Below are 57,671 nucleotides of genomic sequence, written 5' to 3'. Positions count from 1 at the left end.
AGTTCCAGCTGGTAGTGTTTATGTACTTGCAGAACCTTTAAATAAACCTTGGTGCGAATGGGATGAAGCATGGTTTCCCAAAGAAGGTTATAGCCTGAAACATGTAGGATGCGGTCTATGTTTACCAACAGAAATTAAAGGAGTCGCCTAAAATGTACAAAAAAGCTTATGGAATAATTGAAACCTTAGCACCTCTGCACGTCGGTGCTACAGCCGGAGAAGAAAGTGGTAATTTAAACCTCATCTTTCGTGACCAATTTACTCAAACTGGAATACTTCCCGGTAGTTCAATTCGCGGTCGCCTGCGTTCCGAAATGCGCTTGATAGATGGAGAACAAGCAGCAAATTATTGGTATGGTAACGAAGCAGGTTCAGAACAATCAGAAATTAATAACGAGTCTCTCATCAAATTTGAATACGCTTCAATTCTTTGGCTACCAGTTTTTTGTCCGGGTCAACCAATAGTCTGGGTAACTAGTCCGCGCTTACTCCGACGCTACCAAAGAATAGCCGGCGACACTATCAAAATTAACGGTAAATCTCTCAAAGAAATAGAAATACCAGACCCTTACACAGGTTCAAAAAACTTAAAAGCGCGAGAATCGCAAGGTAAAAAAACCTTATTTTTCAACTTAGGTTTTTTAAGCATCACCAAAACCATAGACTTATCCCCTTGGTTCCCAACTGGAAAAGAAAAACCAGCAGTAATAGTAGACGATAGTGATATTTCCATGATTCATGACATGGCATTATATCGCCAAAGTCGAGTCCGTTTAAAACCCGACCAAAAAGTAGTCGATGGTGGCGGCTTCTTTAACACCGAAGCCTTACCCGAAGGAACAATTTTAGTCTTTCCCATCGCCATCAAAGATGATAAATCAGGTAAACAATGGCAACCCTTAAGTGATACACAAAACACAGATATTTACCTTGGTGGCTTAGAATCAATCGGCTTTGGTCACTGTAGTTTAACTCTAAATGGAATCTTAGAGGTTGTTTGAAAAGTTTTTCGCTGTGACTTTGGGCACTTTTAGATCCCCCCTAACCCCCCTTAAAAAGGGGGGAACCGGAATCAAAGTCTCCCTTTTTAAGGGAAGCCATTGCGGTCTTGGGGTCTCCACAAGTGAAGCAAGTGGCGTGGATTTAGGGGAATCTAGAACGTTTTTCTACCAACAAGAGGATTTTTCAAACATCCTCTAAACCTAACACGAGAACCATAAGTTAGGTTTCATCCCAAACCCACTCTACAAATCTTTTCTTCAATTACGAATTACGAATTACGAATTACGAATTAGTAAACTTATGACTTGGAAATCATACGACTTAGACCAAGAAGCACAACGTTTAATCCTCAAACACCGCGACCAAAAAGGTGTCATTGGTCAATCTCACAAAATGCGGATAACCGTAGCTTATGGCTTAGAGAGATTTTGGGGAGAACAACTAAGACTTTTAGACAAAGAACCACCCAAAGGCCAATATTGGCGCGATACCTGGAAAAGCTTTACCAAAATCATGCAACAAGCGGGAATTAACCTTCCCCAAGAAGACGTTAGCAGTAAAGACACTCCAAAAATTCAAGAAATCGCTGCCAAATTATGGCAACTTCCCATCGAAGACCAAAGAATTTGTTTAGCTGTTCTCACTCAATTCTGTGACAGCTTAGTTTGGTGGACTCAGCGCTATAAAAAATCAGGAGCTGGTGATGACGAATAGTAATGAAGTCCCATTAATGTTTCAAGCCCAAGTTTCAGGACGCGGCCAAATTCAATATATCGGAAATCCCAAACAGTCTGAAAGATGGGTTGATGAATGGGTAGACGGTGCTGCAATAGACCCTCCCACATTTAACGCCAATGTTAAAACAAAGGAATATAAAATAACTTGGCGCTTTGTTTCTAATAGCGGACAAGATGAAGATATAACTCGCCCAGTCATTGCCGCAAAAGGATTTCCATTTTACCCAGGCGCAAGTATGAAAGGCGCTTTTCTCCGTGCTTGCACCTCAGAACAGGGTACAAGATATTGCGGCGGAAAACTAAATAGTAACGATACCATACCGGGAATTCTTCGCTTTCATGGTGGTTATCCCAAAGATGAAACTTGGGTTGAACAACCATTAATTGATGTAGTTCATCCTCAACAAGATTGGCAAATTAAAAATCAAGGTAGCCACTCAGCATTTATTCAGATATCCCTCTACAAACCTACCTTAATATTCGGCATTTCCAGCACTAAAAAAATAGAACTTAGTGAATGGGAGACTATCTGGAGTATTTGGGATAAAGCCATAGAACGAGGTATTGGTTCTAGAGTTAGTGCTGGTTACGGCCAACCGATAAATCACCCAGAAACCAAATTAGTCAGCGTTAATCTGCGTGGAAAAGGATTAGCCTCGCAATTAATCGATAAAACCGGCGAATTTCGTCCGAATATATTTAAAGCTGCTTTACGCGGTCACACTTTGCGGTTATTTAGTGGCGTTACCGATGAAATTACAGCCGAAGAATTAACTAGAGAACTTTGGGGAGGATTTGCAGGGAAAAATGGTGCTGTCGTCGGCCAGTTAGGAATTGCTTTTAATGCTGTTGATTTAGAGATGGATGTATATCGATATGGAAATGTAACCATGCCTATTTATGAATTAAATACAGGAACTTTAAATATTCTCAGCATGGGTGATATTTCAAAAGAATACAAAAAAGAATTAAAAACCTTAGCAACCCAAATTTTAAGATTTGCGATGCTGCTTGGTGGCTTTGGTAAATCGTGGCGACGCATTGACCATCGTCTATTCTTTCCAGACTATTTAAATGGTAAACCCATGATAGGCTGTCATTGGGAATTTCCCAAGCAATCAAATCAATACTATTTCCCTGTAAATAGCCTTAGTCATATCACTAATATCCTGAATGATATTCATAAAACTGTAAATAACTGGCTGAAATTAAAAGAAAAAACCCCAACTAATAAATTAACTTCTTGGCGTGAATCATTCCATCCGCAAAAAGTTCAAGTCTGGGGACGCATTGCCCAAGATGAAGATGATAGTTTAGCTGTGAGATGGTTTCACGGCAATTACCAAGGAAGCAACTCAATTAAAGGCTCAAGTCTCACAGGGAAAATGAGTCAAATTGGGAGAATTTGGCATCGAATGTACCCGCGCTATATCAAAAATAAAGAAGGAGAGATGAAGCGGAAGGGAAGAGAATTTGTAGAGTTACTTACAATTTTTCCTGATAAAAAAGATGAGAGAACACAAGAATTTTTAACTTTCTTAGCAACCAGCAACTTTACCAAACTTTGGGGATAGTAAATTATGACTATTTGGATTGTCACAACAGGTAATAGTGATGTTATTCTCAAACATGATAAAAACTGGGGAAGTTTATATAGTGAAGTTAGATACGATTTGGAATGTACAGAGTTTGCTTCGCTTACTCAGAAAGATCCTTATAATAAAGAGGCAGGGTATACAGTACCTGCTAGAGTTTTAGGTCTAGTCTATGGCAATAAACTAGATAAATATGGTTCAGATTTAGAATTTCCGCTACTTGATACTTATTGTAAATCTTTCTTACATAACAACATCAAGCCGGAAAGAATTATAATTTTGCTGACAGACCAAAGTGAAATATTTCATCAAGACCAACTTCTTTACGAAAAATGTCCTTATTGGCAAGATACTTGTACACTTAGACCTCTATTAGAGTGGTATCTTAAAGAAAAGTTTGACTGTAAATTAGAATTTTTACATCTTAAACCAAAAAACGCCGATAAAGATATAGAAAACGCCAATAAAGGTATAGATAATTGGAATGAAACCCTTTCTTTGGTAGAAGAAGCATTCTGCAAGTTAGACTCTAATCCACTAAAACCTGTTTATGTTAGTCATCAAGCAGGAACTCCTGCTATATCTTCGGCTGTACAATTTGTTAGCTTAGGTAGATTTCAGAAAGTTAAGTTTTTAGTTAGTAATGAATATTTTGATGAAAATTATCAGCAGAAATCTAAATCAGAAGCTATTGAAAGCTCTAATTATCGGCGGGGAATGCAGATTCAAAAAGCAAAGCAGCTAATTATCGGCGGCTTGCCTGGTGCTGCACTCAAAATATTAGAAGATATAGAGAGAATAGACAAAACTGCTATAGCTAACTTAGAGAAGATTGTTGATTTTTTTAATCTTCATAGTCCTTTAACAGATAGCAGCGAAGATTTTGCCATTCCCCAAGCTACGCAGCGCATTGTTGATGCTCTTGACCTCATAGGCTTTTTCTTCAATCAAAGAAATTATCTCCAAGGGATTACTCTTCTGGCGGCTGCTCAAGAAACTTTTTTGAAGGTGGCTATCTTATCACAAGTAGCACTGATTAATGAAACTGTGATTGTAAACGGTAGCTCTCAAAAAGTTTCTGATTTACTAGAATGGATTCCCCGTGGTTTATTTTTAAAGCAATCGCTTAGTTATCAAAGTATTGATGATAAAAAAGTGATTTTACAAAAATCAAAGTTTCCTGTTGAGAGGTTTAGATTTAATACAGATAAAGATTTTGATATTACTAACAAAAACTTTGCTCTGATTGCCTGGTTAAACAATATAGATAAGGCTTTTGTCAAGTGGCCGTTATTGTTACGGTATTTTGACTCTTATAGAAATACAGAAGATGACCTTCGTAATCAATTAATGCATAATTTGCGTGGTGTTGAAGATAGGGAAGTTGTTGATTATTTATTAGGAGATAAAAATCATCAAGCTAGTGATGTTATGTCAGCTTATGTTAATCATGTTAAGCAACCCTTTTTGAATGCTATTAATTATTTTAAGCTTGGTTATAAAAGGGAGAAGTTGAATAAAACACTTCAAGAAATAGCTGAGTCTCTTATTTAAGAGGTAAAGATATATATTACTATTATTTTCAGAGTTCGTAACGCACTATTATCATGGGTTTGATGCGTTACGCTGTCGCTAACACATCCTACGTATATTTTCAGAAATCAAACTTAAGTTGGGTAAGGGTTCTCAGTTGAGTAGGTACTGAACCCCACCCCTAACCCCCTCCCCGCAAGCGAGGAGGGGGCTATGATGTAACTCGTATGATTAAGAAACGCTAAGTAGAGCGGTGTAAACAATTAAATGTTTGTAGTAAGGACTTTAGTCCTAAGAAAAGGGCTAAAGCCCTTACTACGAGCTAAATTTATCTAGCTTTATATTTAGTTAACATAGTTTGATTTATTCTCACCGACTTAGTTGTAGCGATCGCAGCAGTGTTCAGGTGGTAAAGAGGATCTGTCATTGCAGCGATATAAAAATGTCTGTTTACTTTCTCAAAATATTGAAATGCTTTCTCAAAATTACCTTTGACTTACTCAAAAGGTCATTTGACTTATTCATTTTGGTGTTTTCCGCAAGCAAAATGACCTTTGACTTACTCAAACCCCAGTTTGCTTTCTCATTTTGGTGTTTTCCGCAAGTAAAATGACCTTTGACTTATTCAAACCCCAGTTTGCTTTCTCATTTCGGTATTTTTCGCAAGCAAAAGCCAGGACGAATGATTTCTATCATGCAATACTTTGAGCAAATTAACCTTCTCCCTATTTCCCCCTAAAAGGGGCTACTGTGTACGCACAAGTCTAAAAATCAATACAGTTAGTTCAGTTAAGCATTTTTTTCTTCTCTCTGTGTTCTCTGCGCCTCTGTGGTGATGCCTCCGGCACGCTCCGCGAACGTTAAAAAAACTGACTTTGATAAAAAGTTTTAATCTTTACTGAACCGTATTGGTCTAAAAATAGCTGAAGAACATAGGTTTTACCCCACCCTAACCCTCCCCTTATAAAGACTACGGTGTACACACAAGTCTTTGAGAGTGGCCTCATAGGCTTTTGATCCCCCCAACCCCCCTTAAAAAGGGGGGCAAAAGTCTCTTAAAGTTCCCCAATTTTATCGGGAGATTAAGGGGGGTAATAGGAACCGTAGGCTAAAAAGGGAGAATAGGGTCAAAAGGGATATTTTAGCGTAATTACTAGTTCTCTGAAGTTTCCTGAGAGAACTTTTTATGGATGGTTTTAGTGGATTCTCCATCAGCCGCGACTGTGATGAGATAGTCCATTAAACCATCTGAAAAGGGGAGACGTAGGTGGAAAGTACCATCGGGTTTGACTTTGACGGGATGTCCACTAATGTTGACGTTTGTATTTGGTTGGGTTGCTCCGTGAATAATCAACTCTGCATCCGCCACAAACCAAAAATCTTCGTGGGAACGACTGAAGACGCGAAGGTTAGGTGAACGGGCGATGAGTAACCAAGGTAGTTTACCGCCGTAGGCATCGCTATCAGCTAGATAACCAATTTCAACCATATAGTCCCGATCGCTTACGGGAATCGCCACAAAGCGATCGCGGGCTACCTCTTCACATTCATACTGCTGGATAAGTTGAGGACTTTGATAACTCAAGTCAATGCCAGTTACATCATAGAGCCGCACTACCAATTGTGAGCCGCCCTGTTGATGCAGTGCTTCGTTCTGAGTCGGGGAAATGTGCCAAGAGACATAAGCCCATTTGGGAGTACGGGCTGTGAGCAGTATTTTGCTTTCTTCACTACTCTCTTCTTCTACATTTACCAAGTCAACAGCTGTTTCGCCCGCTAATGCTACATCTTCAAAGTTAATCGCTGTTTCGCTGGCTAATGCTACATCTTCAACGGGGGAATCTGTATCAGCCGGACTGAAGACATGAACGATCGCAGAATGGGCAATGAACAACCAACGGCCGCCATCAGCGACATAGCCGATTTCAGCTATGTAGTCGCGATCGCTGATGGGAATTTCTACAAAGCGATCGTTTGCTGTCTCGTCACATTCATACTGCTGGACAAACTGAGGACTTTGATAACTCAAGTCAATGCCAGTTGCATCATACAGCTGCACTACTAATTTAGAGCCGCCCTGTTGTTGCAATTCTGCTTTTTTGGTTTCAGATATCTGCCAAGAAACATCAGCCCATTGGGAAGTACGAGGTGTGAGGACAATGCTGTTTTCTTCTTCCCTAATCTCTTCTTCTACATCCCAGTCAATATCCGTTTCACCCGCGATTGCTATATCATCAACGATTGGATCTGGAAGTACCGGGCTGAAGAAACGAACAACTACTGAACGGGCGATCAATAACCAGCAATCGCCATCAGCAAGATAACCAATTTCTGCTATATAATCGCGATCGTTGACGGGAATATCCACTAGTCCGTCGTGTGCTGTCTCCTCAGATTCATATTGCTTGACAAGGTGCGGACTTTGATAACTCAAGTCAACGCCTGTGACATCATACAGCCGCACAACTAATTGAGAGCCGCCCTGTTGATGTAGCGCAGCTTTCTTGGTTTCGGATATCTCCCAAGTGACATGAGCCGATGTATAAGTATAGGGTGTGAGCAATATTTTGCTCTCTTCTTCTACGTCTACGAAGTGAATATCTGTTGCATCCGCGTTGGCGCAGCCCGCCGCAGGCATCGCTACATTATCAACTATCGGATCTGGATGCACAGGGCTGAAGAAACGAATAACTGCTGAACGGGCAATGAATAACCAGCGCTCGCCATCAGCAAGATAACCAATTTCTGCTATATAGTCGCGATCGTTGACGGGAATCTCTAACAAGCGATCGTGTGCTGTCTCTTCAGATTCATACTGCTGGATAAGTTGAGGACTTTGATAACTCAAGTCAATGCCAGTCACATCATACAGCCGAACTACCAATTGAAAGCCACCCTGTTGACGCAATGCAGCTTTCTTGGTTTCAGAAATTTCCCAAGAGACATGAGCCAATGTAGAAGTATGCGGTGTGAGCAAAATACTGCTCTCATCTTCTGCATTTACTGTAGTATCAGTTTCTCCTTGGGTATTTGATGGAAGATTAATCGCCCAGGCTCCAATCCCTGCACCTGCGGCTAAAGCCGCAATGTCTGCAAAATCTATGGAGTCATTTTCAGCAGCACCTTCCCCAATTGGCTCTGTTTGAGATTCTTCTACCACATTGGTAGGAGGTTCGGCTGCATCTGCTACCACATTGAATAAATCTTCTTCTGACAATTCTGGTAAATCGATTAGTGAAGATGTTGGTAACGGTGACGGTTCCACTTTGCCATATTCTGGGAAAGGTAATTCATCTACTGAAGCTGTATTTTCAGTTGAGGTGATTGATAACGGTGACAGTTCCACTTTGCCATATTCTGGGAAAGGCAATTCATCTACTGAAGCTGTATCTTCAGTTGAGGTGATACTTTCTAACCAGTTCAATTCTGCCTGAAGTTCCTCATCTATCTCATCTTCACTAATTTCTGTGTCCCAATATCCCAAATTAGATGTTACTTCTGGCACATCTGGTAATTCTGGCAGTGGGGCTGTCACTTCAGATGAAGGCAGTTGCACATCAGATATTTCTTCTGGAATATTACCCAGATGAGGATAGGGAGTATTTACTACAGCTGCTGGGGCTTCTATATCCCATGCAATATCATCAGAATTAGGAGTGTTTGTCCCCGTATAATTATTTAGCTCAACCGTTTCATCAGTTGGATTTGTTTCTGTTTCTTTGTTAGTAAAGGCAGACCATGTAGTTGCCCCTATGCCCGTTGCTAAAGCTGCGCCACCAGTTAAAGCTGCGGCTCCCGAACCATTAGTTACAGCAGAAGTTGTACCTTCATAGAGGTTAGAAGTACCATTAGTTGGCTCTTGTACTAAATTGGCTGTCCCTTGAGTACCATTTTCACTCAGGTCAGATTCTGTTTGAGCATAGATATTGAAAGGAGTGCGATCGGGGGTTTCTTGATCTTGGAAGTGTGGCAATGGCTGTTCTACAAGCATCGTTCCGTTAATGGAGGGAGCGGTGCCGGCATTGAGTAACGCCATTTCTCCATCTTCTGTACTAGGTGGATGAGGATTTGATTCTGGTAAGTTATCTGTTTGATCGCTAGGCGATGGGCGTTTTCCCAGAATCCACCATAATAAAGCCCCAGCTACAGTAGTAAAAAACAAAGGTAGGAGTAACCAAAATGGTGTTTCCTTATTTCCAATTGGACTGCTTTGTGGTGTAGCAGGAGCGACAAAAGGCTGTTCGCCAAATGCAGAAGCACTGGCACTAGGGGAAGGTGTAACAGCAGGTGTTGTCTGGGCGCTGGGAGTAGAGGTGACAAAAGGTTGTGTGATGTTGGCTGCGACAGCAGTTGCTTCTGCCGTTCTAGCTTGTTCTATAGCTTTCTGTCCTGGCGGTGCAAGGGTAAAGCCAAGAAAATCTACTATGCTGACGCTGGGATTTTTTTTGAAAACGTAAACTAAAGGTTGCGAGAAAGGATATTTTGCATCTTCTGGCAAGGCTTGATTTAACTGCAAAACTCGCACATTTTGCAGCTTTGACACCTGATTAGCTAACACATAGCTGATGCCGTCTTTGCCCAGTTGTTTGATAATTTCTGCGGTATTCTCATCAGTTAGTTTGGTAGCATCTGGCCCTGTAGCAAATTCAGCAGTCTTGAAGGCTGGATAAGTGCGAAAAGTATTGCGAGTCTCACTCGTACTAGGGTGATCGATTAACCGAATCTTTGCTGATGGGCCTCCCACTTGTGACCAATTTGTAATTTGCCCCCGGAAAATCCGGGCAAATTGCTTACTAGTCAAACTACCTTTGAAAGGATTATCTGTGCTAACCACGATCGCAATCTTCTCACGGTGCAAGCGAACTTGCTCTAATCCTTGGGCTTTTTCTGCTGGTGTCAATCCCCGCCCCATTGCTACGATGTCGATTTTGCCATCTAGCAACTCTTTCAGTGCCGTATCAGTGCCATTAGCGGCAACATTAACTTTTGTACCCGAAAACTGTTTTTCAAAATTGTCTTTCAGGCTTTGGTTGATTGGACTCAAGCTACTTGAACCATTAATCCGAACTGTTGTCCCATTCTGCACTTTTTGCGGCAGTGCAAACGAAGGAGACTCAGATTTAGATTGCGCCAGTATGGGTTCTGACACCAGGAGACTTGCTGCCATAGGAGTTGTAGCTAAGGCAACCCATAGTATCAGCCTGATTATCGAAGTATCTTTTTTTTCTTGTTGCCACATAAGCCCTTAATTAAAGTAAAAAATAGAAAGCCTACCAGTCTTAAATCACAATCTTGTTAGGGATTATGGAGGAGACGCGCTAATTATACATCTGAGTTATCTTTACTTCTAACTTCCTTCAGCGTACTTGTATTTATCTATACTCTGATTGAGATTGGATAGCATGATAATTTATACTCTAACTACCAGAGTCTGTTTACTATAAAATGTTCTAATTTATATTGCAACTTATACCAAATTGGTAACTTATGGCCACAATTATGAATTATTGAATTACTAAAACTGGTAAAGTTTAGCAAATTCAATATTATTTAACAATATTATTTTCAGTAGTGCTAATTACTGAGTATCCTTATGTTTTAACCGAGTACTTGTTTTTCAGCACTCAGAAGAATCTACTATATTTTTGAGATAACAATGACAATCTGGCTTATCAATGAGTGACTCCACTAAAGCATTTAAAGCTGTAGCAGCTAAAGCGCCACCTCCCAAAGTTCCTGCAACTGTAATAAAAGGTATCCCTTGTTGCATAAGTTGTCGCTTGGCTGCGGGAGCATGACTAAAGCCAATGGGCATTCCAATTACTAATGCAGGCTGAATTTTCTGGTTGGCAATGGCTTCACAAACTTCTACAAGGACTGAGGGAGCATAACCAACTACCAGGACACAACCCTTACTTACTTGCTGCAATTTTGATCGCCATTCTCGATGCTGCCAAAAGGCAACTTCTGCCTCTGTGGGGGTGGTAATATGAGGATTATCAATCAAGGTTTCAATGTGGCATCCCAAGTGAAGTAATCGGGTTTGATCCAAAGCAGCAGCAACCGTTTGGGTATCGACAACAATTTGACACCTTGAAGATAAAGCTTCTCGACTAGCTGCGATCGCATCTCGGCTCAATTTCACAAAGGATACTAAACTAACATCGCCACAAGCCAAAACCAACTGAGAAATTAAGTGTTGTTCAATTTCCGAACGATTAGATAAATCGGGTAGTAAACGTTGTAACGATTCTGAAAAAGCTTCCGAATGGGTATGAATTTCGGCATCTAAGCCACTCCAGAGATTTTCCAATCCTCCCAATCCGGCTTGAGTTTCGACATCAAGTAACTTGAGTTGTGCCAAAACTTCCGCCTGGATAACTTGACAATGGCGATCGCGCCCCAATAATCCTTCTAGTGCTGATGCAGTTTGGCGTAGTTGCGAAATTTGTTGCATCACCGCCCGATATTGCTGCTGGAGTTGTCCCATCAGGTTAACAGTTGTGTCAGTTTCTGGTTCCACCTCCAAAATATTGCGGATATGGTTTAGCTGAAACCCTTGCTGCTTCAGTGCGACAATCCTTTGCAACCGCAGGACATCTTTTTTAGTGTAGAGACGATAATTGCTCTGCGATCGCACTGGTTGCGGTAACAGTCCTAATTGATGGTAATGTCGCACCATCCGCGGAGTTAAACCGCCACCGACTGCATCAGTGAGTTCTTTAATAGTTAAGCTACTAGCATTCATAATTTATCTAATAACGGTAAAAGTCTTTGTAATTCTTCACAAGCAGCCTGAAGAGATGGCGGTGCATTTTCATCTAAACTCCCTTGAGAACACTGATTTGCTAATTGTTCAACACCAGGTTTACAAATTGCCTCATTTTTAGGAAATTTTGGATATTTGGATTTTTCTCCTTCTTCTTCAACAACTTCTCCTGTTTGTAAATAATGTATCCAAGTTTCGATATTTCTTTTGGGCACAAAGATTGCTATTTTCTCATCAGGCTTACGAAGTTCCTGTGAATTTTCTATCAGTGCATTATCTAATTCTTTCAGTGTTGCCTTTACTGTCGCAGTATCTGCATCAATCAACACTACTAGCATTCCTGAACGATAGTTTTTTCTCCGGTATTCTTTAACCTCTGCTGCATAATGCTTTCTAACAAACTCCTCTCCTGCACCTTTCCCTTTTGGAGAAGTCCTAATTGTGATGTTTCTTGGATTTATATTAAATCCTCGTTTTTTCAAAAAATGATAGGCAAAAACTTGCTGTTGTAGATCCTCACACAAAATTACTATCTGTACTCTATTCTGGGTCATAGAGCCAGCCCCGCGCAATCAGTTCTGAAATTGGTAATCCCGAATTTTCAGTTTCTTTATTACTAATTGGTTTTACTCGTACAGGTGCATTACTTTGACGCTCAAACCAATAACCTATAGGTGAAGCTAAAAGATAATTAATTAATACAGGATGATGGGAGATTAGTAAAGCTTGTATTTTACCGTCAATACAGAAATCATAAAGTTGAATTAGCCAAGGTTGAATTTCCGGCAGAGCTAAAAAATTCTCGGGCTCATCAATGCAAAGAGTATAATCTTCAGATTCAGTGCAATAGAGAATAGTATATAAAGCGATTACCACTTTTTGACCATCAGATAATTCCCCAAATCGATAATCAATAATATTTCTCCTATCTTCGTTTTTCGAGAAACGTAATTTTAAAGTTCGATATTCTTCACTAAATTGTTCAAATTTAAAACTTAGAAAACCATCTAGCACATCTTTCAAAACATTCATCAAATCAGCTATTTTACCCTGATCTTGTGAGATATAACGATACCAAGAAACGAAATTTTCCATTCTATAAGACAATTTAATTTCTTCCATTTCACTGCCATCAAGCATCAGACTAGGAATGATTTTTACAATAATAAATCGATCCATTCTATTTTTAAACCAAGTCAGCTTTGTATTGTAAGATATTGGCATTAATGAAGATAGCAGGGACTGTGACCAATCAAATGAATATTTTGAATCTTGAGAATAATCGTCTCGAAATAATTGAACTTCAGCTGTTTGACGTTTCAATAAAGGTTGGTTATCAAACCAAAGATATTCATATTCAACATGGCTTTTTTCTTGATTGTGTTTAATAGCGAGTTCATATTTATAATTACCACCATTTCCAGCAATTTCTAGCTCAAAACGCTGAACTTGCAAAGTTTGCCAGCGAGTACAGTCAGCAGATTTAAAAATTCCTTCTACTTTTTCGTCACCACTGATAAAAATTTGAATTTTTCGTAAAACTTCAAAAACTGTTGATTTACATGAACCATTACCACCAAGAAATAGGTTAATTGAGTCAAAGTTAATCTCAAAACTTACTAAGCCGCGAAAGTTATCAATATATATTCGCTTTAGCATATATTTTTCCTCTTTGTTCAATTTTAAAGCTAACAGTTAAATCGTCATATTTACCCACTCCCCCTTTTGAAAAACGCTCCAAAAACACAGATAAAGCTTTAACTCTGTCTACCTCTGCGCTTCCCTGACAATTCAGGTTCTGTGGAAAAGCCTACGAAAAACCTAACCCCCTAACTCCCTTCCCGACGCGGGAAGGGGAAAAATTCAAAGTCTCTCTCCTTTTAGGAGAGAGATTTAGAGAGAGGTTTTCCAGATACCGTGAAAAGTCAGCTGCGCTTCCCTCAATGTCACTCTGCGTTTCAAAATTATTATAAACCTTGACATTAACATTAATGTCAAGGTTTAGCCTAAAAGAGTCCTTGTTAATTCATCTCTCATGCTCTACCCCCAACGTTTCAACCAATTCACCAGAGAACACGCAGATACTGTAGCAGCCATTTCGTGTGGCTTACTGCTATTTCTCGGATGGTTCGCCTTGCATCTCGGCTGGTTGGGATTAGCATTCCTACTTCTACCTGCTGCTTACGTTATTGGTGGTTACGAAAGTGCGCGGGAAGGATTGACTACTCTTTTCAAAGAAAAAGAACTCGATGTAGATTTGCTGATGATTGTCGCCGCCATTGGTGCTGCTAGCCTCGGCTTATGGCGACGAGAATATCATCTAATTATTGATGGGGCAATTTTAATTCTCATCTTTGCCATCAGTGGCGCATTAGAAGGCTATGCCATGCAGCGAACTGAGCGCAGTATCCGCAGTTTGATGAGCCTGACACCAGATACAGCCAGAGTTTTGCTTCAGGGAAGGGAAGAAGAAATTCCTATCAGTCAGTTAAAAGTAGGTGATGAGATTGTCGTCAAACCCGGAGAGCTAATTCCTACCGATGGGATAATTTCATCTGGTTACAGCACTCTCAATCAAGCTGCAATCACAGGCGAGTCTTTACCTGTAGAAAAAACAGTGGGTGCAGAAGTATTTGCCGGCACACTTAACGGCTATGGTGCATTGCAAATTAAGGTACACAAACCAGCCCAAAGTAGTTTGATTCAGCGTGTGATTCGCTTGGTAGAACAAGCGCAGACAGAAGCACCACCTTCGCAAGAGTTTATCGATCGCTTTGAAAAAGGATATGCCAAAGTAATTGTAGTAGCCGGGATATTGCTGGCAACTTTACCGCCATTTCTTTGGGGTTGGGATTGGGAAACTACCATTTATCGGGCGCTGACTTTTTTGGTGGTTGCTTCTCCTTGTGCGCTGATGGCTGCAATTATGCCCACCCTGCTTTCAGGAATCGCCAATGGTGCAAGACAGGGGATTTTGTTTAAAAATGGGGCGCAATTGGAGAAGATTGGCAAAGTGAGAGCGATCGCATTTGATAAAACTGGTACTCTAACAACAGGACAGTTGCAGGTATCCCAAGTAATTCCCCTTAGTAAATACACCCAAGCAGATGTACTAAAAGCCGCAGCTAGTGTGGAATCCTATTCAGAACATCCCATCGGTAAGGCAATTGTGCAGGCGGCTGGTGATTTAGATTTGGTTGGTGCGATCCAAGTACAAGCCATACCTGGAAAGGGAATTGTCGGAATTGCTCAAGAACAACAAATAATTGTAGGGAATACCGTTTTTGTGCAGCAGTATGTCACAAATTTACCTGAAGAATTGCAGGAAATGGCTCAATCTTTGGAGCAAGAAGGTAAAACTGTGGTTTGGGTAGCACAGGAAGGCAGGGGAGCAGGGGAGCAGGGGAGCAGGGGGACAGAGGTGATGGGTGTAATAGCGATCGCAGATGAAGTCAGATCGCAAGCATCTGCAACCATTACCCGGTTAAAGAAACTGGGAATTGAGCAAATTGTCATGCTAACCGGGGATAATGAAGAAACTGCTCAAACTGTGGCCAAAGCAGTCGGAATCGATCAAGTATATGCTCAACTTCTACCAGAAGATAAGCTAGATGTAATTCGCCGTCTCCAGCAAAAGTATCAAACTGTGGCAATGGTAGGCGATGGAATTAATGATGCACCAGCCTTAGCCCAAGCATCTATAGGTATAGCAATGGGGATATCTGGTAGTGATGTGGCATTGGAAACCGCAGATATAGTACTGATGGCAGACAAGCTAGAAAAAATTGCGGTGGCGATACATTTAGGGAGGCGATCGCAATCCATAGTCAAACAGAATATAGTCGTAGCGTTGGGTTTCATTATGTTGCTTTTGGTGGGCAACTTTCTCGGAAGTATTAACTTACCTATTGGTGTGATTGGGCATGAAGGTTCTACAGTATTAGTTACCCTCAGTGGTCTAAGATTGCTGAAATAAAGCATTCTTCTCTAACTGTCTAATCCGTTCCATTTGCAGGATGTTCCACTCATCTTCAGAATAGGGTGTGGTGAACCAGGCATCTAATATTTCTTTAGCGATCGCTTCTGTAGTCGCACGTAAACTTAATACTAGGACATTCGCATGATTCCAAATCCTCGCCCCGCGTGCAGTTTCAGCATCATGGCACAAAGCTGCACGTATCCCTGAAACTTTATTGGCGGCAATAGATGCGCCAGTACCAGTCCAACAAAAGACAATTCCCTCATCTGCTTTCTGGGTTGCTACTGCCAAAGCAACTTTACTACAACTGAGAGGCCAATCAACTTCTAAATCATTCTCAGCTAAGGAACCAAAGGCTATAACTTCATGCCCACGCTGCTTAAGTTCTTCTAGTATGCGATCGGTAAGGTTGGTGCGTTCATCACTGCCAATAGCGATTTTCATCCATTCCCCCTTAAAATTAGTCTTCCCCATCTCCTCATCCGACGATCTTTTTAGGAGACAGGGAAGAGGAACATAGATAACAGCAAAAATTAATTACGAATTAGGTTCGCAGAGCGTGCCGGAGGCTCTATTACGAATTAATTCTCCCCTTCCCTTTTCAGCTAAGGCTTCTGACTACCCGCTTGTTCCTGTGCTGGAGTGATAGAAGCGCCATTAGTTAGGCTGAGAATACCGGAAACAACAATTTTGTCTCCAGCCTTTAGTCCTTCGATAACTTGATAATTATTCCCCTCAATAACTCCCAATTTCACACGTTTTTGTTGAGCCACTAAAGATGGCGCTCCAGCTTTATTTTCTGCTGGCGCTTCAGCTTTATTTTCTGTTGGTGCTTCAGCTTTATTTGCTGATGGCGCTTCAGCCACAAATACAAAAGTCTCTCCACCCAAGCGAGATACTGCTGTAACTGGAATTAAGATTCCCGGACGTTCCTTCCAGATTACTCTGGTTTGCACTGACTGAAGATTAAGCAATCGATTTCTCAAATTGCCAAAGTTGGCTTTTACCAAAACTGTCTGCGAATCGGAACTGGCATTTGGAGATATAAAACTGATTTTACCCCTTCCTGTGGGTTTGCCTTGGGCATCGAGCATTTGCATAGGTAATCCCAAGCGCAACTTGCTGGCTTGATTTAGCGGAACGGATATATTCAGTTCTAAAGAGTCATTTTTGGTCAATGTTGTGAGTTGATCCCCTTGTGCCACATACTGTCCTACCTTGACTGGGATATCACCAACAATACCTGTGAAAGGAGCTAGGACTTTTGTGTATTGCACTTGGACTTGAGCCGACTGGACTTGAGCGGCTGCTTGGTTTACTTGCGATCGCCCCTGGGCAATATCTTCTGGGCGGTTGCCGTTCACCTGCTGTCTATAGAATTGTTTCTGTTGTTCTAAGGCAGCACCTAGCTGCTGGATATTAGCAGTTCTGCTTTTGCGGAGTTGCTCTAAGTTTTTCTGGGCTGCAACTAGCGCTGCTTGCGCACTATCTTTGTTTTTGATGTATTCATCTAGGCTATCTTGAGAAGTCGCCCCTTCTTTTGTTAATTGTGCGTATCGCGTTGCTCGTGCTTGTGCTAATACTAGATCGGATTTGGCAGAATTAACTTGAGCTTCAGCCTGCTGAATTTGCTGTGGTAGCGATCCAGATACGGCATCTTGATATTTTGCTTGGGCCTGATCTAGCTGGGCTTTGGCTTGGGAAACTACTTCTGTTCGAGTCCCTGCGTTGAGTTCGGCAAGATTTGCCTGTGCTTGTTGAAGTGCTGCTTGTTTTTCTCGTAGCACGGCTTGGGCATCATCAGTTTCTAGGCTAATAATTACTTGCCCTTGTTGAACGCGATTGCCCTCTTTGATAAAAACCTGGCTAATTCGCCCTGCAATCTGTGGTTTGATTGGTATAGACTGTGGAGCCTCTAAGGAGCCAATAAAATCTGAACTTTCTTGTACAGTTTCAGTTTTTACAGTTACGAGCTTGACGGGAATTGCCATCGGTTTACCAGCAGATGGCCCGCCTGCTGCTGGATTGTTAGCATTACTAGTTTGCCACCAGCGCCAACCAAAACCAATACCTGCAATTAACAGGATAATTCCCAAAATTAGAGGCCAACGGCGCTTTTGAGGTCGTTTAGGCGATCGCTCTGGCAATGGTTGCGATTCTTGACTAGAATCATTAACAGTAGGCTGTTCTATTTCAACAGGAAGGGAAGAATCAGGGAACTCAGAATGGGACATCTTTGGTTACTCGTCTTGTGGATTTAGACTTGGGCAATCAATCTACTCTTTTCTAAAAGCATTATTTGGAATAGTTTTTAGCCGTTTTTTCTTGACGTTGGTGACAAATATATTTTTGGGTATTTGTGCGATCGCTCCCGATGTCTAGCACCTAAAACGAACAAGTATTTTTCAGCCCGTTGTGGTTAATTTGTACATTACTTAGCTCCTAGCAATTTTTTAAAGTGTAATTTATAAAACTTTTTTCGTCAGTATCAAAGTAGCGCCTTAACTAGGAGAGAAAACACGGTTCATCTGATTGCAGTGAATCAACTTGTCTGCTGATACCGTTCACAAATAGATTGACACAAGTTCTCATATAGCATTCATGACTGGAGTCTAGTATGGTAGGGATATCACTAAAACGCAGGATACCGTCAATTTACATACTTGCGGAACTATCTCCAGATGCTTTTAAATCCCTATCTGAAGATACTGCGTCCTGAGCTTGACTCTTGTGGAAAATCGGCAAATTCAATGCGATCGCTCATGAGATTAGCATGAGACTGAATTTGTATAAGTTATAGATGAGTTTATCGCTCTTAAGTCGTAGTGAATACTGACCTTAAGGAAGAAAAGGTATGGAGCGATGCCTTCGGCTGGCTACGCCTACGCTGATTAATTCAGCTTTATTAATCAAGGTTGCGAATTTCATTCAGTTGTCCTCACGGAGAAAACCATCCAATCAATCACTATTTTCTAGATTCTTATTTTTGAGCAGTTTTAACTTCCTACACTTAGGTCATCCGATCGGTTGATTCTTAACTCACCCATTTGGGTGATTTAATTTGTCAAATTATGGTTTTTAGGACTTAAGCATTGACAGAAAACAATAAGTATACATCGCGGAAAAACCATATTTCTCGTAGGGGTTTAGCATTGCTAAACCCCTACCCCACGGTTAATTTATCGGTAATAAATATAATTAGTCAAAGTCTGAAACAAGCTATTTCGGTGAAAGCATACCATGACTAATTTGTACAGTGCGTAAGTCTTAGTTTTATATTTGTCGCCCATTATAAATTCTGAGCAGGGAATCTCACTTTTTTACTCAGAAAGGGTTAAACTTCCCACTACCGCTAACAGAACTGTTGTACCCCATATCTTTCAACCATCCACAACTGATTTTTTAGACTCCAATTTTGGCAAGATACTCACAGTGGATTTTTGGTTCGCAACAATATTAGAAAGCAGCCCTTCATAGCGATCGAGTGCTTGCTCCAAGGAATAGTTTTCTTCAGCAAACTGTCTTCCTGCCTTCCCTAGCTTCGTCCCTAGAGTCGGATTAGCATACAAGTTATACACCGCAGCAGCCATTGCATCGGGCGATTCTGGCTCAACAATTATCCCACCACCACTGAGTTCGATTGCTTTAGCAGCAGTACCAGTGGCAGGAACTGAACCCACAATCGGGCGACCACTTGCCAATAATAGTGGTATTTTTGAAGGCATATTGAACGAAATCACATTACGCTTTTGCACAATCAGCCCAATATCAGATGCTGCTAGCATTTCGGGTAATTTTTCTCGTGGCTGCAACGGCAGCAACAAAACATTATCTGCTCCATTTAATAAACAATATTCCTGCAATCTTTGCAATGCTATTGATTCGCCGACGATAACAAAGACAATATGTCTGATATGACGTAAGCAAACTGCGGCTTCTATTACTGTTTCTAAACCTTGAGTTAGAGCAATGTTGCCCGAATAAAGTACTACAAACTTCCCGTCGAGCTGATGACTAGATATCCAGGAGTTGTTCTGTTTCGGTAAAGGGTGAATGAAATTTATATTCACCCAATTGGGAATACAAACGATTTTATTAACAGGTACTCCCTTATTAACTAAATTGTCACGAAACCCATCGGCGATGACGCTAATAGTGTGTGCAGTCCGATACGCAAATTTTTCTAAAGCTGCAAGAGTTCGGATCATCCACTTGTTTTTTAGTAGCCCAACCCGCACGGCAGCTTCTGGTAAAATGTCTTGCACATTTAGAACTAATGGGCAGTTGTATAACCAACTAAATATTGTTGCTGGCAAGATACCTAGTAGAGGTGGAACTGTTAAAATAATCACATCAGGACGCTTACCTTTAAAAGCCTGGGGTAAGCTTGTGAAAATAAAGCTTAACTCCAGTAAAAGCCGATCTACGAGGTTAGGTTTAGACTTAATTCTGAGGTAACTTCGTTGAATGCTGACACCATTTTTGTGTTCAGTAATATACCATTTACCCCGATAACCATCGTAAATTTCACGCTGAGGATAGTTAGGCATTCCGGTAATTACCCGCACTTTATGACCTCGCTTTACTAATCCTTCTGCCAATTCAGTCATTAAGGGCGCAATTCCAATCGGCTCTGGATGATAGTTGTAGGAATAAATTAGAATATGCATTAGCTATTTATAAATTTGGTGAAGACAATATGAGATCAGCGAATTTATTGCTAATCTCAGTAGGATATGCTAATTTCTATTATTTAAATTTAGGTTTTCAGCAGATAATGATTTTTTTAATCACAATTGCGACAAACACTGGTTAGGAATTTTCTAGCTGGATTCTAACAGTTATTGGTTATCAATATATAGGACTACTATTTGATTTTTGAAAAATACGTAGGGGAGCCAGTCATGTGGGCGGGTTTCCAGACTTGAGCGTCACTGGTGTTGTGTTAGCGACAGCGTAACGCACCAAACCATTGATAACCGTGCGTTACGAACTTCGTTCTAACACAACGCCAGTTGCTACAACGGAGGGAACCTCCGCAACGCACTGGCTCCCCTACAATACCTAATTTTGTTCAAAAATCAAATATGATTCCTATATCAGTTTTTCGCTTAGATAAAGTCTCCTCACGTCTGGTAACTAATTACCAGTGTTAACTGATAACTAATAACTTTCACTGATTTAAGTTTCTCACCATATATATGATAATTGCTCACTTATTTAATAGTAAATTTAATCGTCAAATTTACACTTGAAAAATTGTAACATCATATTTAAGCTCGTGTATATAAGCCACATTCCGCCTTTTAAACTGGCACATGAAGTATTTTTAACCAAGTCATCAGTATTTCATTCACGATATTTCTTACAGAAGTCGCTGAAAAGGTAAAGGGGTAAGAAAAAACCATTTCTCCTCTCTTACAAAAGATACTTTTGCAAGAGGTCTATTGGTAAGTATTCGATTTTTTCAGTAGTTCAAAGGCAGTAATTTTTAAACACTAGTGGGGAGAATTTCAATGAGTGTAAAAATACCCCCTAGTCTTGGCGAAGGTTATTCACGGCTATCTGATAAAACTCACCTCTGTGGGTTTCAAATTCCGGCGTTGCTGATTGCGGTATGAAAACGATTGTGCATTGCGGTGGAAAATCCTTGTAGAGACGTAAAATTTTACGTCTCTACATTCAACAACGCCCAAATTCCTTAAGTCTGCATGGTGTGGGAAGCGCGATAGGTGGACTTAGTTTGTGTAAGTAGGCGAGAATAAGTCAAACTAGATTAAGTAATGTAAAAAATATTGAGATTATTTTGTAGTGAAGTAGATTGCCGTTAAAAATCAATAAGCTTGATGTAGTACAGCACGGCGTAAATAAACCACCCATTCCAAATCAATAGAACACCCACCCTGTATTCATTTTGAATTTTGAATTCCGCCTTGCGGTACTAGGTTGTTAGCGCCTACCCAGTAGTAAAAGTAGCGCTGATTGTTGTAGTAATGCCGATTTTAGCGAAATTTTTTGATTATAATCGCTCGAATACTTTTGTTGATAAGTATTCGAGCGATCGCTAACCGATAAGGTTGGATGATAGACTCAATAGTTCGCTGAACTATTAGAGCTAGAATGGAAATTCATTAAACTAAATTGGCAACCTCTAACTAGGAAGCGCTACTTTCTAACAAGAGGCTTGCTTTTTCTTCAGGGTTGACCCTACACCCAACATCCCTAACGCCACTAAACCCAACAGAGAAGTAGGCTCAGGAACTTTGGATACCTGAATAGAACCAAGATTTTGATCTACTAATGTTGAAGTTCCCTTTTGATCTACATCCTGACGTAATGCCAAAGAGTTGGCAACCGTTCCATTGAAGAAATATTCTCCAATTACACCCGTTCCTCCTGCTATATTCAAGGGGCCAAACAATTTCTGAGTGGCTGTATCAAAGTTGAAAGCGAAGAAGCTAGATTGTGATACCCCACCAGTAACGGTGTTATAAGTTCCCAAAAGATTTTTAGATGGATCTAAGAAGGAGACATTCAAGGATTGTAAAAATTTGGTCGCTCCACTACCACTTTCGGAAATGATTGTGGGTGCTGTAGCCTCATCGTAGCTGAATGAACCTGTTGCTGAATAACCGGCATTACCTAGCCAGTTAAAGTTGAACTCAACAGCTTGAGCTGGGTTGTTGGCACCAGCAGCGATCGCTACACTAAGAGCAGCACTGGTTGCTGTGATAGCAACCGTTTTGGCGAAAATGTTTTTCATGGTTATAACTCCAAAATTGATTGTCATGGTGCAAATATCAATACATCAGACATCATGAAGTTTACGATATCGATATGTATAAGTAAATACTGCATAAAAGTACGGTGGCAAGTGTAATAAATTCATGAAGAGAAACACTTATTTTTTAAATTTTTGGAGAAAATGCCAAGTCTATCTAATAAACCTAATCGGTACTTTGTCTATTTTGATGTACGTAGCAAGGTTTATCACCTAAAAATCACGAGCGATCGCCAGATAATAACTGATAAAGTTGAGCTACGCAAAGTTGAAAACAGTGACCTATGCCTGCGTTTTTATTAGAAGTTGGTACAGAAGAATTACCTGCAAGCTTTCTCAGTGATGCCTTAATACAGTGGCGAGAACGCATTCCCCAAAGTTTGGAAGCAAATAGCCTTCAGAGTGAAAGTGTCCAGGTGTACGGTACTCCTCGGCGTTTGGCGGTATTGATTAAAGGTCTACCATCACAGCAAGCAGACCGAGAAGAAGAAATTAAAGGGCCTCCCGCCCAAGCCGCCTTTAAAGATGGTCAGCCGACAGCAGCAGCAGTTGGTTTTGCCAAAAAGCAAGGTGTGGAACTAGATGCACTCTTCCTTCGCCCCACTGACAAAGGGGAATTTGTTTTTGTCCAAAAAAGAATTCCCGGTCGTTCTGTGGCGGAAATTTTGACAGAACTTGTTTTCCAGTGGATTTGGGGTTTAGAAGGTAAGCGGTTGATGCGTTGGGGAGATGGGGATGGGAGATTTTCTCGACCAATTCGTTGGCTGGTAGCTTTGTTAGATGACACAGTGCTACCTTTAGAATTGGTGAATGGTTCTAAAACGGTTCAGAGCGATCGCATTTCCCAAGGTCATCGCGTCTTACATCCTGAACCTGTGACAATTGCCCAAGCTACCGATTATGTTACTGCGCTCAAGTCTGCTTATGTCACCGTTGACCCAAAAGAACGCGAAAGCTTAATCAAAGAGCAAGTAAAGGCAGTAGCAGAAAGTTTAAGCGGATATACAGTAATTTACCCCGATTTGTTAGCGGAAGTGACCAATCTTGTAGAATATCCTTCTACAGTTGTCGGGAAATTTGAACCAGAATTTTTGGAATTACCAACTGAGGTAATTACGGAAGTTATGGTAACTCATCAACGTTATTTCCCTGTATTCAAACCAGGTAGTTTTGAGCAAGAATTATTACCCAATTTCATCACCATTTCTAACGGCGATCCGAAGAAATCAGATATTGTTGCCGTCGGGAATGAAAGGGTAATTCGCGCCAGATTAGCTGATGGCAGATTTTTCTACGAAGCTGATTTAACTAAGCCTTTAGAAAGCTTTTTACCCCAGTTAGAAAAAGTCACTTTTCAAGAAGAATTGGGTTCTGTACGTACCAAAATAGATAGAGTAGTTAAGATTGCCGAGCGAATTGCTACCCAATTAAAATTAGCAGAAAATCAAAGCAAAAAAATCCAACGTGCTGCTTTATTGTGTAAAGCAGATTTGGTTACTCAAATGGTATATGAATTCCCTGAATTGCAAGGCATTATGGGAGAAAAATATGCCTTAGCTAGTGGTGAAGATGCCGAAGTAGCAAAGGCAATTTATCAACATTATTTACCAACGGGAGCCGGTGATATTTTACCCGAAACCCTCACTGGTCAAATTGTCGGTTTGGCAGATAGATTAGATACGTTAGTAAGTATCTTTGGTTTAGGTTTAATTCCCTCTGGTTCCTCCGATCCCTTCGCGTTGCGTCGGGCTGGCAATGCTGTAATCAAAATTACTTGGTTTTATAATTTGCCGATAAATTTAGATGGTTTATTGGCACAAATAGCAACAGATTTTGCTGCGAAATATCAGAAAGATCAGGTATCATTAACCACGGCACTACAAGAGTTTTTCTTACAACGCATCCGCACCTTATTACAAGAAGAAAAACAGATTGATTACGATTTGGTAAATGCAGTTTTGGGAGAAAATGACCCAGAATATACAGAACGGACATTAAAGGATTTGTTAGATGTCCGCGATCGCGCCTTATACTTACAACAAATCCGTAATGATAGTACCTTAGATAACATCTACGAAACTGTTAACCGTTCCACACGATTAGCCGCTCAAGGTGATTTGGATACAAAACAACTAGAACCGACAACCGTAGTTCGTCAAGAACTATTCCAAAAGCCTTCGGAGGCAGCCTTGTATAATGCCTTAATCGAATCAGTACCGCAAACTCAAACAGCACAGCAGACACGAAATTATCAACTGTTAGTAGCAGCACTAGCAAAAATTGCACCGACAGTTAGTAACTTCTTTGATGGGCCAGATAGCGTATTAGTTATGGACTCCGATCCAGAAATTAAGCGGAATCGATTACATCTGCTGGGATTAGTTCGGAATCATGCCCGTGTTTTAGCTGACTTTGGTGCGATCGTCAAAAATCTGTAGCGTAGGTCAACAAAAAGTTGTGTAATTGTTGCCAAGAGACGCTACTATAGGGAGTGCTTAACCAGGGACACTCTGCTGCAATCTATGCCTAGAGCTACTGTTATTGGATTGGGAAAGTCCGGTGTTGCTGCGGCGAGATTGTTGAAACGGGAAGGTTGGGAGGTAGAGCTAAGTGATGGCAATACCTCCGAAACCCTCCTCCAACAACAACAAGAACTCGCAGCCGAGCAAATAACCGTGAAACTAGGCCAATCCCTAGAATTGAACGGTGATAATTTACCCCAATTAATAGTTGTTAGTCCTGGCGTGCCTTGGGATATTCCCGTATTAATTGAGGCACGCCAATTAGGTATTGAAACCATTGGTGAAATGGAACTCGCTTGGCGAAATTTGCGTAGTCTACCTTGGGTAGGAATTACCGGGACTAACGGTAAAACTACTACTACAGCTTTAATTGCTGCCATTTTCCAAACAGCAGAATTAGACGCGCCCGCTTGCGGTAACATTGGCTACGCAGCTTGTGAAGTTGCCCTATCTTGCAGGGGACTGGGGACTGGAGATAGGGGGATAGGTGAGGAAACTCCAATCCAAAATTGTATTGATTGGGTGATTGCGGAACTTAGCAGCTATCAAATAGAATCTTCCAGTTCTCTTGCACCCCGTATCGGTGTGTGGACGACTTTCACACCGGATCATCTGAGTCGCCATAAGACTTTAGAAAACTATTACAACATCAAAGCAAAGCTGTTGCGTCAGTCAGAATTGCAAGTGTTCAATGGCGATGATACCTACTTGAGGCAACAAGGTTTAAATGCTTGGCCTAATGCCTATTGGACAAGTGTCAAAGGAAAAGATTTCCTGATTAGCGAAAAAGGCTTTTACATCAACGATGGCTGGGTTGTGGAAAAGTTGAGTGCAACCTCTGCACCAGAACCGATTGTGAAAGTATCTAATTTGCGAATGGTGGGAGAGCATAACCAGCAAAATCTCTTGATGGCAGTAGCTACGGCAAGATTAGCAGGAATTAATCGTGATGCGATCGCACTTGCAATTAGTGAATTCCCCGGCGTTGCTCATCGTTTGGAGCATATCTGCACTTGGGAAGGGATTGATTTCATTAACGATAGCAAAGCCACTAACTACGATGCTGCCGAAGTTGGTTTAGCATCTGTGAAAAGTCCAGCGATTTTAATTGCTGGTGGAGAAGCTAAAGCAGGTGATGATACTGGCTGGTTAGCACAAATTCAAACCAAAGCTGTTGCTGTATTATTGATTGGCTCTGCTGCACCCGCATTTGCTCAACGCCTCCAAGAAATAGGGTATTATTCATACCACATTGTGGAAACTATGGAAAGGGCAGTTTCGAGAGCAGCAGAATTAGCTAAGGAGTATCAAGCGCCTGTGGTGTTACTATCTCCGGCTTGTGCGAGTTTCGATCAGTACCCCAATTTTGAGGTGCGGGGCGATCGCTTCCGTCAGTTGTGCCTTGCTTGGGCGGGAGGAGCAAGGCTTCAATACAACTCGATTCTTTCATCTTCCCTATAATTCATTCACTGTGTGGCTTGCAGTTACACAGTGAATAAACTATGTAAAATTATTAACAATTTTTGTACTGCTGGAAAATAATTATTTTGCAACTTCAACCTCATGAGCGATGCTTGTAGGCTTAGGAATAGGTAAACCATCTTCTAGCATTCCTTCTATATGAAATTCAATAGCTTCTGCAATCATCTGCTTGACTTCTTCTAAAGTTTCACCTACGGCGACACAACCTGGTAAATCAGGGACATAAGCACTATAGCTAGTTTCTCCCTTTTCAATCACAACTGTATAACGCATTAGTCTTCCTCATTTTGGGAACATCTTAATCGCGTGCATTAACGAAGTGTAACGTACCTTTTTATTTGAAACACAGCCAATCAAACCATTGGGGCAGTTGAGTTTTTAGCAATGCCTGTGATAATTTAGAGAGAAATTGGCTCGAAAACGCTTCAAGGTAAGTCGCTATTTCGTTAAGACTTTGCTGTGAAAACAGCAAGGTTATTATTAATATCTAGCAACCTCGTGGCGTATAAAGACTTGAAAGTGCAAAATATGATGAGCTAGACGCAGTTTTGTCAAAAAAGATACTTTTACAAACAGCGTGTTGATTTTTTATTTCTCTTCAGAATCTCCAGATTTCTCAAGTGAAGAATCAAGCTTTTCCAGAGCTACATTCCCTCTCTCACAGATAAAATTTATATATGAACGCTACACAAGAAAAACTAAAAATTCAGCTTGAACAGGCTTTAGTCGCGGCTTTTGGCGCTGATTTCGCTGGAGTAGATCCAATATTGGTTTCTGCTAGCAATCCTAAATTTGGTGATTACCAGGCGAATGTGGCTTTATCGCTGAGTAAGAAGTTAGGAAAACAACCAAGAGCGATCGCAGCTGCGATCGTTGAGAAACTAGATGTATCCGAAATCTGCGAACCGCCAGAAATTGCTGGGCCAGGATTTATCAATCTAAAACTAAAAACGGTATATCTAGAAGCACAACTAAACGAAATTCAAGCCGATCCCCGATTGGGAGTTCCAGCCGCGAAAACGCCGAAGCGGGAAATTGTGGATTTTTCCAGTCCGAATATTGCCAAAGAAATGCACGTCGGACACTTGCGTTCTACGATTATTGGTGATTCCATCGCCCGGATTTTAGAATTTCTGGGACATGATGTGTTGCGGTTAAATCATGTGGGTGATTGGGGTACGCAATTTGGGATGTTAATCGCCTATCTGCGGGAAGTTTACCCAGATGCGCTTACCACTGCTAATGCTTTAGATATTGGCGATTTAGTCTCTTTTTACCGCAAAGCCAAATTGCAGTTTGATGCAGATGAAGCTTTTCAAGAAACAGCACGCCAAGAAGTTGTGAGATTACAAGCGGGTGCAGAAGATACACTCCATGCTTGGAAATTGCTATGCGAACAGTCGCGGCGGGAGTTTCAAATAATTTATGATTTGCTGGATATCAAATTAATTGAACGTGGGGAATCTTTCTACAACCCTCTACTATCTGGCGTTGTGGAAGATTTAGAAAAATCTGGCTTACTGGTAGAAAATCAGGGCGCAAAATGCGTTTTTCTGGAAGGGTTTACAAATAGAGAAGGTGAACCTTTACCCTTAATTGTACAAAAATCAGATGGCGGCTATAACTACGCTACAACTGATTTAGCATCCCTCCGCTACCGGATTCAGCAGGATGAAGCAAAGCGGATAATTTATGTAACAGATTCTGGACAAGCAAACCACTTTGCCCAATTTTTCCAGGTAGCACGCAAAGCTGGATGGATTCCCGATGATGTGGAATTAGTGCATATTCCCTTTGGGTTGGTGTTAGGGGAAGATGGTAAAAGAATCAAAACTCGTTTTGGGGACAGTGTGCGGTTGCGGGATTTATTAGATGAAGCTGTTTCTCGTGCCTATGCTGACTTAAAAACTAGATTACAAGAAGAAGAACGCCAAGAAACTGAAGAATTCATTAATGAAGTTGCTAGGGTAGTTGGGATCAGTGCAGTTAAGTATGCAGACTTAAGCCAAAACCGCACTAGCAATTACATTTTCAACTACGACAAAATGCTGGATTTCAAAGGTAATACTGCGCCTTATATGCTATATGCTTATGCGCGGGTTCAGGGGATTAGCCGTAAGGGTAATATTAACTTTAACAAGTTGGGAAATAATGCCGTCCTATTGCAGCATGAAACAGAATTAGCGCTGGCAAAATATTTACTTCAACTAGATGAAGTTATTAGTAGTGTAGAGCAAGACTTGTTGCCTAATCGTTTATGTGAGTATTTGTACGAACTGAGTAAAAAGTTTAATCAGTTTTATGATCGGAATCAAGGAGTTCAGGTTTTGGAGGCGGAAGAACCACAGCGAACATCCCGGTTGGTTTTATGTGATTTGACTGCTAGAACTCTGAAATTGGGATTATCTTTGTTAGGAATTCAGGTGTTGGAGAGGATGTAATATTTTTTAACGGAAAGGTGCGCTGAGTAAGAGTTAAGTTAATTTCTTCTTGGTGTCCTTTGCGTCTTGGCGGTTCGTTAATCATAATTTTTGGACTTGGAGGCGATCGCTTATGGTACCGACAACATCAAAAAATATAACTTTGGTAGAGTTTCTAATATTACCGGAAACAAAGCCCGCTAGTGAATACATCGATGGACAAATTATTCAAAAACCTATGCCACAGGGAAAGCACAGTATAATTCAAGGTGAAATCGTTAGCACTGTCAACTTAACGGTCAAGCCTAAGCGAATTGCTCGTGCTTTTCCAGAACTACGGTGTACTTTTGGTGGAAGATCAATAGTGCCAGATGTTGCTGTATTTACTTGGCAAAGAATTCCTCGCGATCAAAATGGTGAAGTTGCCAACGTCTTCCAAGCAGATCCCGATTGGACTATTGAGATTCTATCGCCCGATCAAAGACAAACGAAAGTTACAAAAAATATTCTGCATTGCTTGAATTATGAAACACAAATGGGTTGGCTGATCGATCCAGAAGAACAAACGGTATTTGTGTATATCCGCAATCAACAGCCAATCATGTTGGATGAACTAGAAGCTTTAATTCCTGTGCCAGATTTTGCAAGTGAGTTGAGGCTGACAGTAGGAGATTTATTTGGTTGGCTGTTGGAGTAAAATAGGGAAATATACCAAGTGCAACAGGTTTTATGGGTAGGAATCGGTTGTAAACGGGGAACCTCATGGCAATTGATTGATTGGGCAATTGAGCAAGCCTTTCGAGAAAATCAACTTAGTCAAAGTGCGATCGCAGGGATTGCTACCATTGACACTAAAGCCTCAGAAGTTGGCTTAGTAGAACTTTGTTGTCTACGCAATCTCCCTCTAAAAACCTTTTCTGCCCAAATCCTTCGTTCTGTATGTGTCCCCAACCCTGCGACAATTACCGATCACAAAGTAGGTACACCTAGCGTAGCAGAGGCGGCTGCTATTCTTGCAGCTAATCTAACTGCTTCCCCTTTTAACAGCACAGAAGTATTAGAAGTGAAACTTTTGCTTCCTAAACAAATTTTCCAGCTACAAGGGCAACCAAGAGCCGTAACACTAGCTGTTGCCCAAGCCTCAAATATGAGTATTACAAATTGCTAATTTTCTATTCAACAACTCTCAAAAAATAGTTAATTACGCTAGAAACAATAGCTAGCACAATTGAACCTAACAAAGCAGGTAAAAAGCCCCGAATTTCAAATCCAGAACCAGGAGTTAAGGCACTTGCTAACCAAAGGGTTAAAGCGTTAATCACCAATGTAAATAAACCAAAGGTGAGCAAGGTAATCGGAAATGTCAAAATCCGCAAAATTGGTCTAATAAATGCATTAACCAAACCAATAACAAGAGCAGCAACCAAGGCTGTCAAAAAATTCTTAATAAAGAATCCCGGAACGATATTAGCAGTCAGAAATAACGCTACCGCAGTACCGAGCCAAGTTAATAAAAAGTGTTGCATAAGTTTTTTTAGAGGAATTAGCAGTAAGTTTAATTAATTTCACTGTTGCCAGGTGTAATTTTTAACACTATTGGGTGTCTTTGTGCTTGACTTTCAAAGTTGCCATTATGTTTTGTAGTAACGTAATTTTTCTGTCCTGGCATAAAGATACTTCTCATAGGTGTATCTTTATCCTATTGCAGGATGTACCGCATTAAATTCATAAAAATTTCTGTAAGCGCAAAATCCGTACAGAGGTTTATTGAAGTTAAAAAACCTCTGTACCTTGGAGGTTTCCAAAAAAGAAATAAGTTCATAACTTTGAAGCATCTTGTTTGCGCCTTTGGTTAGAGGCAAAAAAGACGCTCCCTAACAAGGCTAACGCCGCAAAAGAACCTCCCAGGTAGAGCCACCAACTACACCGTCAGCTTCTAAACCATAGCGTTTTTGTGCTGCTTTTACAGCAGTCTCGGTTGTCTCGCCAAAGTCTCCATCGGCATCGCCTTTCAATAAACCAAGCTTTTTCAGTTTTTGTTGCAACTTAAGAACTTCAGAACCATGTAATCCTATACGCAAAATTGGCAATCCTTCTGAGGTGTATTGAATACCAGGGGTTCGCTGAGTACTTGTTTTTGACTGAGTTCGAGTATTTTGCCCAGTCCGTGTAGTTGATTGAGTTCGAGTAGTTGATGTAGTCCGATTCGGCGTTTTCTGTCTACTTGAAGTTGTAGTTTTTCTTGGGGTAGCAGGTCTTGGCTCAGGGCTACTCGCAACTTGTGTTACAGCTTTTCTTGGGGCAGCAGGTCTTGGCTCAGGGCTACTCGCAACTTGTGTTACAGCTTTTCTTGGGGGGTTGGGGTTAGGATTTACAACGTTGGTGACGTTGCTAGCCTGGGTTGGGACAGGAAAATTTGTAGCTGAGTTAAATCTTGGTTGGGATGAAGGGACAGTTGATGCTGCTACTGGTTGATTGGGGAAAAGTCGTTGCCAGGTGTTAGCATCAACAATGCCATCTGGATTTAAACCCGCTGCTTGTTTAAACCGGGCAACAGCACTAGCTGTATTTTCACTATATGTACCATCTACGGCACCAGAATAAAAACCCAAAAGTTTTAGGGCTGCCTGAAGTTCAGATACACGTTCGCCTTGGCTACCAACTTTGAGGATAGGGCGGTTAATGCTGTCAGCAGGATTGACTTGAGCAATTTTTTGTGGTGCTGCAATTGATACTAGAGGCGTTGAGGCAATAAGCAGAGGTGTAGCCCAGAACAAGAGTATTTCAATGGCTGATAAAGATTTAGACCTCTTTAGCCAGCAAACCTTTTGCAGTTTTTCCATTCTACAGCGATTTACAGTGGGGTCTAGTAATTTTAAGTAACTCAAAATACTTGCTGTCAGGCTGTTTTGCATGGAATTTACTCCCAGAATATTCTCATGCTAATAGTACAACCGCTTGGTCTAAAAAACAGCTGCTTCATTATACGATGTTTACGGCAGGCTACGCCTACGCAAATTTTTAGTTACGCGATCGCACCATTAATTGCTTCTTCTTGACCAACTAAAGACAAATAAGGTGATTTTAAATACTTACTTGCGGCTGCGATCGCATCTTTAGCACTCACCGCCGCAATCAATTCTTGAAACTTGGTGTCAAAGTCAATTCCTAAGCCCAAAATTTCATACCAGCCGTATATCTGAGCAATTTGCCCGTTCGTTTGTTTACCCAAGGCGTACTGCCCCAGAATCTTATTCTTAGCGGCTTGGAGGGCGCTTTCAGAGACTTCGGCGGTAGACAATAAATCTACCTCTGTCCGCAGTCCCTCTAGGGCAATGCTGGTATTTTCGGGTGCTGTACCCATGTAAACTACAAATGAGGCTGGAAATAGCCTTGTAGAATAAAAAGCGGATACTTCGTAAGCTAAACCGCGTTTTTCCCGCAATTCGACAAACAAGCGACTAGAAAGCCCATTTCCCAAGTAAGTACACAGCAACTTCAGGGCGGCGTAGTCAACAGAATTTACCGATGTTCCCAAATAACCAAGCATCACGATTGATTGTTGTGTCTGTACTGGCTTAACCTTTACCTGTGGTTCCACCTTAATTTCAGGTAAATTCAGTATTGGTAGTGCTTGGACTGGTGCTTGCCAATCAGCAAAAACTTCTTCTACCAATGCGACTGCATCAGTGGGTGTGATTCTCCCAGCAAGACTAATTACTACATTATCTGGGCGGAAATAAGTTTGATGATATTCCACTAAATCTGCGCGAGTTAAGCTGCTCATCGTGGTTTCATCTCCCAGCACTGACATAGCGTAGGGATGATTTTGGTACATTACCTGCCGCATTTGTTCAAAGGCGACATTGAAGGGTTGCTCTTTTTGGGAACGAATATCTTGGAGTGCTAAACGGCGTTCTAGTTCCACTTCAGTTTCGGGAAAAGTAGGCGATCGCAAAATCCACCCTGCCAATGCTAAAATTTCCGCAAAATCGGATGTCACCGTCTTGAAAGATAGCAAAAAATAATCAGTGCCAGCATCCGCACCTAAACTTGCCCCTACAGACTCGATTTTTTCAGCAATTTCTAGGCTAGAAAGTCCATCGCATCCCTTTGTCATCACTGCGGATAGCAAATGCGCCAATCCTGCTTGCTCCCGGTTTTCGTTACAACTACCAGCACGCACAAAAATTCGCGCCGCAATAATATCCGCAGCAGGATTTTCTGCTGTCAACACGACAATGCCATTATTTAGTACGGTGCGATGTATAGATGATTTTTGCAGCAAGGTTGTCATTTGTTCTTTGTCATTTATCATTTGTCCTTTGTCCTTTGTCCTTTGTCAAAAACCAATTCCCAATGCCCAATGCCCCATGCCCCATGCCCAATAACTAACAAGGTTTAAGGACAGTAACCGCATAATTTTCCAGTGATAGATACTGTTTAGCTAATTTTTGTAGTTCTTGAGCATCAAAAGACTGAATCTGCTGCGGATATGTCACAGCTAATTCAGCTTGGGCAATGGTATTGTAATATCCATAAAGCCCCGTCAATTGATTTGGCGTTTCAATAGAAAATGCATACTCATTACACAGCAACCTGCGTGTACGAGCAAGTTCCTGTTCACTAACTCCTCCAGTCTGCAAATCATCCAAATGAGCGCAAATTAAAGACTCAACTTCCTCCAAATTTTCTGGTTCTAACCAGGCACTAATTGTAAATAAACTTGATTCCCGTTGTAGAGAAAAACTACTATAAATTCCTTGTACCAATTGCAAATCTTCTCGCAAATCACGCACTAAGCGCGAAGTTCGCCCTTCTGCCAATAACACCGACAATAAATCTAAACCATAACCAGTACGGATTTCTTCTACTCCTGGTACTAGCCAAGCCATCAACAATCGCGCTTGTTCTATGCGTGGTAAACGCAGTTCTTGACGGCGAATTCCTGTTATTACTGGCTTTGCCACTTTCTCAAACTGCGGACAATTTGAGCGATCGGCAAAATCAGTAAATGAACGATTCACTAATTCCCAAGCTGGTTGCTGGGCTATACCACCGGCAATTACTACCGTCATATTTTCCGGCTGATAGTGAGCGTGGTGAAAACAGCGCATTGCTTCTGGTGATTGCTGCATCAGTTCTTGCTCACTACCCAGCACCGAACGTCCGTAAGGGTGATGCGGATAGATGCTTTGAATTAGAGCCTGAAATCCTATCCAGTCGGAATCGTCTTGACAAGAGCGAATTTCCTCTAGCACCACATCCCGTTCGCGGCTAAATTCGTCTTCTGGAATTGCCGCATTCAGCAGTAGTTCTCCCAAGTAGGGGAGAGTATCTTTTAAATAAGGTGCAGCTGTGGTGAGTGAATAATGAGCATAATCATAACTTGTCGCTGCATTACTTACGCCACCCCGGTTTTCAACTTGGGAATCGAACATTCCAGGGGGTAGCGTCGCCGTCCCTTTAAAAATCATGTGTTCTAAAAAGTGCGCCATACCAAACCACGGTTTTGGCTCTATGCTTGCTCCAGCACGCACCCAAACATCCGCTACAACTACAGGAGTAGTGGAAATCTCTTGATGAATAAACGTTAAACCACTGTCTAATCGGAAGACCGAGGCTGGAAATATATTATTAGTTAGTTGTTGTGACAATTTTTTGTAGCTTTAACCACAATTTAAGGCAATTTTGTCATCTTAACTCTGAACGATACCTAATTTAGAATCAAGTTATACAGATTTTGTTTTTATCAGCAAGTATTTCTAACGTCTAAGAGGTTGTTTGAAAAGTCATGATTGATGTATCAAATATTTATTACCCCACCCTAACCCTCCCCTTTACAAGGGGAGGGAACCAGATTTTTCTTGTTTCCCCCCTTATAAAGGGGGGATTAAGGGGGGTAATAATGTGATTCAAATTACAGCAAACTACTTTAAAAACAACCTCTAATTTAAGGGTGTGGCGCTAACAGACCCTAATGGATAATTTATTTTTTGGAAGTCCCCATTAAAAAATTAAAGCTCCTAAGTTCTAACTGACTTTAGGAGCTAATAATTTTAAGTTCACCGCGACGCCGTTTTACCTAAGTTTATGACCTGGGTTTATCCAGGTGGGAACCTAAATTCCTCGTTTAAAGTTTCCGGGTACATGCCCGGTATACTGCCACGAGAACAGTTGACTCCCTTGTCATTAAAGGCATAGATCAAAAAACTTGATGGCAGTCACCAACGTCGTAGTGCAACTCACTCATTATAGCTTTTCAAAAGATGTTGTGTGTTCAACACCGAAAGTTTCTGATCAATTTACCTGGGATACCAGATAGATTCTATGATGTGGGAGATGGCACTTGCCGATTCTTTATTTTGATCGTCCAGCAAAACGGTAACATGTCCCAACTTGCGCCCAGGACGTGATTCTGTCTTCCCGTACCAGTGAATATGCGCTTGGGGAATTTCTGCTATTTGTTGACGCTGGCTTTGGTAATCGCTGTGAGAATCTTCATACCCCAGCAGGTTAACCATCACAGCACTAGCGCACTGCAAAGCCGGATTCCCTAAAGGTAAACCACAAACGGCTCTGAGGTGCTGTTCAAACTGAGAAGTTTCACAAGCGTCAATCGAAAAATGCCCAGAATTGTGGGTACGGGGCGCAATTTCATTTACCAGTACTTTGCCATCAGCTCTGAGAAATAGCTCAATTCCAAAAAGTCCTACTACTTCTAGGCTATTTAATAGAGTATGTGCGATCGCTTGGATTTCTACTACTTGATTGGGCGTAATCTGGACAGGCACAATCACCCGCCGACATACTTGTTGTTCTTGTTGAGTTTCTACCACTGGGTAAGTGACAATTTCTCCCTCCACAGAACGGGCTGCAATTATTGCTAGTTCGCGTTCAAAAGGGACAAATTCTTCTAACAAAAAAAGTGATTTATTTAAAGGTTTTGTTTTAGTTTCATAACTTAGCTTTTGCTCTAAAGTCGCAAAATCTTTAATTATGAAAGTACCTTGACCATCATAACCGTGACGGCGGGATTTTAAGACTGCTGGAAAACCTAGATATTCTATTTTTGATTGGAGATTTTCCACCTCATCAAGGGCGAAAAATTGCGGAACTGGTAAGCCTAAATCACGTAAATAGCAACGCTGATGATATTTATCTAAAAGAGGAGCTAAAGCTTCTAATCTGGGACGAAAACAAACACCTTGCTGTGCTAAAATAGATAAAGCTTGCAGATTAACAAATTCGTTTTCAAAGGTAATTACATCACATTTTTGAGCTAATATTTCTGTACCATTTGCATCATCAACTGGTGCGAAAACAGTCTCCTGAGCGATTGACACGGCCGGATCGTGTTCGCTAGCAGTTTGTACTACTAACTCTACTCCTAACTTCTGTGCTGCATCCGCCATCATCCAGGCAAGTTGTCCGCCACCAATTACACCAACACGTTTCATTGACATCCTAAAGAATCACGAGTTTGCACGCCTGTTTTGGAATTCACACCACTGGCTTTTTGACACAGTTCTTTGATTTGCACTCGATCCAAAATTGCATCTGTAAAATCTGCACCGTCTATATTCACATCATTAAAGATGGCGCGGAGCAAAAGAGCTTCTTTTAAAACTGCATCACTCAAATCTGCCTTAGTCAAGTTTACCTGATCGACCATTGCATTAGTTAAATCTGCTCCGTGAAGGTTTGCTTTTGTCATCACTGAAGCACTCATAACTGCTCCCCGCAAATCAGCATTTGAAAAGTTAGCCAGTTCCATGTTGGCGTTAGAAAACTCCGCAGCTTGCAAACTGTCACCAGAAAAATCACGTCTTGACAACTCTGCATTGCTAAATGACAGGGGATGAGTCCAGTCTACTGCCAGTGCAGGATTAGCCACGCACCAGATAATAATTCCTAGTAGGAACGCCAACCCTTGCCGCCAAAATATACTGAGAGTTAATTTGGTGTCTAATTGCTGCATTTAAGCTTACCGTATTTGAATATTAGCAAGGCTGGCTGATTCTAATGGAGACTCGCAGCCTTGCTACTGGACTTGAGGGATATTGTATTTCCCTTGCTTAATATTTTGTAACGCAAAAAGGACAGATGCGTAGTCTGTCGTAGATATAGCTTCTCACTTTTAGGTAGACGAAGGCATAGGAAAAAGAAAACGGTTACTAGCCCTTTCAAGGCAACTCTTAAAATCTCTGCGTTCTCTGTGCCTCTGCGGTTTAAAAGTATTTTATTGAACCACAGAGGCGCAGAGAAGCCAGTGCGTTGCGGGGGTGAAGGAGTTTGTAGCACCTGGCGCAACACAGAGAAAAAAGGAATTATTGTCCAAGAATTTTACCCACCTTGAAAGGGTTAATTATGAGTTGAAATTTCTGATTGGGGAGTTATGACTGAATGATCTTATTTGAAGAATTACGAGTTAAAAGACCATCTTCCATTTCTACGATGCGATCGGCTATGTCTAGAATGCGGTTGTCGTGTGTAACTAATAAGATCGTGGTTCCCTGATTTTTGGCTAGACTCTGCATTATTTCTACAACATCACGTCCTGATTGTTTGTCTAATGCGGCTGTTGGTTCGTCTGCTAGTACTAGTGGAGGGCGATTCACTAGGGCGCGAGCGATCGCAATTCTTTGTTTTTGTCCACCAGAAAGATTGTCTGGGTAGTAATCTACTCGGTCTTCTAGACCAACTGACCCCAGCATGGCTTTTGATTTAGCCACTGCTTCTGTTTGAGAGATATTATCATTCAACTCTACCGCCATCTGCACATTTTGCTTTGCAGTCAAAAAACCTAGCAAATTGTGAGCTTGGAAAATATAACCAATCTTACGTCGCATCTGTACTAGTTTGTTTTGACTGACACCAACGAGTTCTTCGCCTAAAAATTTTAAACTTCCTTCTTGTACAGACCGCAAACCACCAATTAAGCTCAGTAATGTAGTTTTACCTGAACCTGATGGCCCGGTCATAATTACAATTTCACCCGAATAAATTTCTAGGTTGATGTCAAATAATATCTGTTTTCTCAGTGAGCCTTTACCATAGTAGTGATTGAGATTTTTAATGGCAATTACAGGTTCTTTTTCCATCATATTTTTGTTACTTATAAGTTAGGATTTTCAAAATGTAACTGAAGCTTGAATCGGAAAGTAGGTTTTCTTAACCATCAATCATAAGTTATATTTATTAACAGTAAATTTTAATTAAGATTGAATTAATTAAAAGATATCTGCTGGATCGGCGGAACGTAGTTTTCGGACTGCGATCGCACCAGAAATAATGCACATAAGTATAGTTAAAATTAACACCATTACGGCACGGTCAAAACTCATGAAAACTGGTAAGAGAGTTGCATCTTTGGCGCTGTTATACATAAATAATGAAAAAACAATTCCAGGAAAATATCCTAATACTGCTAACAGTAAAGCCTCTTGAAGAATAACCATCAATAAATAATTTTGTGTATAACCTATTGCCTTGAGAGTAGCGTACTCAGCTAAATGATCTGCAACTTCTGTATAAAGAATTTGATAAACAATCACAGTTCCTACAATGAAACCCATGACAGTCCCTAATGTGAAAATAAATCCGATAGCTGTACTATTTGCCCAATAATTACGTTCAAAATCAATAAATTCTTGCTTGGTTAAAACATTAACTTCTTTAGGTAAATATTTTCGTAATTCTTGGGTAACTACTTGAGCATCTGCTCCCGGCTTTAATCTAATCAGCCCAATATCAATTAATCCTCGTTGACGATTACTAAATATCCGCAGAAAGTTAATATCACTCGTAATTAAATTTCCATCTGCACCGAATGATGCCCCTAATGTAAATAGTCCCCCTACTTTAATTTGCCGTCTTCGTACTTCTGCTGCTACAGTCTTTCCTTGGCTAAAATTAGCCGCAATAGGCCCATATTCTACCCTAGAAGAACGGTCAAATAGAACTACATCAGGCAGTTTAAGTTTATCTAAATTTTCTTGAACTCCAGGCAAGTTAACTATGTTAGTTTCTGGATTCATTCCAAATATCAGGATACTACGAGGACGACCTGTTACAGGATTTTTCCAGATTGTAAAATCTAAATATATAGGATGTACTGATTGGACTGCGGGTAAATCTAAAGCTTTATATAACCGTCTTTGAGAAAAGCTTCTCATTGCCAGAACAGCGCTAGATTGACTATTGATCAAAACAATATCGCCCTGTAAGCTGTTATGAAATCTAACGTTACTATAATACAAAGCATCCCGAAAACCGAGTTGCATAAACATTAAAATATCAGCAAAAGAAATTCCTGCCAAAGCCACAGCTAGGCGAGTTTTTTCTCTTGTAAGTTGTAACCAAGATAAAGGTATTTTTTTACTCATATTATAGGCATCCAAGTACAGGGAGAGTAATTCGTAATAGAGCCTCCGGCACGCTCCGCAAACGTAATTCGTAATTTGAATTCGTAATTAAAAATATGTTCCATCCAAAATATCAAATTACAAATTGGTAGTACTGTTCACCTATAACTTGGTTAGTTATTAATTTCGACCAAAACTTTAGCGTAAGTTAAACCAGATACTTTCTGGCTATATTCTGGAGGTAGAGCAATTTTTACTTCTACAACTCTGGCATCTACATCTGCTGCTGGATCTGTATTTAGCACGTCTTTTTTACCAATTTTTCTGCCAATTTCAGTGACAGTTCCCTTTAATTCGTCGCTAAATGCTCCATTGTCGCTGCTGATAGTGGCGTTTTGACCAATACGCACTTTACCAATGCTGTCTTCAGGGACTTCAGCAATCACATACATTTGGCTGGTTTGTCCAATTTCAGCAATACCATTTGCACCTATGGCTTCGCCTGACTTGGTGTAAACCTTTAAAATCTCTCCAGCAATTGGTGCTTGAACGTAGCTTAACCTTAGTTCTGCTTCGGCTTTTCTGACATTTGCGATCGCATTACTAACTTGAGCTTGCGCTACTTGCACATTGGTAGGACTCACATCCATAAGTCTGCTCAGTTTGGCCTTTTCTTCATCGATTTGTCTTTGCAAAGTTGCTAAAGTTTTGTCACGGTTAACTTTGGCTTCGATTAGCTGCTGTTGCAAAGTTGCTAAATTTTGTATTTGGTTAGCTCTAGCCTCAGCAACTTGCTGTCGTACAGTTGCTAATGTCTGCTTTAGGGTAGCTTGGCTTTCAGCCACTTGCTGATTAGCAGTTACTGCACTTAAGCGTCTAGTATCCCGCTCTTGCTGAGAAATCGCACCTTCTTTGTATAAAAAATCATAGCGTCCAGCATCAACTTGGGCATTGCGCTGTTGGGCTTTAATCCGTGTAAGCGTTGCTCTCAGAGTTTCTCTTTGCCCACTGAGTTCAGCTTCCAGGCGATTTACTGTTGCTTGTTGGACGAGTTTATCTCCACTTAACTGGGCTGCAATCCGCGCGATTGTTGCTTGTTGACCATCCCTTTCGCCAAGATACTGCGCTTGTAGACGAGCAACAACTGCTCTTTGGGCTTGAATATCTCTTGGAGATCCAGCCCTAACTTGCGCTAAATTGGCACGGGATTCTTGCACTTTGGCTTTTGCTTCTTCTAGTCCGGCTATTTGGGTATCGCGGTTATCCAAAATTGCCACAATTTGCCCTTGTTTTACCTGTTCTCCCTCTCTCACCAAAAGTTGCTGAATGCGTGATGATGGCGATAATCCTGATGATGGGGCGGACAATTTAACAACTTCGCCTCGTGGTTCCAAACGCCCTACAGCACTAATGCTATTGCTAGATGGCATTACGGGGGCAGATGTAGTTAGTTTTCTCAGCTGCTCAACTTTCGCCGTACCTAGTATCCCCGCAGCGATTACTACTGGCACGGCTATAGCGATACCCCACCAAATCTTAGGTTGTTCTTGATTAAGTGCCTGCTCTGTTGGCTTTGGCTTTTCAGTCACCCTTGACATAGTATGTTGCCCATTTATCTGAATTGTGCTGATGGAAGTAAAAATAAAAGGGTTTTTAATCAACAGCCAGCTGCTTAGGACAAACAACAGTGGTTTAAAGCTGGGTATGGCTTTAAATTCATTGCGCGATCAACGCTCAACACTATGGTTTTGCAAAATGGTGTTTTCTATAAATCGGCGTACTCATTTGTTATTTCGGCGTACTCATTTGTTATTTCGGCGTACTCATTTGTTATTTCGGCGTACTCATTTGTTATTTCGGCGGACTCATTTGTTATTTCGGCGGACTCATTTGTTATTTCGGCGGACTCATTTGTTATTTCGGCGGACTCATTTGTTATTTCGGCGGACTCATTTGTTATTTCGGAGAACTCATTTGTTATTTCGGAGAACTCATTTGTTATTTTGGCGGACTCATTTGTTATTTCGGCGGACTCATTTGTTATTTCGGCGTGTCCATAACACACCCTACGAAACCACTAAAAGAGTTGAAACCTATACTGGTCATACTTGTGTGTACACCGTAGCTTCTAAAAGAAGAGAGGCTTTGACGCTTACTTACTCCCCAACGCTCGTAGGGAAGGGGCTGGGGGTTAGGTCTGTATTGAAACCGAGAAGCGCTATAGTAAGCTGGCTATTCAATAACTCTGAGTATTATTGAGACATGAGTGCAATGAAAATTGGCAGAATTCACAAACAGTATGAGTCTAGATATAGAGAGGCGATATATCTCGTCTCTACACAAAATCCCAAAATGGTATGATGCGATACTGTACTGCTACATCCACTAAGCCTACAGTTAGTCACAAAATTCAAAAGAAACATCAAAAATAGACTGTTACCTTTTTTGGATACAATCTTGCTACAAAAGTTAGTCTTCCTTTAGCGAATAAATGATTAACTAACTAAAAAATATCTGTCAATTTGAGCATTCCTAACATCAGAGTTTCCTTAGCTTTCTAGTCAATGAGTTAGCTGTATTTAGTTGCTCACACCAAAATAATTCGTAATTCGTAGAGAACGAGTACGCGGACTCACTAACGTAATTCCTACTTAATTAATTCAGAATACAACCCCCTAACTTTAGTTATGGGGTATTAATTACGAATTACGTAAAGCCTGCGGCATGGCTTCGCTTAACGCGGAGCGTGCCGGAGGCTCTATTACGAATTAAAACGTTCGCGTAGCGTCTCGTAGAGAAGCGGCCTGACTATTCTCCCTGTTGTTATTTTGGGACTCCATTAAACTGTCGTTGAATGAATTCTACATTTATCTGTTAGGCGAAAACGTAACAGAACCTACAGATGGTTAAGATGGGGAGATGATTAAGTTGGGAGATCGAATAAAACTGTGGTCATATAATTTTCTGCCCAAACTGGGCCAAAGGCTTTTTCTAGTACGCGACGGGTTTTATCGTTTTGCTGCTGTTTGGTGCAGTAATTGTGTTGTCCGGCAAGATTTTGTGTAACTTGTTCAACTGAAACTGGATGTGAAGCGATCGCTTGGGTACAATGAATGTCTAAAAAGTCTCGCACCCGTGACAGAAACATTGCTTCTTCTTCTGGGGAACCGGGGCGCACAAAGATGCAAAAATCTGAAAAAATATTTCCCCATTCTGGTAATTCACGGGGTTGGGAAAAGTTAAGCACTCTTAGCTGTGTTAGTGCTGTAGTATAAGATTCTGGTAAGGTGCGCTCTGCTTGGATAGGAGAAAGGTCTGCGATCGCTGCACTAATTTGACCTCTACCCCCAACTAAATCGCAACCAAACATTGGTAGGTTGTATTCTGGACGGGGAAACATGACGCAGTGCAAAATATCCAGCATATTTCCGATTTTCGCCAGTTCCAAATGCATTTTCCGAAACTGGGGCGTTTGATAGCAACGGTTTTCAATCGTCAGTTTTTCACCTTCTAGTCTACCTTCCACATACCCCAACTCATCAGGCAAATGGTAGGGCGATAGATCCAGGTGCTGATGCCAAGCTGCCTCAATACAATCAGCTAGCTGACGAATTAGGGGATGTTGTTGCTCACGCAGCGAGGGCATAGAAGTAAATGACATAAGCTAGTTTGGAATGCGATCTAATGCTCAGTCTACAACCTGTTGCGTCTCACCGTTCTAGGTTGCAATATTAAGCAAAGTGGGCATTGGGCATGGGGCATTGGGTATTGGGCATTGGGCATTGGACAAAAGCTAAAAGATTATTGCCAGAAATCAGTTACATCGTATCCCAGTTCCCCTAACATGTGCCGTAACAGGGGTAAACTGAGTCCGATTACATTGGTGTGACAGCCTTCAATTTTTTCGACAAAGAAACTACCAAAACCTTCAATAGCAAAGGCTCCAGCACACTTGAGGGGTTCACCTGTGGCAACATAAGCTTGAATTGCGCGATCGCTCATTTGAGCAAAGTAAACTCTTGTAACTTGAGACTTGACTATTGTGCGGTTTTGGTCAAGGTCAATTAAGGCGTGACCTGTGTATAAGTCACCAAAGCTACCTTGCATTATCTGCCAACGAGCGATCGCTTCAGAAATGTCTGCTGGTTTGCCATAAATTTCACCATTCATAGACAAAACTGAATCACAACCCATAATCAAAGCCGATTCAAACTGTGGGGCTACAGTTTCCGCCTTATATTGGGCAAGAGTTTTGACCAATTCTGCTGGCTCACTTAATTGGATTTGCGACTCATCAAAGTCACTAGCTCGAACTATCGGTTCAATACCAACAGTTTGCAGCAAGCGGCGACGGGCTGGGGAAGCTGAAGCAAGTACAAAAGGTGGAATTTTCATGAGATTTCAGAAAAACTTGTTAATTAGTCATAGGACATAGGGTATGAGAATAAGGCATTGGTGATTAAATTTCTTGTCTATTCCATTCCCAATTCCCAATTCCCAATTCCCAATTCCCAATTCCCAATTCCCAATTCCCAATTAATAAACAGAAAAAGAATTCACAACCTCATCAATCATTCCTTTAACTCTTGGCCAGCGTTTTTCAGGAATTGAGGCGTTGAAGGTAAATACTTTACCACGGCTTACAGCAACGCTGGCGATGTTGTGCCGTTCCTGTTTATTGGGGAGTTTAACCTCATACTCTAAAAGGTAGTATATTTTACCGTCTACTTCTCGCTCTGCGGCATTAACTAATTCAGCTGAACGACCAGAATCAGGAGGTGCAAGAGCAGCTTTTCCTAACTTATATCCTACTTCTGTTGGCGTTCCCAATTCTGACAAAGTTTTGCCTTCTGGAACTGGGCTAATGACAACAGAAATATTTTCAGATACCTCAATCAAATCGTGGAAAACCACATCTGGGCCGTTAGCAACTTTAACTTGCAGCCAGCCGTTAGGATATAAAAACTGATAGCCATCACTAGAGTCTATAAAGCTTTTGAGTCCAGCCGCGATCGCTACATCAGAATTACTCAGGCTGAAACTCAACATTAGTAGCAAAATTAATACAATTCGTTTCCACATTTCTACAGATTCCTTTGGGCTGGAGACAACACCAGGCTTGGATCATTTCTCGTTATTATTCTCCCACCAAGCGGGACGCTTCGGATGAGCCATTAGATGTTGACAAATACTCTCTGGTGTATCACCTTACTGATATATGAGCTACTTCTCAAAGATAGTATGGAGTTATTTTTGGAAATATGGTAAGTGAATTAGGGTAAATAAAACAGGTTACTAGCTAAGATAATGTGAGTTCGATGAACCTCTCCCTCCCAACCTCTCTCTGGGAAACGGAACTACGGTGTACACACAAGTCTTTGAGAGTGGCTTCATAGGCTTTTGATCCCCCCAACCCCCCGATAAATTGGGGGGCAAAACTCTCTTAAAGTCCCCCAATAAATTGGGGGATTTAGGGGAATCTCCAACGATTTTGGGTTTGTACAAAGATGTGTGTACACCGTAGGGGAAACGGAAAGGGAGGAGCAACGAAAAATTAAGCTTTTTACTCCCCTCTCCGTGTCGGAGAGGGGCTGGGGGAGAGGTCAAATAAGACTTGTCGAACTCACGTTAAGATAGTGGGATGAAAATGAGAACCGATCGGCTTGAAGAGTAGAAAAACTGAGCGGTTAGCTGCATAAATCAAGGTAGTCGGAATTAAGCTAGAGATTTGAGAAGCTAGCTACTAGATCGCTAAAGTCTTTACAATTCCTTTGTTAGCTCAAAAAGTATTTCTCGACCTATGACGAATCAAGCTCCTATCCCGGTTATTGTCAACGGTGCTGCTGGTAAAATGGGCCGTGAGGTGATTAAGGCGGTGGCACAAGCGCCTGACTTAAACCTAGTGGGTGCAATTGACCACAGTTTAGAACATCAAGATAAAGACGCTGGAGAATTGGCGGGTTTAAGCGAACCCCTAGAAGTACCAATTACCAATCAATTGGAACCGATGTTAGGGTATGTGGCTGGTGACAGACACTCTCCTCCAGGGGTGATTGTAGACTTTACTCATCCAGATTCAGTTTATGACAATATTCGTAGTGCGATCGCTTATGGTATTCGTCCTGTAGTTGGCACCACTGGGTTAAGTCCAGAACAAATTCAAGATTTGGCAGACTTTGCCGACAAAGCTAGCACAGGTTGTCTAATTATTCCTAATTTTTCCATTGGCATGGTGCTATTGCAACAAGCTGCGATCGCAGCCTCGAAATATTTTGACCACGTGGAAATTATCGAACTGCATCACAACCAAAAAGCTGATGCTCCCAGTGGTACCGCCATTCAAACGGCGCAGTTATTAGGAGAATTGGGTAAAACTTTTAACCCTCCTGTTGTAGAAGAAACGGAGAAATTACCAGGAGCAAGGGGTAGTGTAGCAGATGAAGGGATTAGAATCCATAGCGTGCGCTTGCCAGGATTGATTGCCCATCAGGAAGTTATTTTTGGCGCAGCCGGACAGATTTATACTTTACGACATGATACGAGCGATCGCGCTTGCTATATGCCAGGAGTGCTACTAGCGATTCGCAAAATCTTAGCGCTAAAGTCGTTAGTATATGGATTAGAAAAGATACTTTAAACTTTAACTATTTGCCGTAAATCCCACACTGTATTTGTTACTCCAAATACAGTGTGGGCAGTTCACACACACTATTCAGCATTCATCACTCAGCACTCATGTTAGTACCACTGACTCGCCAGAAATTTGAACAAGTTATCCCCCTAATTGCCACTGGTTTGCAGTACAAGTACTATTGGGGGAAGTTTTCAAATTTTTTGCAACGCCTGTTAATTTCTGTAGTTGCCGTAGTTGTTATATTGCTTGTCACAGTCGTTTTTAAGCTTGAGTTTGCTTCAATAGTATTTGTGGTGGGGGTAGTTAGCGCTTTTTTTTGGTTGTGGTATCCAGTGTTTCAAGCAAGTATGCGGAATTTGCAATGCCGGCGTTACAAGTATGGCGGCTTTTTCCGTGGTCGAGTCCTAGATTGGTGGATTACAGACCAGTTAATGGGTAAAACCGAAACAGTTAACAGCAAAGGCGAATTGGTGATTGTAGAAAACCGAGAAAAACAAATTAACTTAGAGGTGGGTGATGAAACAGGATTTACTGTTGAGTTCGTAGCACCATTGCGTCCTGCCCACAAAGTTATTACTCGCGGTCAAATTGCCGAAATGGTAGTGCTGTCAAATCGCTCAGATTTGAGCAGTATTGAACAATTCAGCGATATATACATTCCCAGTCGTGACCTGTGGATTAGCGATTACCCTTATCTGCGGCGCGATTTCTTTAACGAAGTCGGTCGTCGCTTGCGCGAAGACCAGCAACAAAAACCGCGTCGTCGGCGGCGTAGAGTAGAGGAGTGAAGAAAAAGTGTTTGGGTATTTTGATTCCTGATAAATCTCTCCTGGTCTATGTCTTCCACCTTATTTTTAACGAGAGCATCCCACTTTGATGAGCTTCCCGTTTAAACGATAAGTCATTTGACCACAAACAAAACCTGCCGACTTAGGCTCTACATAAGTCCGTGCAGGCGGATTTTGTTTATCTAGCTGCGATTTCCAATTGTCAGATATTTTCTTTAGAGTGGGATATTTTTTGAAAAATTGAGAGTCCGCAACAATATCGTGAGGGCCATTAACACTTATCTTTGAACTGTTGATGTATATATTATAATCATAAAGAACGTTCTTATTTTCAGTATTATTATTAATATCCTTGCCAGGGAAAGCATAGAGAATATTATTTAAAATTCTGACATCAGATGACGTATAGGCAAATATTTGTCCTCCTTCAATTTCTGGACTCTGATTATTTAAAACAGCAGTATTATTCACAATATCAACATGATCGCTTAAAAATGCATGAATACCTGAACCACCATTATTAAATGTAAGATTGTTTTGAACTAAAGTACGTCCTATATATGCACCCAATTTCGGGTCTTTGCGCTCATCTCTTGAACTATCAATAATAATGCCATTACCGTCTGATATCTTGCCAACATCAATCCAAGGGACATACATACGATTGTTGTAACTCTTGTTGTTGGTCACGAACATCTTGTATCCCCGATTGTTGTCGGAATTCCAATTGTGCAACATTGAAATACCACTAGCACCATAAACGCCATACCAGGCATTATCGAACACAGTGTTATTATCCACCGTCACATAATCGGACTCCATCACTCCGATCCCTACTCCTCCGCATTTATGTACTTTGTTGTTCAGAATACGAATGTGATGAACATGACCATTTATTCGTCCATCAACGATTATGCAGTTTCCGTTTGTAAACTTATTTGTTCTGTTAGTCTTCTGACTTAATGCATAATCAAGGGTGATATTGTCATTGTTTCCTATGACCTCCAACCCGTTGATTTCGATATATGAAGCTCTATGTGAAATCTCAACACCGTTCCATGTATTGTGTTTAATTTTTGGGAAATGACCAGGATATGCTTTATACCTAATCCATCCTTGTGCAGTTCCAGAACGTTTAATATCTACTACACTTCCAGCTTGGGCTGAATTTGTGTATACTCCGTTCATAATCAATACTGTATCGCCAGGGTTAGTTATATCTACTGCCCTTTGAATTGTCCTAAAAGCGGATGAAGTAGAGACTCCGCTATTTTTATCGTCTCCATTACCGCTAACATAGTATGTTTTCGGAGCTGTCTTAGCGCTGATTAGCTCGTGGTTTGGTTGGATAATTTCCTTATTAGTCGATACTTGACGAACGTTTTCAACTGAAGATACTTTTATCTTGTTTCCCTCAACTAAAAGACCCAACACCACTGGAATTGCAAGATATGCGCTTAATCTGAAACCTTGAATTAGCACAAGAAAAGGCTCCTTTTTTAGCAGTCCTTTACAAAAATATCAGGATATTCAGTAATTTTAAATATTATTTTGCATAAAGGTTATGATACAACTGACTTTCCTAATTCCCCCGATTTCTATCTTGTCCATAGGCTTGCCAAGCCAAGTCTACCAATCCGTCAACGATCGCAGCTGCAACAACTGCATTACCTTTGCGACTCTCAATGGTAATATGAGGCACTAGGGAGTCTTGTAAACGCCCCTTCGCTTCATCAACATTGACAAATCCCACTGGAGTCGCAATTATCAAAGCAGGTCTAATTTCCTCAGCCTCAATTAACTCTACCAGTGCTGTTAGGGCTGTTAGCGCTTGACCCACTACAAAAATACCCTCTGGATAACGCTTTGCTAAGGTTTCGATTCCCCATGCTGCCCGAGTTTTTTCTTTTTGAGGGCGTGTCAAAGCTTCCATGCTGCAATACACCGGATTAGCAAAGGTGTTTTGAATTTCGTAGGCAATACCTACTTGTACCATCGGCACATCTACCACAATCGCGGTACGCGCGGCTAGTGCTGCTGCTCCTGCTTGCAAGGCACGCTCAGAGAAACGAATCAAAGACTTATACTCAAAGTCAGCTGTAGAGTATATTACCCGACGCACAATCTCATATTCTGCGGGTGAAAAGACATGATTTTCAATTTCGTGATCAATAATTGCTAAACTTTGAGCATCAGTTACGTGCCATTCCATTTTGTTGAGCTTCTTAAATATTAGCTTTCAGCTTATCAGCTTCAGGCATTTAGGAGTTAGGAGTTATAAGTTCATTAAAAACTCATAACTTCTAACTCAGCACTCATAACTCATTACTAGAAGAAGGCCGACTGAAAATAGGAGATAGGTAGGCAACCAAAACACCGATAATAAAGCCAGAGATATTGCGAACTAGAGGTAGCCAGTCGCTTGTGCGCGTCACCACAGGCCCAATGCCAAAGGCGAGAAATAAGATTCCCCACAAAGGTGAGAAAATTAAAGCCCATTGCCAAGCAAAAACTTGTCCTTTCTCGCGGGGTTGGGCTGCAAATCCACAAATTATCCCACCAATGACTGAGGTAATCAAGGTGAGAATCCATTGCTCTCGTGGCAATCCGGGGACAACATTGCAACCACCTTTTAGCAAACAGCCTTTAACGGATTCTAAAGCTTGCAGAATGGCTTGGTCTTCGCCTTGTTCGCGGACAAAGTATAAATTACCAAAGCGGGTTTGCAGTTCTATCCAAAATGTTCTGGGTAAAAGTTCATAAACAGCATCGCCGACGCTAAAACTAAGGATGTTACCGCCACGAGAATCAGCAACTAGTAAAATGCTTTTGTCATCCAAACCCCAATATTTGATAACTGCCCGACCTGGGGTGCGGTCATACTGAGTCAATACTCGCAGTTTCCAGCCGGTATCGGCTTCAAACTGTTCTAAATCTTTGACAAGCTTTTCTTCTTGCAGCACAGGCAGAGATTTAGCTAAGTCTACAACTGGAGTAAAGGTGTTAGGGAGTAACTCAGGATTGTCATAAGCCAGTGCTGGGGGAGAATGCATGACCCAAATTGACCCAGCCAGGAAAAATACTGCAATAGATAAGAGAATTCTTCGCCAAAAACAAGATTGCATGGACGTTTTTATATAAATATCAACGGTAGAAGTGAACAAGTTGTTTTAAAAGAGTACTAGAAAAATGATAGTTCTTTACACTTGTTTACTTTACTCTAATCTAAGGGATCAAAGCAAAACGTTTTTAGGAATTAGGGGATTGGGAGGGGAAATTTTGCTTTCATGCATAAAACCATTTTTTGTCAATCAGCAAAAATACTCAGGATCGAATAAACCTAAAAGCAGAAAAATTAGAGGTGAGAGATGACTAACAAAGAATTATTAATCCAAGAAATAGAAACTTTACCGCCGGAGTTACTAACAGAAGCACTCAATTTGATACGTTCTATTAAGGTTAACTATACAAAAAAGGAGTTGAAACCAGGTAAGCTTGAATCTATACTTTTAAACGATCTGATAGAAACTTCTAGCGATCAAGAGCAACTTACATATCGTCCTGCTTCGGGACGCTCCATCCTTCGACACGCTGGTACTTGGGAAGGTGATGATTTTGAAGAATGTCTTCAAGCAGTATATACTACCCGTGGTCAAGCTAGAATTGATAACGACAACCTATTTGAATAATGTATTTATTGGATAAAAACCATTGTAATGCCATTATTTTAGGCGAACCAAATGTTATCCGTCGCGTAAATGAAGTTGGAGAAAATAACATTGCCACTTCCGTAATTATCCAGGGTAAACTGACATTTATGATGGAGAAATCTTAACGCAAGGAAAATAATCTAGCTTGACAGAGTTTTTAAAAGAGATTCGTGTCTACCATATAACAGAACAAACAGCAACAATATATGGTCAGGTTAAGGCAGCTTTAGTCAGTCAATTTGCACCCAAAGATAAAAACAAGTAGCGAAAAACTAAAATTGTTAATTTGGGTTTTGATTAAAATGATATTTGGATAGCTGCTATTGCACTGCAAAATAATTTAACTGTTGTTTCAAGTGATAGTGACTTTTTGCGAATTCAACAGGCGAGAACCTTTTCGCTGGAATCTTGGGTTTAATTTGCAACATAGAGCTATAGCTGCATAATTAACTTTACAGTACCCATCGTTTAACTATACTTAAAATACATCTATCTCCAATTAAAATATATGGTGCAAAAGCTGTGTTCTCGTTCTGATCATTAACAAGAGAGTAGAAAGTAATTTCATAATTAGATTTGAGGAATAATCTTTTTATTATTGTCTCAAAGAAAACTTCAAAATCAGGCTGATTCCTAAACCAATAATTTATTAAATTTTCAAATTTATCTTGACTAAAACATTCCGCTCGACGATAAATGTCTAATTCATCCCAGTAATCTGTATCCAGCATATCTCCCACCTCTGGATATAAATCCTTGCCGAAGTTACACAAATTGACAACATCATGGGTGCGAATGTAGCCTTTATCAAAACTGCGATATCTGCTAGGTTTTGCAAATACTTTTAAATCACCTATTGAACTGTCCCAATATTTATCTTGGCTATTGATGCTATTTACAAATTTATGAACAACTTTGTATGTATTTGGTTCTTGACAAAAATTTGGGAACAAGCACATTTCTCCTAAAAAGACTGCTTCATTGAAATATGCTTCACCCGTTTTCCCAAATTGATCGATACAATGCCAAAGTTTATCCATAAACAAAGATCACTTTTTTTAAGCTGGAAAAATAGCACGTTTTGACACCGCATAAGGAAGACAAGCAATGCCCCATGCCATTTTTTTTATCAATCTTCGTCATCGAAATTGCTTTCCCAGCTGGCATCGTTGTAACCGTCATTAGCGCGGTATACTTCTGTTTTTATCCGGCGATTTTCTTGCCTTAGCACTTCTCGTTCTCGCAAGGTTAGTGGTGGTTGTTCATTACTTGGCAAGCGATCGCTATTTCGCCTCGTGGGTTTCTGGCGTGTGAAGTTTCTCCAAGCAGCTTTTGCGCCAACAAAGATACTACGTGTACTTACTTGCAGATTTTGAGCCTGAATTCTTGCACTATCAAGACTTTGATCGACTTGTTTGGCTACTTGACTCGCACTTTTTACACCTTCGCTGACATCATCAGTTAAGTCAGTGATTTCCAAACCAGTCACACGAATAGCTTCTAGAGTGGGCGGCAACTCCCGTGAGAGGGTATCAAATAGCTTTTCTGCACTACGAGCCGCGCGTGCTAACTCTTGCAAAGCCGGTATTGCCGCCACTAAAACCGCAGTCAAGCTTGTGGCGACTAAAAGTAAGGAGAGTCCCAACCAAAACAGGGGATCAATCACGGTAATGTCATTTATGAGCGTTCTAATTGCTGAGGAAGATAATCAGAGTCTTCAGGTGATGTTTGCCGCTTTAAGATTTGGCTTTCCTTCTGAGTGGCATCTACACCTGCTGCGATCGCTTCCCGTAATCGATCTAAAGTCTCATCCCAGTTCCTTAGTGCGCTAGCAGAGAGACGATCTGCTTGGATTTGCACACTCGTTGATAAATCTTCAGCCAATTCTGGGATAGCATTGGCTGATTTCTTCAAAATTTTACGTGTTTCGCGCCCTGTACGTGGAGCCACGAGCAAACCCGTTAAAGCACCGATAGTAGCTCCCAGCATCAAACCGCCAAAAAATACTCCAGAACGGTTATTAGACATATTGTTGTTTCTCTCCTTACACTTATTATTTTAGGTGGGTTTTCTCTCCTTGCAAGACTGACTGATTTTATTCGGTTAATCTATCCTGACAAAATATCAGCCAAAATGTTGCTTTTATTCATTCAACATTCGAACTATTAATTATTTATAACTCAAAACTCCCTGCGTCCCTGCCCCGCCATATCTTTGTGCGCTCGTGTCAGCCCTAATTATAAATGTTCATGTGAACTTGACATAACTCATTTTGCAACAATTTTTTTCCCGGATATTAACTCTAGCCTGCGAAAATAACGCCGCCAGATTTTCTGTCCTTGCAAAAGTAGACTGATAATTTGCCGCACTTGTTGAATTTGTATTTGTAGTGCTTGATTTTTTTGCCGTAAGTTATAAATATTCTCCTGGCTGAGATAAATATTTTCAGGTGCTTTATTCAATGCTGCATCGGTACAAGTTTCATAGATGGTTAACCTATCTGCTATGTATGCTAGCTGCTGCTTGAGTTGCCACACTCGCCAAGCCACATAGAATAGCATCAGCGAAATGAGAGTATTAACGAGGATAACTAAAATTACCATTGTTTATCTTCACCAATATCAGCTTTGAGGAATTGTTCTATATACTTGACTACGAATTTGAGATTTTAGATTTTTTGGGTATGAACCAAAAAATCGCCAATTCGCCAATTTTGTAACAACTAGATGCCCACACCTCGCAAAACCACAGCTACAATTGCCTTAGATTCACGACTCGGTTTGCGAAATCAACCCGTATGCTCAAAAAGCCCCAGCGTTACTACGTTTCACTTCTTAAGCTGATAATCCTAGTCAATTTGCGATCTTTGCAGAATCTAAGCACAATGGCATAGCCATTCAACATCGGGTAAGAGAACTACACTACACTTGCGATCGCAGGCTCCCCAACATCACCTTTATTATTGTGCTACTGCCTCTACCAGTTTTCCAGTTTGTCGCCTGAAGTTCACTAAAATTTTGCCTGCAAAATCTCACCAATGCTGAAATCAGCAAAACTTGCTGGGTGTGTGCTGGAAAAAAGGAAAGTGGAGAAAGAGAGAGTCTATCAATTCCTCTTCCCTTATACAATTTTCCTAGCCGATGACTTTGCCCCTCTTCGTTATTGAAGGCTTCCCCCTGCTATTTTTTAATCTGTTACTAATAATGATTATTTTTTCTATATATCCAGTAGGAGGTGAGGATGTCAAAAAAAATACCATCAACTAATTTATTCCGAGTCATTTTTGTTGCTTTGACGATTGGATTTGTTGGGTGTGGAAATCAAGCTGCAAGAACTACATTTACTGAAACTACCACCCAGGTAAATGAGAATCTTCCTAAAGTTGTAGCAACAACAAGTGTATTATGTGACTTAACTAAACAAGTTGCTGGGAATACAATTAACCTCATTTGCTTAATTGATCCTAGTGCCAATCCTCGCGTATATAAACCAAAGCTGGAAGATCGTAGAGCCATTGAGCAAGCTAATCTCATTCTCTATAGTGGCTATAATTTAGAACCAAATCTGATCAAATTAATTAAAGCAACTAAAAACACTGCACCGAAAATAGCTGTCGGGCAATTTGCGGTATCTAAGCCACAAAAATTTGAGAAAGATGGCAGGAATGTAATTAATCCTTATTTTTGGCACAATACCAAGAATGCTATCAGAATGGTGGAGGTAATTAATAGTAATCTGAGAAAATTAGAATCTAGTGATGCCGCGAATTATAACGGCAACACCAAAAAAATCACAAATGAACTAACTCAACTAGATAGCTGGATTAAGTCAAGAATTACGAGTATTCCTACCAAAGAACGCAAGTTAGTTACAACTTCTGATGCACTGAGTTATTACGCCAAAGCATACGGTATTCAGTTAGCAGGCGGATTACAAGGTATTAGTAGTAACAAAAACTTGACAGCTACACAAGTTAAAAATTTGGTTACAAATATTAAACAGGCTAAAGTCTCAACAATTTTCTCTGAAGCCACAATTAACGAGAATTCATTTCAATCTGTAGCAAGAGTTGCTGAGGTGAAAATTTCTGATAGGAAGTTATACGTTGAGGGGCTTGGTGAACCAGGAAGCGAGGCAGACACTTATCAGAAAATGATGATTGCCAATACACGCACAATTGTAGAAGGCTTAGGAGGGACGTATTTAATGTTTCAACCGAAAGCTGCTAATTAGTTATAATTTCCATTAATAAATCTGATAAACCGAAGTCTTTGAGATTACAGACAATTCGGTTTATCAGCCTATTTTGGAAAACGAAAATGTGAATGCTATTTGTCTTTTAATCTAATATCAATAACAGTTGCATTGAAGTTATAGTTAAAACCTTCCAACTCAAATGGCATTCCAATTTTGACTTTACTGTTACCTAGAACGGGGCCATTTTCAGTAACCTGGGCTTTGCCATCTAGAGTTAAAAGCAAATCTGTACTAAAATTGTTGGTCTTAGGATCTGGCAATTCTTTAACAGTGCCATCAGGTTGGGAAACATTAATTGTTCTAGCTAGCTGTTGAATGGATTTAATCTCAATCTCTCCATAAGGTTGATTGCGGATAATCACATTAGTCTTTCCACCTTTTTTTAAACCTTGGTTAAATAATTGCTCAGGATCACGGACATTCAAACCACGAACTACTAAGTCTACTTCTATAGGTATTGTTTTCGCACCGACTTGGGCAACAGAACCAGAAGTGCCAGGAAAGATAAAAATGCCAAATATCACTAGCAGAATTACCAGTGCAGCACCTAAATCTAGAAGGTTGATTTTGCCGAACAAGCGACCTTTTGAATCTAAAATAGCCATAAAAAATTTTCCGAGGTAATAACGAAGTAATTGATTGTAGCAAGAAGACTTTCGATGAAAATGGCAATTTTTTCTATTTGGTAATAACTCAAAGCGGCTAGGGGTTGCGGTTATGCGACAGTTTATCACGAGTTTTGTAAGTTCGCAGAGGGGGCAGCTAACCCTCAAACTTTTGCCCGTTAAGATTGACGCACCTAGAAAGTAATATTTAGTGTTTAAGCCTATGTCTAGATAGAATCTCTAGCTCCCCTGTAATTCAGTAGATTTGCGTAAGCATTAGCTGTATCACAACTCATTTGCTTTTGAGTTAAGAATGCAACTTAGAATACTCTAAATCCGTCTCATAATTTGTCCCATCATTTTATGTCCTCCCAAAATAATATTCAGAGCTTATTATGTTCAATTGGAAAATTTTTGTTGCAAATTACCGGGTGTGGCGGCGTAGCTGGTTTTATCCTTTAATTTCAGTGGTAGTTGCCCTAAGTCTGTGCCTGAGTACACCAGTGCCAGGAAGGGCTTTAGATTTCTTGCCCCTTCTACTCCAAGGAGTTCAGGCATTTCAGCTTTCTAATATGTCTTCTAACCAAGAAGTTGATCTTGGTAAGCAGATTAATCAGCAATTAGTTGGCAGTCAAGTCCGACTTTACCGCAATCCCGAAGTTAATCGCTATGTCGAACAAATTGGCAGACGTTTAGCAGTCAATAGCGATCGCCCCAATCTTCCTTATACCTTTCAGGTAGTTGAGGATGACAGCATTAATGCTTTTGCTACCTTGGGCGGCTATGTCTATGTCCACACGGGTTTATTGAAAACCGCAGACAATGAAGCGGAACTAGCTAGCGTCCTCGCTCATGAAATTGGTCACATTGGTGGGAAACACGTAGCCAAACAGATGCAACAGAAAGCGCTCGAAAGTGGTCTATTAACAGCAGCAGGCTTAGATAGGAGTACAGCAGTGCAAATCGGTGTCCAGTTAGCGCGAGACTTGCCCCGCAGTCGTAACAATGAATTTGAAGCCGATCAAAGAGGACTACGAACTTTGACACGCACTGGTTACGCCCAGTCTGCAATGGTTTCTTTTATGCAAAAGCTACTGAAAAAGGGTGGTTCTACTCCGACATTTTTGAGTACCCACCCCGGAACGAGCGATCGCATTGAGGGTCTTAGACGTGCAATCAACTCCCAACCTAGTAATGGAAATTATGGGTTGGATAATGCTAGTTATAAAGCTAATGTTCGACCATTAGTAAGGTCTTAAGGGAATTGGGCATTGGGCATTGGTTATTTCCTCCCTACTCCCTGATCTCGAATATTGTTTAATTTTTATTGCGGCGATCGACTTTGATTTTGGCTGGATTAACGGTAATTACAGCCTCTTCTAAGGGGAGGGTACGGATATAATTTTTAAAAATGTTAACTTGATAAACCAGGTTATTCGTGACATCTAGTCCAGTCAACCAGCCACTCCGGGGATGATAAGCACCAGTATCTATGTCTAGCCATCCCTGCCCTTGTGCCAGTTTACCAGGAGAAACACCAGGCAGAGTAAAAGTAATAGTGTGACCGATGATAATTAGCTTATCTGGAAAGTAGGGTTTTTCGATGCTGTGAAATTCCTCTCGTATCCAGCAGAGTTCCTCGGCAGTTTGTTCTGTCACCGACTTGGAAGGGTCAACACCAGCATGAGTTAACCAAATATCGCCTAAGTCGAGATATGTAGGCAAACTCTTGAACCAATCCAGATGATCGTCAGGGATTGAAGCCTCGTGATAACTGGCTACGGTAGCTTGCCCCCCACTGTACAACCACGCTTGCATCGTCGGGGAGGAAGTTCTTTCATTAGTCAGAATGTTTAATAACATCTGCTCATGATTTCCCAGCAAACATGGGTAGTTATGTCGTTTGACAAAATTAACTACTTGTGAGCTATGAGGCCCGCGATCGATTAAGTCTCCCAAAAAATAGATTTGATCGTCTGACGTGGGAGCGATCGCCTCCAACAAAGTCATCAAACCTTCATAATGTCCATGCACATCCCCAATTACAATTCGTCTGGGGCTAGTTTCGCTCATTTTCTCTTAGCTTCAATAGTTTGGCTAATACTTCTGCTACAGTTTAAGCTGTCTGATTTCCGTAGTAGAAGGTAGAAATACTGAATAAGTTTTATTTTAATTTAATTATTCCCCTATAAATAAAATTAATTTATGATGGCAATGGGGTATGTAAAATGCAGAATTTTGAGTGCTTAAGAAAGAAAATCGGCAAATTTCATTCCCGTTCTTAGCTTAAAATTTAAGCTGTTACTTCTATTTCAACAATGTCTAAGGATTTTTCTGCTGATATTAGTTCGCGCATCTGCAAGCACATGAATGATGATCATGCTGATGCCATAGTTGTTTATTGAACGTGTGTAAAACCCCGTCCCCTCGTGGGCGGGGATGTAAGCACGGTTAAATTAGGGGGTTCGATGCCCCCTAATTTAACACTAT

General features: G+C 40.9%; 47 protein-coding genes and 1 other RNA gene (1 of these 48 running past the window's edge). 17 read left to right on the top strand and 31 right to left on the bottom strand.

Annotation, left to right across the window (positions count from 1 at the left end):
- From V7K38_RS03385 to V7K38_RS03365, 5 genes are all read left to right on the top strand, one after another.
- Positions 1–151, top strand: partial view of a type III-B CRISPR module-associated Cmr3 family protein gene (locus V7K38_RS03385; RefSeq protein ID WP_334855445.1) — the final stretch only. 836 nt of this gene lie to the left of the window's left edge; 151 of the gene's 987 nt are visible here — the last part of the coding sequence; its start codon lies off the left edge, out of view; the stop codon is at positions 149–151.
- A 1-nt stretch (position 152) separates the two neighbouring features.
- Positions 153–1,001, top strand: a complete 849-nt coding sequence (gene cmr4, locus V7K38_RS03380) for a type III-B CRISPR module RAMP protein Cmr4 (RefSeq protein WP_334855443.1) — start codon at positions 153–155, stop codon at positions 999–1,001.
- Between the two features lie 301 nt (positions 1,002–1,302).
- Entirely contained in the window at positions 1,303–1,716 is a 414-nt protein-coding gene (locus V7K38_RS03375) for a hypothetical protein (protein WP_334855442.1), read from the top strand.
- On the top strand, positions 1,706–3,313 hold the full coding sequence (locus tag V7K38_RS03370) for a hypothetical protein (protein WP_334855440.1): 1,608 nt from the start codon (positions 1,706–1,708) through the stop codon (positions 3,311–3,313). The genes V7K38_RS03375 and V7K38_RS03370 overlap by 11 nt, the downstream gene beginning before the upstream one ends.
- Positions 3,314–3,319: 6 nt before the next feature.
- On the top strand, positions 3,320–4,888 hold the full coding sequence (locus V7K38_RS03365) for a hypothetical protein (protein WP_334855439.1): 1,569 nt from the start codon (positions 3,320–3,322) through the stop codon (positions 4,886–4,888).
- 1,132 nt (positions 4,889–6,020) lie between these two features.
- Here the strand turns inward: V7K38_RS03365 and V7K38_RS03360 are convergent.
- The 4 genes from V7K38_RS03360 to V7K38_RS03345 form a co-directional block, all read right to left on the bottom strand.
- Positions 6,021–10,106 carry a DUF4912 domain-containing protein gene (locus V7K38_RS03360; RefSeq protein WP_334855437.1) on the bottom strand — a complete coding sequence of 1,362 codons (4,086 nt, stop codon included), beginning with the start codon at positions 10,104–10,106 and terminating at the stop codon, positions 6,021–6,023.
- Positions 10,107–10,484: 378 nt separating this feature from the next.
- Entirely contained in the window at positions 10,485–11,615 is a 1,131-nt protein-coding gene (locus V7K38_RS03355) for a precorrin-8X methylmutase (RefSeq protein WP_334855435.1), read from the bottom strand.
- Positions 11,612–12,190: a hypothetical protein gene (locus tag V7K38_RS03350; RefSeq protein WP_334855433.1), complete on the bottom strand. Its 579-nt coding sequence runs from the start codon at positions 12,188–12,190 to the stop codon at positions 11,612–11,614. Before V7K38_RS03350 ends, V7K38_RS03355 begins: the two co-directional genes overlap by 4 nt.
- On the bottom strand, positions 12,177–13,295 hold the full coding sequence (locus V7K38_RS03345) for an AAA family ATPase (RefSeq protein ID WP_334855431.1): 1,119 nt from the start codon (positions 13,293–13,295) through the stop codon (positions 12,177–12,179). Before V7K38_RS03345 ends, V7K38_RS03350 begins: the two co-directional genes overlap by 14 nt.
- A gap of 376 nt (positions 13,296–13,671) precedes the next feature.
- On the opposite strand from V7K38_RS03345, the gene V7K38_RS03340 reads away from it, so the two are divergent.
- Positions 13,672–15,612, top strand: a complete 1,941-nt coding sequence (locus V7K38_RS03340) for a heavy metal translocating P-type ATPase (protein WP_334855429.1) — start codon at positions 13,672–13,674, stop codon at positions 15,610–15,612.
- Here the strand turns inward: V7K38_RS03340 and V7K38_RS03335 are convergent.
- From V7K38_RS03335 to V7K38_RS03320, 4 genes are all read right to left on the bottom strand, one after another.
- A complete protein-coding gene (locus tag V7K38_RS03335; RefSeq protein ID WP_334855427.1) occupies positions 15,595–16,059 on the bottom strand; it encodes an RpiB/LacA/LacB family sugar-phosphate isomerase in 465 nt (154 codons plus the stop codon). The genes V7K38_RS03340 and V7K38_RS03335 overlap by 18 nt on opposite strands.
- Positions 16,060–16,220: 161 nt before the next feature.
- Positions 16,221–17,849, bottom strand: a complete 1,629-nt coding sequence (locus tag V7K38_RS03330) for an efflux RND transporter periplasmic adaptor subunit (RefSeq protein WP_334855425.1) — start codon at positions 17,847–17,849, stop codon at positions 16,221–16,223.
- Between the two features lie 1,146 nt (positions 17,850–18,995).
- Entirely contained in the window at positions 18,996–20,285 is a 1,290-nt protein-coding gene (locus tag V7K38_RS03325; RefSeq protein WP_334855423.1) for a glycosyltransferase family 4 protein, read from the bottom strand.
- Between the two features lie 1,502 nt (positions 20,286–21,787).
- Positions 21,788–22,378 (bottom strand): PEP-CTERM sorting domain-containing protein, encoded by a 591-nt coding sequence (locus tag V7K38_RS03320; RefSeq protein ID WP_334855421.1) that lies wholly within the window; start codon positions 22,376–22,378, stop codon positions 21,788–21,790.
- Positions 22,379–22,680: 302 nt separating this feature from the next.
- Between V7K38_RS03320 and glyS the strand changes: the two genes are divergently transcribed.
- Both glyS and murD read left to right on the top strand, forming a co-directional pair.
- Entirely contained in the window at positions 22,681–24,834 is a 2,154-nt protein-coding gene (gene glyS, locus V7K38_RS03315) for a glycine--tRNA ligase subunit beta (RefSeq protein ID WP_334855419.1), read from the top strand.
- Between the two features lie 84 nt (positions 24,835–24,918).
- Complete coding sequence (gene murD, locus V7K38_RS03310) at positions 24,919–26,379, top strand: UDP-N-acetylmuramoyl-L-alanine--D-glutamate ligase (RefSeq protein WP_334855418.1); 1,461 nt, start codon at positions 24,919–24,921, stop codon at positions 26,377–26,379.
- Between the two features lie 81 nt (positions 26,380–26,460).
- Here the strand turns inward: murD and V7K38_RS03305 are convergent, their stop codons facing one another.
- Positions 26,461–26,673, bottom strand: a complete 213-nt coding sequence (locus V7K38_RS03305) for a type II toxin-antitoxin system HicB family antitoxin (protein ID WP_334855416.1) — start codon at positions 26,671–26,673, stop codon at positions 26,461–26,463.
- A 404-nt stretch (positions 26,674–27,077) separates the two neighbouring features.
- Between V7K38_RS03305 and argS the strand changes: the two genes are divergently transcribed.
- The 3 genes from argS (at position 27,078) to V7K38_RS03290 (ending at position 29,988) form a co-directional block, all read left to right on the top strand.
- The gene (gene argS / locus V7K38_RS03300) at positions 27,078–28,841 is read left to right on the top strand and encodes an arginine--tRNA ligase (RefSeq protein WP_334855415.1); all 1,764 of its coding nucleotides are present in this window, start codon (positions 27,078–27,080) and stop codon (positions 28,839–28,841) included.
- A 112-nt stretch (positions 28,842–28,953) separates the two neighbouring features.
- Positions 28,954–29,517: a Uma2 family endonuclease gene (locus V7K38_RS03295; RefSeq protein ID WP_334855414.1), complete on the top strand. Its 564-nt coding sequence runs from the start codon at positions 28,954–28,956 to the stop codon at positions 29,515–29,517.
- A gap of 18 nt (positions 29,518–29,535) precedes the next feature.
- A complete protein-coding gene (locus tag V7K38_RS03290; protein ID WP_334855413.1) occupies positions 29,536–29,988 on the top strand; it encodes a cobalamin biosynthesis protein in 453 nt (150 codons plus the stop codon).
- 4 nt (positions 29,989–29,992) lie between these two features.
- Here V7K38_RS03290 and V7K38_RS03285 read toward each other — a convergent pair whose 3' ends face one another.
- From V7K38_RS03285 to psbP, 13 genes are all read right to left on the bottom strand, one after another.
- Positions 29,993–30,346, bottom strand: a complete 354-nt coding sequence (locus tag V7K38_RS03285; RefSeq protein ID WP_334855412.1) for a phage holin family protein — start codon at positions 30,344–30,346, stop codon at positions 29,993–29,995.
- 357 nt (positions 30,347–30,703) lie between these two features.
- Positions 30,704–31,735, bottom strand: coding sequence for a peptidoglycan-binding domain-containing protein (locus V7K38_RS03280; protein ID WP_334855410.1), 1,032 nt, complete (start codon positions 31,733–31,735; stop codon positions 30,704–30,706).
- Between the two features lie 110 nt (positions 31,736–31,845).
- The gene (locus V7K38_RS03275; protein WP_334855517.1) at positions 31,846–33,117 is read right to left on the bottom strand and encodes a M16 family metallopeptidase; all 1,272 of its coding nucleotides are present in this window, start codon (positions 33,115–33,117) and stop codon (positions 31,846–31,848) included.
- Between the two features lie 94 nt (positions 33,118–33,211).
- Positions 33,212–34,453, bottom strand: coding sequence for a M16 family metallopeptidase (locus V7K38_RS03270; protein WP_334855515.1), 1,242 nt, complete (start codon positions 34,451–34,453; stop codon positions 33,212–33,214).
- Positions 34,454–34,881: 428 nt separating this feature from the next.
- Positions 34,882–35,065: non-coding RNA, 6S RNA (gene ssrS / locus V7K38_RS03265), on the bottom strand.
- Between the two features lie 60 nt (positions 35,066–35,125).
- Positions 35,126–36,280 carry a 5-(carboxyamino)imidazole ribonucleotide synthase gene (locus tag V7K38_RS03260; RefSeq protein ID WP_334855514.1) on the bottom strand — a complete coding sequence of 385 codons (1,155 nt, stop codon included), beginning with the start codon at positions 36,278–36,280 and terminating at the stop codon, positions 35,126–35,128.
- Positions 36,277–36,801, bottom strand: coding sequence for a pentapeptide repeat-containing protein (locus V7K38_RS03255; protein WP_334855408.1), 525 nt, complete (start codon positions 36,799–36,801; stop codon positions 36,277–36,279). The genes V7K38_RS03260 and V7K38_RS03255 overlap by 4 nt, the downstream gene beginning before the upstream one ends.
- 415 nt (positions 36,802–37,216) lie before the next feature.
- Positions 37,217–37,927, bottom strand: coding sequence for a DevA family ABC transporter ATP-binding protein (locus tag V7K38_RS03250; protein WP_334855406.1), 711 nt, complete (start codon positions 37,925–37,927; stop codon positions 37,217–37,219).
- 126 nt (positions 37,928–38,053) lie between these two features.
- Positions 38,054–39,208 carry an ABC transporter permease DevC gene (gene devC, locus V7K38_RS03245; protein ID WP_334855404.1) on the bottom strand — a complete coding sequence of 385 codons (1,155 nt, stop codon included), beginning with the start codon at positions 39,206–39,208 and terminating at the stop codon, positions 38,054–38,056.
- A 152-nt stretch (positions 39,209–39,360) separates the two neighbouring features.
- Positions 39,361–40,785 carry an HlyD family efflux transporter periplasmic adaptor subunit gene (locus V7K38_RS03240; RefSeq protein ID WP_334855403.1) on the bottom strand — a complete coding sequence of 475 codons (1,425 nt, stop codon included), beginning with the start codon at positions 40,783–40,785 and terminating at the stop codon, positions 39,361–39,363.
- A gap of 1,325 nt (positions 40,786–42,110) precedes the next feature.
- The gene (locus tag V7K38_RS03235; protein WP_334855402.1) at positions 42,111–42,848 is read right to left on the bottom strand and encodes a phycocyanobilin:ferredoxin oxidoreductase; all 738 of its coding nucleotides are present in this window, start codon (positions 42,846–42,848) and stop codon (positions 42,111–42,113) included.
- 140 nt (positions 42,849–42,988) lie between these two features.
- Complete coding sequence (locus V7K38_RS03230; protein ID WP_334855401.1) at positions 42,989–43,582, bottom strand: Maf family protein; 594 nt, start codon at positions 43,580–43,582, stop codon at positions 42,989–42,991.
- A gap of 141 nt (positions 43,583–43,723) precedes the next feature.
- On the bottom strand, positions 43,724–44,269 hold the full coding sequence (psbP, locus tag V7K38_RS03225) for a photosystem II reaction center PsbP (RefSeq protein WP_334855399.1): 546 nt from the start codon (positions 44,267–44,269) through the stop codon (positions 43,724–43,726).
- Positions 44,270–44,987: 718 nt separating this feature from the next.
- Here psbP and dapB point away from each other — a divergent pair.
- Together dapB and V7K38_RS03215 are read left to right on the top strand one after the other, a co-directional pair.
- Complete coding sequence (dapB, locus tag V7K38_RS03220) at positions 44,988–45,824, top strand: 4-hydroxy-tetrahydrodipicolinate reductase (protein WP_334855397.1); 837 nt, start codon at positions 44,988–44,990, stop codon at positions 45,822–45,824.
- A gap of 98 nt (positions 45,825–45,922) precedes the next feature.
- Complete coding sequence (locus V7K38_RS03215; protein WP_334855396.1) at positions 45,923–46,609, top strand: phosphate ABC transporter permease; 687 nt, start codon at positions 45,923–45,925, stop codon at positions 46,607–46,609.
- Between the two features lie 66 nt (positions 46,610–46,675).
- Here V7K38_RS03215 and V7K38_RS03210 read toward each other — a convergent pair whose 3' ends face one another.
- The 3 genes from V7K38_RS03210 to V7K38_RS03200 all read right to left on the bottom strand — a co-directional run bounded on the left by V7K38_RS03210 (position 46,676) and on the right by V7K38_RS03200 (position 49,734).
- Positions 46,676–48,091: a right-handed parallel beta-helix repeat-containing protein gene (locus tag V7K38_RS03210; RefSeq protein WP_334855395.1), complete on the bottom strand. Its 1,416-nt coding sequence runs from the start codon at positions 48,089–48,091 to the stop codon at positions 46,676–46,678.
- 100 nt (positions 48,092–48,191) lie between these two features.
- Positions 48,192–48,821, bottom strand: coding sequence for a precorrin-8X methylmutase (locus V7K38_RS03205; RefSeq protein ID WP_334855393.1), 630 nt, complete (start codon positions 48,819–48,821; stop codon positions 48,192–48,194).
- Between the two features lie 103 nt (positions 48,822–48,924).
- Positions 48,925–49,734, bottom strand: coding sequence for a TPM domain-containing protein (locus tag V7K38_RS03200; protein WP_334855391.1), 810 nt, complete (start codon positions 49,732–49,734; stop codon positions 48,925–48,927).
- A 243-nt stretch (positions 49,735–49,977) separates the two neighbouring features.
- Between V7K38_RS03200 and V7K38_RS03195 the strand changes: the two genes are divergently transcribed.
- Positions 49,978–50,298 (top strand): DUF2281 domain-containing protein, encoded by a 321-nt coding sequence (locus V7K38_RS03195; RefSeq protein ID WP_334855390.1) that lies wholly within the window; start codon positions 49,978–49,980, stop codon positions 50,296–50,298.
- A gap of 473 nt (positions 50,299–50,771) precedes the next feature.
- On the opposite strand, the gene V7K38_RS03190 is transcribed toward V7K38_RS03195, so the two are convergent.
- The 4 genes from V7K38_RS03190 to V7K38_RS03175 form a co-directional block, all read right to left on the bottom strand.
- On the bottom strand, positions 50,772–51,359 hold the full coding sequence (locus tag V7K38_RS03190) for a hypothetical protein (protein WP_334855389.1): 588 nt from the start codon (positions 51,357–51,359) through the stop codon (positions 50,772–50,774).
- An 89-nt stretch (positions 51,360–51,448) separates the two neighbouring features.
- Positions 51,449–51,985 (bottom strand): DUF948 domain-containing protein, encoded by a 537-nt coding sequence (locus V7K38_RS03185; RefSeq protein WP_334855387.1) that lies wholly within the window; start codon positions 51,983–51,985, stop codon positions 51,449–51,451.
- An 11-nt stretch (positions 51,986–51,996) separates the two neighbouring features.
- Entirely contained in the window at positions 51,997–52,347 is a 351-nt protein-coding gene (locus V7K38_RS03180) for a YtxH domain-containing protein (protein ID WP_322641420.1), read from the bottom strand.
- A gap of 239 nt (positions 52,348–52,586) precedes the next feature.
- Entirely contained in the window at positions 52,587–52,922 is a 336-nt protein-coding gene (locus V7K38_RS03175) for a hypothetical protein (protein ID WP_334855384.1), read from the bottom strand.
- A 637-nt stretch (positions 52,923–53,559) separates the two neighbouring features.
- Here V7K38_RS03175 and V7K38_RS03170 point away from each other — a divergent pair.
- Positions 53,560–54,552 carry a metal ABC transporter solute-binding protein, Zn/Mn family gene (locus tag V7K38_RS03170; protein ID WP_334855382.1) on the top strand — a complete coding sequence of 331 codons (993 nt, stop codon included), beginning with the start codon at positions 53,560–53,562 and terminating at the stop codon, positions 54,550–54,552.
- Between the two features lie 95 nt (positions 54,553–54,647).
- On the opposite strand, the gene V7K38_RS03165 is transcribed toward V7K38_RS03170, so the two are convergent.
- Entirely contained in the window at positions 54,648–55,181 is a 534-nt protein-coding gene (locus V7K38_RS03165; protein WP_334855380.1) for a DUF4330 domain-containing protein, read from the bottom strand.
- A 395-nt stretch (positions 55,182–55,576) separates the two neighbouring features.
- Between V7K38_RS03165 and V7K38_RS03160 the strand changes: the two genes are divergently transcribed.
- A complete protein-coding gene (locus V7K38_RS03160; protein ID WP_334855379.1) occupies positions 55,577–56,440 on the top strand; it encodes a M48 family metallopeptidase in 864 nt (287 codons plus the stop codon).
- Between the two features lie 58 nt (positions 56,441–56,498).
- Here V7K38_RS03160 and V7K38_RS03155 read toward each other — a convergent pair whose 3' ends face one another.
- Positions 56,499–57,254 carry a metallophosphoesterase family protein gene (locus tag V7K38_RS03155; protein WP_334855378.1) on the bottom strand — a complete coding sequence of 252 codons (756 nt, stop codon included), beginning with the start codon at positions 57,252–57,254 and terminating at the stop codon, positions 56,499–56,501.
- Between the two features lie 245 nt (positions 57,255–57,499).
- On the opposite strand from V7K38_RS03155, the gene V7K38_RS29530 reads away from it, so the two are divergent.
- Positions 57,500–57,586 carry a DUF2470 domain-containing protein gene (locus V7K38_RS29530; RefSeq protein ID WP_442940744.1) on the top strand — a complete coding sequence of 29 codons (87 nt, stop codon included), beginning with the start codon at positions 57,500–57,502 and terminating at the stop codon, positions 57,584–57,586.
- The last annotated feature ends 85 nt before the right edge of the window (positions 57,587–57,671 follow it).

The sequence above is a fragment of the Nostoc sp. genome, from assembly GCF_036917465.1.
GTDB lineage: Bacteria > Cyanobacteriota > Cyanobacteriia > Cyanobacteriales > Nostocaceae > Nostoc.
The sequence above is the reverse complement of the archived record's forward strand: the minus strand, read 5'-3'. Positions and strand labels throughout refer to the sequence as shown.

What these genes read in the sequence shown, in the direction of transcription:
- cmr4 (WP_334855443.1), top strand. Translation starts at nt 153, where the DNA reads ATGTACAAAAAAGCTTATGGAATAATTGAAACCTTAGCACCTCTGCAC.
- V7K38_RS03375 (WP_334855442.1), top strand. Translation starts at nt 1,303, where the DNA reads ATGACTTGGAAATCATACGACTTAGACCAAGAAGCACAACGTTTAATC.
- V7K38_RS03370 (WP_334855440.1), top strand. Translation starts at nt 1,706, where the DNA reads ATGACGAATAGTAATGAAGTCCCATTAATGTTTCAAGCCCAAGTTTCA.
- V7K38_RS03365 (WP_334855439.1), top strand. Translation starts at nt 3,320, where the DNA reads ATGACTATTTGGATTGTCACAACAGGTAATAGTGATGTTATTCTCAAA.
- V7K38_RS03360 (WP_334855437.1), bottom strand. Translation starts at nt 10,106, where the DNA reads ATGTGGCAACAAGAAAAAAAAGATACTTCGATAATCAGGCTGATACTA.
- V7K38_RS03355 (WP_334855435.1), bottom strand. Translation starts at nt 11,615, where the DNA reads ATGAATGCTAGTAGCTTAACTATTAAAGAACTCACTGATGCAGTCGGT.
- V7K38_RS03350 (WP_334855433.1), bottom strand. Translation starts at nt 12,190, where the DNA reads ATGACCCAGAATAGAGTACAGATAGTAATTTTGTGTGAGGATCTACAA.
- V7K38_RS03345 (WP_334855431.1), bottom strand. Translation starts at nt 13,295, where the DNA reads ATGCTAAAGCGAATATATATTGATAACTTTCGCGGCTTAGTAAGTTTT.
- V7K38_RS03340 (WP_334855429.1), top strand. Translation starts at nt 13,672, where the DNA reads ATGCTCTACCCCCAACGTTTCAACCAATTCACCAGAGAACACGCAGAT.
- V7K38_RS03335 (WP_334855427.1), bottom strand. Translation starts at nt 16,059, where the DNA reads ATGAAAATCGCTATTGGCAGTGATGAACGCACCAACCTTACCGATCGC.
- V7K38_RS03330 (WP_334855425.1), bottom strand. Translation starts at nt 17,849, where the DNA reads ATGTCCCATTCTGAGTTCCCTGATTCTTCCCTTCCTGTTGAAATAGAA.
- V7K38_RS03325 (WP_334855423.1), bottom strand. Translation starts at nt 20,285, where the DNA reads ATGCATATTCTAATTTATTCCTACAACTATCATCCAGAGCCGATTGGA.
- V7K38_RS03320 (WP_334855421.1), bottom strand. Translation starts at nt 22,378, where the DNA reads ATGAAAAACATTTTCGCCAAAACGGTTGCTATCACAGCAACCAGTGCT.
- glyS (WP_334855419.1), top strand. Translation starts at nt 22,681, where the DNA reads ATGCCTGCGTTTTTATTAGAAGTTGGTACAGAAGAATTACCTGCAAGC.
- murD (WP_334855418.1), top strand. Translation starts at nt 24,919, where the DNA reads ATGCCTAGAGCTACTGTTATTGGATTGGGAAAGTCCGGTGTTGCTGCG.
- V7K38_RS03305 (WP_334855416.1), bottom strand. Translation starts at nt 26,673, where the DNA reads ATGCGTTATACAGTTGTGATTGAAAAGGGAGAAACTAGCTATAGTGCT.
- argS (WP_334855415.1), top strand. Translation starts at nt 27,078, where the DNA reads ATGAACGCTACACAAGAAAAACTAAAAATTCAGCTTGAACAGGCTTTA.
- V7K38_RS03295 (WP_334855414.1), top strand. Translation starts at nt 28,954, where the DNA reads ATGGTACCGACAACATCAAAAAATATAACTTTGGTAGAGTTTCTAATA.
- V7K38_RS03285 (WP_334855412.1), bottom strand. Translation starts at nt 30,346, where the DNA reads ATGCAACACTTTTTATTAACTTGGCTCGGTACTGCGGTAGCGTTATTT.
- V7K38_RS03280 (WP_334855410.1), bottom strand. Translation starts at nt 31,735, where the DNA reads ATGCAAAACAGCCTGACAGCAAGTATTTTGAGTTACTTAAAATTACTA.
- V7K38_RS03275 (WP_334855517.1), bottom strand. Translation starts at nt 33,117, where the DNA reads ATGACAACCTTGCTGCAAAAATCATCTATACATCGCACCGTACTAAAT.
- V7K38_RS03260 (WP_334855514.1), bottom strand. Translation starts at nt 36,280, where the DNA reads ATGAAACGTGTTGGTGTAATTGGTGGCGGACAACTTGCCTGGATGATG.
- V7K38_RS03255 (WP_334855408.1), bottom strand. Translation starts at nt 36,801, where the DNA reads ATGCAGCAATTAGACACCAAATTAACTCTCAGTATATTTTGGCGGCAA.
- V7K38_RS03250 (WP_334855406.1), bottom strand. Translation starts at nt 37,927, where the DNA reads ATGATGGAAAAAGAACCTGTAATTGCCATTAAAAATCTCAATCACTAC.
- devC (WP_334855404.1), bottom strand. Translation starts at nt 39,208, where the DNA reads ATGAGTAAAAAAATACCTTTATCTTGGTTACAACTTACAAGAGAAAAA.
- V7K38_RS03240 (WP_334855403.1), bottom strand. Translation starts at nt 40,785, where the DNA reads ATGTCAAGGGTGACTGAAAAGCCAAAGCCAACAGAGCAGGCACTTAAT.
- V7K38_RS03235 (WP_334855402.1), bottom strand. Translation starts at nt 42,848, where the DNA reads ATGTCATTTACTTCTATGCCCTCGCTGCGTGAGCAACAACATCCCCTA.
- V7K38_RS03230 (WP_334855401.1), bottom strand. Translation starts at nt 43,582, where the DNA reads ATGAAAATTCCACCTTTTGTACTTGCTTCAGCTTCCCCAGCCCGTCGC.
- psbP (WP_334855399.1), bottom strand. Translation starts at nt 44,269, where the DNA reads ATGTGGAAACGAATTGTATTAATTTTGCTACTAATGTTGAGTTTCAGC.
- dapB (WP_334855397.1), top strand. Translation starts at nt 44,988, where the DNA reads ATGACGAATCAAGCTCCTATCCCGGTTATTGTCAACGGTGCTGCTGGT.
- V7K38_RS03215 (WP_334855396.1), top strand. Translation starts at nt 45,923, where the DNA reads ATGTTAGTACCACTGACTCGCCAGAAATTTGAACAAGTTATCCCCCTA.
- V7K38_RS03205 (WP_334855393.1), bottom strand. Translation starts at nt 48,821, where the DNA reads ATGGAATGGCACGTAACTGATGCTCAAAGTTTAGCAATTATTGATCAC.
- V7K38_RS03200 (WP_334855391.1), bottom strand. Translation starts at nt 49,734, where the DNA reads ATGCAATCTTGTTTTTGGCGAAGAATTCTCTTATCTATTGCAGTATTT.
- V7K38_RS03195 (WP_334855390.1), top strand. Translation starts at nt 49,978, where the DNA reads ATGACTAACAAAGAATTATTAATCCAAGAAATAGAAACTTTACCGCCG.
- V7K38_RS03190 (WP_334855389.1), bottom strand. Translation starts at nt 51,359, where the DNA reads ATGGATAAACTTTGGCATTGTATCGATCAATTTGGGAAAACGGGTGAA.
- V7K38_RS03180 (WP_322641420.1), bottom strand. Translation starts at nt 52,347, where the DNA reads ATGTCTAATAACCGTTCTGGAGTATTTTTTGGCGGTTTGATGCTGGGA.
- V7K38_RS03175 (WP_334855384.1), bottom strand. Translation starts at nt 52,922, where the DNA reads ATGGTAATTTTAGTTATCCTCGTTAATACTCTCATTTCGCTGATGCTA.
- V7K38_RS03170 (WP_334855382.1), top strand. Translation starts at nt 53,560, where the DNA reads ATGTCAAAAAAAATACCATCAACTAATTTATTCCGAGTCATTTTTGTT.
- V7K38_RS03165 (WP_334855380.1), bottom strand. Translation starts at nt 55,181, where the DNA reads ATGGCTATTTTAGATTCAAAAGGTCGCTTGTTCGGCAAAATCAACCTT.
- V7K38_RS03160 (WP_334855379.1), top strand. Translation starts at nt 55,577, where the DNA reads ATGTTCAATTGGAAAATTTTTGTTGCAAATTACCGGGTGTGGCGGCGT.
- V7K38_RS03155 (WP_334855378.1), bottom strand. Translation starts at nt 57,254, where the DNA reads ATGAGCGAAACTAGCCCCAGACGAATTGTAATTGGGGATGTGCATGGA.
- V7K38_RS29530 (WP_442940744.1), top strand. Translation starts at nt 57,500, where the DNA reads ATGTCTAAGGATTTTTCTGCTGATATTAGTTCGCGCATCTGCAAGCAC.